Origin of the sequence: Sphingobacterium sp. 40-24 (assembly GCF_001899705.1) — a bacterium.
Taxonomy (GTDB): Bacteria; Bacteroidota; Bacteroidia; order Sphingobacteriales; family Sphingobacteriaceae; genus Sphingobacterium; species Sphingobacterium multivorum.
Genome location: NZ_MKWH01000067.1, coordinates 1 through 57,671, shown reverse-complemented (window position 1 = coordinate 57,671; position 57,671 = coordinate 1). Strand labels below are relative to the sequence as shown.

49 protein-coding genes are annotated in these 57,671 nt (G+C 41.6%); 11 read left to right on the top strand and 38 right to left on the bottom strand.

Annotated features, from left to right (window positions below; all coding sequences use genetic code 11):
- The first annotated feature begins 221 nt into the window (after window positions 1-221).
- The 3 genes from BGP15_RS25450 (at window position 222) to BGP15_RS25440 (ending at window position 2,498) form a co-directional block, all read left to right on the top strand.
- Complete coding sequence (locus BGP15_RS25450) at window positions 222-812, top strand: RNA polymerase sigma factor (protein WP_286771058.1); 591 nt, start codon at window positions 222-224, stop codon at window positions 810-812.
- Window positions 813-970: 158 nt separating this feature from the next.
- Entirely contained in the window at window positions 971-1,780 is an 810-nt protein-coding gene (locus BGP15_RS25445) for a metallophosphoesterase family protein (RefSeq protein ID WP_286771057.1), read from the top strand.
- Window positions 1,761-2,498, top strand: a complete 738-nt coding sequence (locus BGP15_RS25440; RefSeq protein WP_286771056.1) for a hypothetical protein — start codon at window positions 1,761-1,763, stop codon at window positions 2,496-2,498. The genes BGP15_RS25445 and BGP15_RS25440 overlap by 20 nt, the downstream gene beginning before the upstream one ends.
- 98 nt (window positions 2,499-2,596) lie before the next feature.
- Here BGP15_RS25440 and BGP15_RS25435 read toward each other — a convergent pair whose 3' ends face one another.
- From BGP15_RS25435 to BGP15_RS25320, 24 genes are all read right to left on the bottom strand, one after another.
- Window positions 2,597-5,080 (bottom strand): glycoside hydrolase family 2 TIM barrel-domain containing protein, encoded by a 2,484-nt coding sequence (locus tag BGP15_RS25435; protein ID WP_286771055.1) that lies wholly within the window; start codon window positions 5,078-5,080, stop codon window positions 2,597-2,599.
- Between the two features lie 64 nt (window positions 5,081-5,144).
- Window positions 5,145-6,167 carry a glycoside hydrolase family 53 protein gene (locus BGP15_RS25430; RefSeq protein ID WP_286771054.1) on the bottom strand — a complete coding sequence of 341 codons (1,023 nt, stop codon included), beginning with the start codon at window positions 6,165-6,167 and terminating at the stop codon, window positions 5,145-5,147.
- A gap of 36 nt (window positions 6,168-6,203) precedes the next feature.
- Complete coding sequence (locus tag BGP15_RS25425; RefSeq protein WP_286771053.1) at window positions 6,204-7,256, bottom strand: DUF5111 domain-containing protein; 1,053 nt, start codon at window positions 7,254-7,256, stop codon at window positions 6,204-6,206.
- A gap of 111 nt (window positions 7,257-7,367) precedes the next feature.
- Entirely contained in the window at window positions 7,368-8,933 is a 1,566-nt protein-coding gene (locus BGP15_RS25420; protein ID WP_286771052.1) for a RagB/SusD family nutrient uptake outer membrane protein, read from the bottom strand.
- Window positions 8,934-8,965: 32 nt separating this feature from the next.
- The gene (locus BGP15_RS25415; protein ID WP_286771051.1) at window positions 8,966-11,950 is read right to left on the bottom strand and encodes a SusC/RagA family TonB-linked outer membrane protein; all 2,985 of its coding nucleotides are present in this window, start codon (window positions 11,948-11,950) and stop codon (window positions 8,966-8,968) included.
- Between the two features lie 199 nt (window positions 11,951-12,149).
- A complete protein-coding gene (locus BGP15_RS25410; RefSeq protein WP_286771050.1) occupies window positions 12,150-14,726 on the bottom strand; it encodes a glycoside hydrolase family 5 protein in 2,577 nt (858 codons plus the stop codon).
- Window positions 14,727-14,875: 149 nt separating this feature from the next.
- A complete protein-coding gene (locus BGP15_RS25405; protein ID WP_286771049.1) occupies window positions 14,876-17,944 on the bottom strand; it encodes a hybrid sensor histidine kinase/response regulator transcription factor in 3,069 nt (1,022 codons plus the stop codon).
- 3 nt (window positions 17,945-17,947) lie between these two features.
- Window positions 17,948-18,766, bottom strand: coding sequence for a ligand-binding sensor domain-containing protein (locus BGP15_RS25400; protein WP_286771048.1), 819 nt, complete (start codon window positions 18,764-18,766; stop codon window positions 17,948-17,950).
- Between the two features lie 169 nt (window positions 18,767-18,935).
- Window positions 18,936-20,120 carry a glycoside hydrolase family 76 protein gene (locus BGP15_RS25395; protein WP_286771047.1) on the bottom strand — a complete coding sequence of 395 codons (1,185 nt, stop codon included), beginning with the start codon at window positions 20,118-20,120 and terminating at the stop codon, window positions 18,936-18,938.
- 67 nt (window positions 20,121-20,187) lie between these two features.
- Window positions 20,188-21,312: a glycoside hydrolase family 76 protein gene (locus BGP15_RS25390; protein WP_286771046.1), complete on the bottom strand. Its 1,125-nt coding sequence runs from the start codon at window positions 21,310-21,312 to the stop codon at window positions 20,188-20,190.
- Between the two features lie 13 nt (window positions 21,313-21,325).
- The gene (locus BGP15_RS25385; RefSeq protein ID WP_286771045.1) at window positions 21,326-22,468 is read right to left on the bottom strand and encodes a SusE domain-containing protein; all 1,143 of its coding nucleotides are present in this window, start codon (window positions 22,466-22,468) and stop codon (window positions 21,326-21,328) included.
- A 74-nt stretch (window positions 22,469-22,542) separates the two neighbouring features.
- On the bottom strand, window positions 22,543-23,466 hold the full coding sequence (locus BGP15_RS25380) for a RagB/SusD family nutrient uptake outer membrane protein (RefSeq protein WP_286771044.1): 924 nt from the start codon (window positions 23,464-23,466) through the stop codon (window positions 22,543-22,545).
- Between the two features lie 48 nt (window positions 23,467-23,514).
- Complete coding sequence (locus BGP15_RS25375; protein ID WP_286771043.1) at window positions 23,515-24,168, bottom strand: RagB/SusD family nutrient uptake outer membrane protein; 654 nt, start codon at window positions 24,166-24,168, stop codon at window positions 23,515-23,517.
- A gap of 11 nt (window positions 24,169-24,179) precedes the next feature.
- Window positions 24,180-27,551: a TonB-dependent receptor gene (locus tag BGP15_RS25370; protein WP_286771042.1), complete on the bottom strand. Its 3,372-nt coding sequence runs from the start codon at window positions 27,549-27,551 to the stop codon at window positions 24,180-24,182.
- Between the two features lie 280 nt (window positions 27,552-27,831).
- The gene (locus BGP15_RS25365; protein ID WP_286771041.1) at window positions 27,832-29,004 is read right to left on the bottom strand and encodes a FecR family protein; all 1,173 of its coding nucleotides are present in this window, start codon (window positions 29,002-29,004) and stop codon (window positions 27,832-27,834) included.
- Window positions 29,005-29,108: 104 nt separating this feature from the next.
- Window positions 29,109-29,708 carry an RNA polymerase sigma factor gene (locus BGP15_RS25360; RefSeq protein ID WP_286771040.1) on the bottom strand — a complete coding sequence of 200 codons (600 nt, stop codon included), beginning with the start codon at window positions 29,706-29,708 and terminating at the stop codon, window positions 29,109-29,111.
- Between the two features lie 261 nt (window positions 29,709-29,969).
- Complete coding sequence (locus tag BGP15_RS25355) at window positions 29,970-30,419, bottom strand: hypothetical protein (RefSeq protein ID WP_286771039.1); 450 nt, start codon at window positions 30,417-30,419, stop codon at window positions 29,970-29,972.
- An 8-nt stretch (window positions 30,420-30,427) separates the two neighbouring features.
- A complete protein-coding gene (locus tag BGP15_RS25350) occupies window positions 30,428-31,042 on the bottom strand; it encodes a CHAP domain-containing protein (RefSeq protein WP_286771038.1) in 615 nt (204 codons plus the stop codon).
- Window positions 30,961-31,347, bottom strand: coding sequence for a hypothetical protein (locus BGP15_RS25345; protein WP_286771037.1), 387 nt, complete (start codon window positions 31,345-31,347; stop codon window positions 30,961-30,963). The genes BGP15_RS25350 and BGP15_RS25345 overlap by 82 nt, the downstream gene beginning before the upstream one ends.
- Before the next feature lie 45 nt (window positions 31,348-31,392).
- Window positions 31,393-31,947 carry a DUF6266 family protein gene (locus BGP15_RS25340; protein ID WP_286771036.1) on the bottom strand — a complete coding sequence of 185 codons (555 nt, stop codon included), beginning with the start codon at window positions 31,945-31,947 and terminating at the stop codon, window positions 31,393-31,395.
- Window positions 31,948-32,038: 91 nt separating this feature from the next.
- On the bottom strand, window positions 32,039-32,683 hold the full coding sequence (locus tag BGP15_RS25335; protein WP_286771035.1) for a DUF6266 family protein: 645 nt from the start codon (window positions 32,681-32,683) through the stop codon (window positions 32,039-32,041).
- Window positions 32,684-32,831: 148 nt separating this feature from the next.
- Complete coding sequence (locus BGP15_RS25330) at window positions 32,832-32,960, bottom strand: hypothetical protein (RefSeq protein ID WP_286771034.1); 129 nt, start codon at window positions 32,958-32,960, stop codon at window positions 32,832-32,834.
- A gap of 240 nt (window positions 32,961-33,200) precedes the next feature.
- Window positions 33,201-33,659 (bottom strand): hypothetical protein, encoded by a 459-nt coding sequence (locus BGP15_RS25325; RefSeq protein WP_286771033.1) that lies wholly within the window; start codon window positions 33,657-33,659, stop codon window positions 33,201-33,203.
- Window positions 33,652-34,701, bottom strand: coding sequence for a hypothetical protein (locus BGP15_RS25320; protein WP_286771032.1), 1,050 nt, complete (start codon window positions 34,699-34,701; stop codon window positions 33,652-33,654). Before BGP15_RS25320 ends, BGP15_RS25325 begins: the two co-directional genes overlap by 8 nt.
- A gap of 532 nt (window positions 34,702-35,233) precedes the next feature.
- On the opposite strand from BGP15_RS25320, the gene BGP15_RS25315 reads away from it, so the two are divergent.
- Together BGP15_RS25315 and BGP15_RS25310 are read left to right on the top strand one after the other, a co-directional pair.
- A complete protein-coding gene (locus BGP15_RS25315) occupies window positions 35,234-35,848 on the top strand; it encodes a cyclic nucleotide-binding domain-containing protein (protein WP_286771031.1) in 615 nt (204 codons plus the stop codon).
- Window positions 35,849-36,119: 271 nt separating this feature from the next.
- The gene (locus BGP15_RS25310; RefSeq protein ID WP_108632577.1) at window positions 36,120-36,344 is read left to right on the top strand and encodes a hypothetical protein; all 225 of its coding nucleotides are present in this window, start codon (window positions 36,120-36,122) and stop codon (window positions 36,342-36,344) included.
- A gap of 54 nt (window positions 36,345-36,398) precedes the next feature.
- Here the strand turns inward: BGP15_RS25310 and BGP15_RS25305 are convergent, their stop codons facing one another.
- The 4 genes from BGP15_RS25305 to BGP15_RS25290 are packed head-to-tail and all read right to left on the bottom strand — an operon-like array spanning window position 36,399 to window position 42,669.
- Window positions 36,399-37,643 carry a TlpA family protein disulfide reductase gene (locus BGP15_RS25305; RefSeq protein WP_286771030.1) on the bottom strand — a complete coding sequence of 415 codons (1,245 nt, stop codon included), beginning with the start codon at window positions 37,641-37,643 and terminating at the stop codon, window positions 36,399-36,401.
- A 2-nt stretch (window positions 37,644-37,645) separates the two neighbouring features.
- A complete protein-coding gene (locus tag BGP15_RS25300) occupies window positions 37,646-38,995 on the bottom strand; it encodes a RagB/SusD family nutrient uptake outer membrane protein (RefSeq protein WP_286771029.1) in 1,350 nt (449 codons plus the stop codon).
- Between the two features lie 4 nt (window positions 38,996-38,999).
- Entirely contained in the window at window positions 39,000-42,314 is a 3,315-nt protein-coding gene (locus tag BGP15_RS25295; protein WP_286771028.1) for a SusC/RagA family TonB-linked outer membrane protein, read from the bottom strand.
- A gap of 1 nt (window position 42,315) precedes the next feature.
- Window positions 42,316-42,669 (bottom strand): hypothetical protein, encoded by a 354-nt coding sequence (locus tag BGP15_RS25290; protein WP_286771027.1) that lies wholly within the window; start codon window positions 42,667-42,669, stop codon window positions 42,316-42,318.
- A gap of 556 nt (window positions 42,670-43,225) precedes the next feature.
- Between BGP15_RS25290 and BGP15_RS25285 the strand changes: the two genes are divergently transcribed.
- Window positions 43,226-43,501, top strand: a complete 276-nt coding sequence (locus BGP15_RS25285) for a helix-turn-helix domain-containing protein (RefSeq protein ID WP_286771026.1) — start codon at window positions 43,226-43,228, stop codon at window positions 43,499-43,501.
- 4 nt (window positions 43,502-43,505) lie between these two features.
- Here the strand turns inward: BGP15_RS25285 and BGP15_RS25280 are convergent, their stop codons facing one another.
- The 3 genes from BGP15_RS25280 to BGP15_RS25270 form a co-directional block, all read right to left on the bottom strand.
- Entirely contained in the window at window positions 43,506-44,375 is an 870-nt protein-coding gene (locus BGP15_RS25280; protein WP_286771025.1) for a HEPN domain-containing protein, read from the bottom strand.
- 594 nt (window positions 44,376-44,969) lie between these two features.
- On the bottom strand, window positions 44,970-45,890 hold the full coding sequence (locus BGP15_RS25275) for a hypothetical protein (RefSeq protein ID WP_286771024.1): 921 nt from the start codon (window positions 45,888-45,890) through the stop codon (window positions 44,970-44,972).
- A 67-nt stretch (window positions 45,891-45,957) separates the two neighbouring features.
- A complete protein-coding gene (locus BGP15_RS25270) occupies window positions 45,958-46,593 on the bottom strand; it encodes a hypothetical protein (RefSeq protein WP_286771023.1) in 636 nt (211 codons plus the stop codon).
- A 998-nt stretch (window positions 46,594-47,591) separates the two neighbouring features.
- On the opposite strand from BGP15_RS25270, the gene BGP15_RS25265 reads away from it, so the two are divergent.
- Window positions 47,592-47,738, top strand: coding sequence for a hypothetical protein (locus BGP15_RS25265; protein ID WP_286771022.1), 147 nt, complete (start codon window positions 47,592-47,594; stop codon window positions 47,736-47,738).
- A gap of 100 nt (window positions 47,739-47,838) precedes the next feature.
- Here the strand turns inward: BGP15_RS25265 and BGP15_RS25260 are convergent, their stop codons facing one another.
- Together BGP15_RS25260 and BGP15_RS25255 are read right to left on the bottom strand one after the other, a co-directional pair.
- Window positions 47,839-48,984, bottom strand: a complete 1,146-nt coding sequence (locus BGP15_RS25260; RefSeq protein ID WP_286771021.1) for a hypothetical protein — start codon at window positions 48,982-48,984, stop codon at window positions 47,839-47,841.
- A complete protein-coding gene (locus tag BGP15_RS25255) occupies window positions 48,981-49,544 on the bottom strand; it encodes a hypothetical protein (protein ID WP_286771020.1) in 564 nt (187 codons plus the stop codon). Before BGP15_RS25255 ends, BGP15_RS25260 begins: the two co-directional genes overlap by 4 nt.
- Window positions 49,545-50,110: 566 nt before the next feature.
- Here BGP15_RS25255 and BGP15_RS25250 point away from each other — a divergent pair.
- Window positions 50,111-50,497 (top strand): hypothetical protein, encoded by a 387-nt coding sequence (locus tag BGP15_RS25250; protein WP_286771019.1) that lies wholly within the window; start codon window positions 50,111-50,113, stop codon window positions 50,495-50,497.
- 7 nt (window positions 50,498-50,504) lie between these two features.
- Here BGP15_RS25250 and BGP15_RS25245 read toward each other — a convergent pair whose 3' ends face one another.
- The 3 genes from BGP15_RS25245 to BGP15_RS25235 form a co-directional block, all read right to left on the bottom strand.
- Window positions 50,505-50,996: a DinB family protein gene (locus BGP15_RS25245; RefSeq protein ID WP_286771018.1), complete on the bottom strand. Its 492-nt coding sequence runs from the start codon at window positions 50,994-50,996 to the stop codon at window positions 50,505-50,507.
- Between the two features lie 32 nt (window positions 50,997-51,028).
- The gene (locus BGP15_RS25240; RefSeq protein ID WP_286771017.1) at window positions 51,029-51,406 is read right to left on the bottom strand and encodes a DUF7674 family protein; all 378 of its coding nucleotides are present in this window, start codon (window positions 51,404-51,406) and stop codon (window positions 51,029-51,031) included.
- Between the two features lie 73 nt (window positions 51,407-51,479).
- Window positions 51,480-51,845, bottom strand: a complete 366-nt coding sequence (locus BGP15_RS25235) for a hypothetical protein (RefSeq protein WP_286771016.1) — start codon at window positions 51,843-51,845, stop codon at window positions 51,480-51,482.
- 13 nt (window positions 51,846-51,858) lie between these two features.
- Here BGP15_RS25235 and BGP15_RS25230 point away from each other — a divergent pair, with 13 nt between their 5' ends.
- Entirely contained in the window at window positions 51,859-52,536 is a 678-nt protein-coding gene (locus BGP15_RS25230; RefSeq protein ID WP_286771015.1) for a hypothetical protein, read from the top strand.
- 201 nt (window positions 52,537-52,737) lie between these two features.
- On the opposite strand, the gene BGP15_RS25225 is transcribed toward BGP15_RS25230, so the two are convergent.
- A complete protein-coding gene (locus BGP15_RS25225; RefSeq protein WP_286771014.1) occupies window positions 52,738-53,154 on the bottom strand; it encodes an SMI1/KNR4 family protein in 417 nt (138 codons plus the stop codon).
- A 248-nt stretch (window positions 53,155-53,402) separates the two neighbouring features.
- Here BGP15_RS25225 and BGP15_RS25220 point away from each other — a divergent pair, with 248 nt between their 5' ends.
- On the top strand, window positions 53,403-54,113 hold the full coding sequence (locus BGP15_RS25220) for a hypothetical protein (protein WP_286771013.1): 711 nt from the start codon (window positions 53,403-53,405) through the stop codon (window positions 54,111-54,113).
- A 371-nt stretch (window positions 54,114-54,484) separates the two neighbouring features.
- Here the strand turns inward: BGP15_RS25220 and BGP15_RS25215 are convergent, their stop codons facing one another.
- On the bottom strand, window positions 54,485-56,554 hold the full coding sequence (locus BGP15_RS25215) for a hypothetical protein (protein WP_286771012.1): 2,070 nt from the start codon (window positions 56,552-56,554) through the stop codon (window positions 54,485-54,487).
- 353 nt (window positions 56,555-56,907) lie between these two features.
- Here BGP15_RS25215 and BGP15_RS25210 point away from each other — a divergent pair, with 353 nt between their 5' ends.
- On the top strand, window positions 56,908-57,417 hold the full coding sequence (locus tag BGP15_RS25210) for a GtrA family protein (protein ID WP_286771011.1): 510 nt from the start codon (window positions 56,908-56,910) through the stop codon (window positions 57,415-57,417).
- The last annotated feature ends 254 nt before the right edge of the window (window positions 57,418-57,671 follow it).

The following is a 57,671-nucleotide window of genomic DNA, read 5'->3' as shown; positions in this document are numbered from 1 at the left end:
GATTTTGATTTTTTTTAAAAAAAATCAAAAGATGATTTCAATACTTACCAATTTCATAATTTAGCACGCAAATTAATGTCCAAAAGCCTATTTTTGGACCAGTGAGACGTAATGATTTATTCGTGTTATTATTTAAAATAAGGGTTTCATTATTGTTATTAAATCTTTACTATTTTTGGAGAAGCAAATGATCTATTTCATTTAATGGTATAAATTCGGAGATGAACAACACCATAGATCGATACTGGAATGAATTCATTGAGGGCGACAAACAAGCTTTCGAGCAGATCTATCGTGCGTTATTACCCAGTCTATATGAATATGGTATGCGTCGGGTAAAAGACGAGGATTATGTCAGAGACTCCATTCAGGATGTATTTATCAAGTTTTGGGAAAACCGGAGCAAGCTACGAAGCATTTCCAATCCGAAACATTATTTGCTTGTCGCTTTAAAAAATAGCCTACTGAATACCCAATTGCGAGACGGCAGACTTTCCTCGTTCGGCGAAAAAGATGATTTCCAGCTCACCTATGATGTCGAATCCACTTATATCGCTGCTGAAGAACAACAGACCACAGCTTTAAAGCTAATTCAAGCATTAGAACAGCTAACTGGCAAACAAAAAGAGGTTATTTTTCTTCGGTATTTCGAAGAACTGAGTTATGAAGAAATCAGTGTACTGACCAACATATCTGTCAAAAGCTTATACAAACTAAATAATCGTGCCATGGAAGCGCTGAAAGATATCATGGGTATTCCAAAGCAGCATCTCCTCGTCCTGCTCTACATGATCAAATTTTTGCACTTGTAGCGAAAATAATCCCATTCAATCGCTTGTTCTAACCAGATACCCAGCAATCCCCTTCTAGCGCCCATTAATATCATTTCAGGGTAATAATAAAATGTAAAAACTGTGCTTTCGTTCGCTAAAACTTACTTTTGGATTCAAAAAGTCAATAAAGAATTCAAATGAAAAAGCGCTATAAATTCATCACACTAGCTTCGCTCTCTTTTCTTACCAGCAGTTGCAACATGTTTGACATCCACCCTTATTCAGGAAAAATCGATGGAAGAAAACATATCAATGCAGATAATATCGTCAAAATCGAACATGATTATGCTAATCAGGATACCATCCGCTACGCTTTTATCAGTGATTCGCAGCGCTGGTACGATGAACTTGACGATTTTGTAAAAATAGTCAATAAAAGAAATGACATCGATTTTATTGTACACGGCGGCGATATTAGCGATTTTGGACTTACCAAGGAATTTTTGTGGCAGCGTGATATTTTGGAAAAGCTGAAACAGCCTTATGTCGCCCTTTTGGGGAATCACGATTGTCTCGCCAATGGCGAAGAGATCTTCGAACAAGTGTTTGGCACAGTCAATTATAGTTTTATTGCAGGTAAAACAAAATTCTTATGTCTAAATACCAATGCGCTGGAATCAGATTACTCCAATCCCGTTCCCGACTTTTCATTTATCGAGCAAGAGCGTCAAAAAGATACCACACGTTTTGAACAAACAGTGGTCGTCATGCATGCCAGACCCACATCCGATCAGTTTAACAACAATGTAGCTTCGGTCTTCCAATACAGTATAAAACAATTCCCCAACCTCCTTTATTGTACCAATGGCCACGATCATATCTATCAAGAAGAAGATATTTTTAAGGATGGTATCATCTATTACGGTACTCCGAATATCGGTAAACGTCAATTTCTAATTTTTACAATCACTAAGGATCACTATACCCATGAACTTGTTTCTTACTAAATCAAAAATACGTTCTTTCGCGCTTGTTACCCTTTTCTTTTCAGTTCACGATATGGCTCAGGGCGCCAAAAACCAATATCTCCCACGAACAAGCTTGGCTGGCAACAAAACGGACACCCTTCGGGAGAATAGCATCAAAACGGACAGCATCAAAACGGAAAACATGAGCACTAAAGAACTAAAAAAAACTGCCTTTAGCCTTGTTCCATCAAGTTATATGCTTCAATACGCCGGATCCATAGGACTGCTTTCTGCCGGAACAGGCTGGGATTATGGCCGACGCAAGCAGTGGTCGACAGATTTCCTGCTTGGCTATGTACCGAAATATGATACAGACCGGGCTAAACTTACCTTAACGCTGCGTCAATCGTATACCCCTTGGGAAATTAAACTCAATAAACAGTTTACTTATCATCCCCTCCGTACCGGCGCTTATCTCAATACGACCTTGGGTAAACAATTTTGGTATAAAGAACCCGACAAATACCCGAATAGCTATTATCGGTTTTCGACCAGGCTACGCATCAATATCTTTTTGGGACAGGACTTCAGCTATAAAATCAAATCCAACAGTTCTTATTTTGAAGGCCTAAAATTCTATTATGATCTTCATACCAGCGATCTTTACCTCGTTAGCGGCGTACAGAACAAGTATCTTAAATTTGATGATTACATTGGACTCGCCCTAGGTGTCAAGCTACAGATTAGGCGAAAATAATGCGCAAAAAAGGCTAGATCGATATCGATTTAGCCTTTTTGTTAAAATACAATCAACTCACTAACTTACCTAAGATATCATTTAAACAAAAGCTACGGTCAAAACGTTTTAGAATTTATGGTCTGTACAGTTAATACCCCCTCTTTTAAACCTCTGCATTTCGCCTTGATCTGAATCTTTCCCGATTTTTCGCCTACCTGAACAATCAAGGTAAGCTGTCCATTGAATAAATGCATCTGCGGTTTATGAAAAGCCTCCAGATTGGTTGGATCACCGTTAGCCAAGGCTTTAAATGTACCATCGCCAACTACGTCAAATTGGATCAGTTCTGCGGCCCGTGGGCAGAGGTTCCCCGCTTTGTCCACTGCTTTGACACGGATGTAGGCTAATGCACGGCCATCAGCAGAAATGGAATCATGAACTGCATCCATTTCAATCCTGAAGGGTTTTCCCGCCGTACGGATTATTTTTTCGGCCGCTGGTTTTCCAGATTCATCGTAAGCTACGACTTTGACTTCTCCGGGTTCGTATACCGTATTCATCCACATGAGACGGTAACGCTCCTGTAAAGAAGCCTTACTCTTGCGCTGTACTCCCTGACTTTTCCCATTGATAAAAAGTTCGGCACTTGGATAATCTGTGTACACGAAGACAGGGGTCTCTTTTCCCACACGCTCAGGCCATGTCCAATGTGGAAGTATATGCAGGGTATGCTCATTTCTATTCCATAAACTTCGGTACAGATAATAACGGTCTTTGGGAATGCTCGCCAGATCAATAATACCGAACATGGAACTATGGTTGGGCCAGGCATCTGTATCGTAAGGGGAAGGTTCGCCAAGATAATCAAAGCCTGTCCAGACAAATTGCCCCATGGTCCAATGATGATCTTCCGCCAGGGCAAAATCCTCATCCGGAAGGTTGGACCAAGAGCAATATTCCATATCGTAAGAAGACGACTGATGATCGGAATACAACATATCACCTTTTTTTAGCACCGGAAATTTATAAACGCCCCTTGAGCTCACTGTTGATGCCGTTTCCGAACCCAACACTAGATTTTGGGGTAATCGGGCATACGCCTCTTCGTAACGGTGCGCGCGATAGTTTAATCCCGGAACATCCAACAGACTAGCAAAACCATTTTCCAGCACACAGCTTACCTGATCCATACCGCAGGTCACTGGTCGGGACGGATCCTCACGATGGCATATATCCTGTAAAAACGAAGCTACTTTATAGCCTTCAGCACTGCATTGTGTGGGCACTTCATTTCCAATGCTCCACATCACGACAGCAGGGTTATTTCTAAAATGACGAATCATGTTGACCATATCCCGTTCGGCCCAATCCGCAAAAAATCGATGATATCCATTTTTACATTTCGCAATATCCCATTCGTCAAAAGGTTCAATCATCAGCATAAAGCCCAATTCGTCACATAAGGCAACTAATTCCGGAGCCGGCATATTATGTGCCGTACGAATGGCATCGCAGCCCATATCTTTGAGTAATTCCAATTGATAACGAAGAGCCGAAACATTGATTGCAGCCCCCAATGGTCCAAGATCGTGATGATTACATACACCCTGAAACTTTCGGATTTTTCCATTTAACATAAATCCCCGGTCGGCAATAATACGAACCTCCCGAATCCCAAAACGGGTTTCAAAACTGTCTGTCAATTTGCCGTCTACAAATACTTGCGTGGAGGCCCGATACAGATTTGGATGTTCGGGGCTCCAGAGGGCAGGGTTTAGCACTTCAAGATTTTGCACGAAAGGCTTGCCATAATTTAGTTTTTGTTGGTTTTCCTTCTGCGCAACCACCTGCCCCGCCGCATCCAAAATCGCAGTTACCATTCGTACCAACTTGCCATCGGCATTCTTTAAACTGGTTTCAAGCTTAACTGAGGCTAGACTGTCCGATACAAAAGGCGTCGTGATATACGTGCCCCAAACAGGTACATGGATCTTCTCCGTCACGATTACATGCACATTGCGATAAAGTCCAGCACCGGGATACCAGCGTGATGACTGCGCTTTATTTTCCAACCGCACAGCAACTGTATTATTCATCCCGTCCGGATGTAGCAATTCGGTCACATCACAATGAAAAGCATTGTAACCATAGGGCCAAAAGCAGGCTTCCTTTCCATTGACAAAGACCCGGGCTTCACTCATTGCACCATCAAATTTCAGGACCACGCGTTTATTGAAGGGATTGAATTGTGGAATATCAAATTTGGTACGATACCAACCCACCCCCACATAAGGCAAACCGCCAGTACGGCCCGTTTTTACTGTTGCCTTTTTCTCTCCATTCTGTGTCACCGCAACATCCTGCAGATCGTGTGACCGGTCAAAGGGCCCGAAAATAGCCCAATCATGCGGTACAGTGACCTTTTTCCAGGCCTTATCATCCAATGTTACTGATTCCCCATGAACAACCTCACCCTGAAAAAAACGCCAGTTTTTCTCCAACAGGAAGGATTGGCGTGTAGACTGTCCGCACGAATTGCCCGGAACAAGTAGGAATAAAAAAAACAAAAAATAAGTTGTACGCAGTAATAATCTCATCATCAATTCATGTGTTTATAGTCTACAGTTCATTTTTTTCATTGTCATTCAGCGGCTTAAATATACTTTATTTAAAAGCATTCAATGCTTTTGTTGGGCGCCCATTATTGTCAAATGCGCCTAGGGTATAGCCATTCCACCCACCATACGCCAAAGGCTCCCAATAGAATATACCCAGTACTTTCTGATCGGGCACACTATTGACCGCGTTGAAAAGCTCCTTTAACCATATTTCAGCACTATCTGCTTCATCCCAGCTCATCCCCACCTCGCAGATCATCACTTCTGAATTGTATCGGGCAACCATATCGTTGATGTTGCTGATGCAGGCCGCATTGCGCTCTTCCCAGTTTTCCGGGGTCGGATAAAGTGACATGCCAATTACATCCCATTTCCCACCGTTGTTTTTCAGACCGTCGAACATCCAACGAAACAAGTTATTGTCAAATCCATTATGCAGATGTACGATCACTTTTGCCGCCGGAAACACCGCTTTTACCGCATCATAGCCGGCATTATTCAATGTGGCATAGTTAGCCATACTGACAGAGGCTTTTCCATCTTCCCAAAGCATCCCATTGCCCGTTTCATTACCTACCTGCACCCATTCAGGCGAGATACCACTATCTTTTAGCAATTGAAGAACTTCCGTTGTATGATCACTAACAGCCTTCTTTAACCCATCAAACGATAAGCCCTTCCATGCGGCAGGCTTTGTCTGCTGTCCCGGATCCGCCCAGGTGTCACTGTAATGAAAATCCACCATAATACGCATGCCCAGATGATGCGCCCGACGAGCTTTGACCAGTACGTCATTCTTGTTGCACCAGCCTTGTTGGGGATCTACCCAAACACGCAGACGTACCGCATCCATGCCCAGTCCACGCAAGATTTTCAGCCCATCCACTGCGCTGCCTCCTGCATTAAAAAATTGCACACCTGAGGCTTCCATTTCAGTAATCCAGCTCACGTCCGCACCTTTTGCCAAATGTGTTTTAGGTACATCCACCTTAAGATTATCTTTGTCGTTGCAGCCAGACAAGCCCAAACACAAGCCTATCAGGGTCAACATTATTTTTACTTTTTTCATCCGATTATTTCATTTAAGAACCCGTCCCTATCTATTTTATTCCACATGATATTTGAATTGTTTTGGATCGCTTAGATCAAGAATCAATGTATGTGTACCGATCTTATCATAAGCGAAGCCAGTTCCATCGGCCGTATACAAGGCACAGTTTCCATCGCCCTCTGCTGCGCCAAAAAACCAAGTCCAGCTGCCATTGATCAATACCTTAATTCCCCATTGTTCGGCTGCCGTTGTCGTGATGCTTGCTTTCCAAACCTTCGCCGTCTGGTCATATACCATTGGTGTTGCTGTTGCACTCCAACCATTAAAATCGCCCGTTACCGTCATGGATTCTACGGAAGTCTCTTTCCAGGCCAATTTGTTGACATCGGCTGTCAAGTATAAGTATCCACCTTTACTCGTCCAGCAATTCCAACGATCAGCTCCGCTATACAAGATATATTGGCTACCATCCAGGGGATAAGAACCATAGATGAGCGATGCACTCGCGCTTTCCGCATTGGTTAAATAGAAGTTGTACCATTGGTCGAGACGCACAAAACCATCGTAAAAACCATCTTCCTTTCTCGAACACAATTTCCATGGAAATTGCGTAAACTCTTTATTCGATAGATAGAGATAGGCAGCATCCTCAACGGGCTGGTAAGCGGTAACATTAAGGGCAATCACATTGCTGTAGAGCCAATCTGTATTGGTTCCCAATCGTGAAGCAATACGGACATAAAACACATTCTTTTCATCAGGCAAAAATCCCATTCCCGTGACAAGGTTATTCAATTGTTCATGCGTATAGCTGAGCGAGCTTGCTACCTGTTCGATACTTTTGGAGACAGCAGAAAAAGATGGATCAGCAGCAATTTCTATTTTATTTTTTAAAGCCGACTGAGCCACTGGTTCATCGCTAGCCAAAATCGCCTCATCCCAGACAAGCTGCAGGGCCACCGCCTTGCGGTCAGTAGATTTTAAGACCAGTTCTGTTGTACTGCTGTACAATACCGCAGGTTTTATCCCACTGACAGCCGGTGTCCCACCCTCCTTTTTACAGGCAACGAAAAGCAACACCAGGATATAGAGTGTCAATTGTTTCATATGTATCATTATCTTTAAAAGTCCATATGGGAATACCCGGATACTCTCCGCAGCATGTGTGCTCAAATAGCAGGATATCCCCATAGATTTAGTTATTAATGCCAGTCGTCGCTAGTAGCCAGGATTTTGGATCAAATTCGGGTTAGCGCTCATATCAGTGGTTGGAATCGGATACAGATTGAATTTTGCATCCACAGAGCGGCCGTTCATGTCACCGCCTTTCCATTGCCAGAGGTAATTGCTACCGGTAAATTTCCCAAATCGAATCAGGTCTGTGCGACGCGTACACTCCCAAAACAGTTCACGCCCGCGTTCTGCAAGGATAAAATCCAGTGTTAGCTGCGCCTGGTCAATGGCTCCGGCCGAACTGCCATATCCCCGCTGACGGATACTGTTTACCAACCTGATCGCTTCCTGTACACTTCCTCCGCCCCCGCGCAGTACAGCCTCAGCATACATTAGATACACGTCGGCCAGGCGGATCATCGGGAAATCAGTACTCACCAAACCTTCATCTGTGGTATAGGTACCATCATCTTTCAAATTTGTAAACTTAACAAGCCCATATCCCTGACTCGAGGCAGCGGGATCTTCGACATCCAGGGACTGGCCGTTTTTCCAAAAATCACCTCTTTTGTCTTCCGCCTGAAAGAGTGCCACAAATTCGCGAAGTGTACGAAAACTATTCCAGCCGGAAAGCACACCGTAATCCGATGATTTCATGCTTCCAACAATAGGGCCGTTGACAAGATACGTTGTCGCACCCCATGTTGTTGTATGCGCTACATCGGCCTCTATCGGGAAAATAATTTCATTGGTCCGTTTATCATTATCAGCATTAAATACCTGCTTATAGTTCGCATTTAAGGAATATCCAGCATCAATCACTTTTTTCGCATAGTTCAGGCATTCGGCATTACGTGCTGTGCCCGTATAAACTTGAGCATTCAGATAATTTTTGGCCAATAGGGACCAGGCAGCGGCACGGCTTACCCGGCCATACTCATTTTGACGTGCTTCCGGTAAGATCGTTGCGACCTCTGTCAATTCTTTTTCAATAAATGCAAAGAGATCAGCCCGTGTCATCCGTGGTGGAAAAAATGCAGCTACCGGATCCTTTTCAGTCACAAAAGGAACGTTCCCATAAAGGTCCATTGCATGACTATAGGCCAATGCACGCAGAAAACGCGCTTCGGCTGCAAACTCCAAAATTTGTGCCTGCCCGGCAGAATTAAAAGTCGCCAGCTTTTCTGTTGTTGCATTCCGTAGAAATTCATTACAGATCGCTACCGTATAATAGATCCGATAATACATGGCATTGACCCAGGTATCGGAAGCTCCCCAGGTCATATACTGGATATCGGTCATATTGTCGCCTCCTGCCCATGTATAGATCACCTCATCAGTCGGTACCTCCTGTAAGTTAAAATACACCCGAAGGTACCCCCAAGAAGCCGTGCTGCCAGCCATATCCGGATCGGCATCACCACGTCCATTGCCCGCAACGGCAAATGAGGCATACAATTTAGCAAGCACAGCCCGGTAACCATCCACAGAGGTGTATACCGACTCCGAAGTCGTTTCTACAGTAGGATACTGGTTTAAGTCCTTTGTACAGGATTGCAGCAATGCGATTATACCCAACAATCCAAAACAATATCTTTTTATATTTTTCATCGCTATATAAGTTTTCTTTTTTGAGGTAGCCATTAAAAATCCATATTGAGACTCAGGGAGAAAGTTCTTGAGCGTGGGTAGAACGAGCTGTCGAATCCACTCGGAACCTCAGGGTCCATACCGCTATATTTGCTCACAATAAAAACGTTCTGAGCTACTGCACCCACACGTAGATTGGAGATCTTACCCACCTGACCAAAATTATAGTTCACCGACAGGTTTTCCATCCGAAGGAAGGAAGCATTTTCGACATAATAATCCGAATAATATTGTCTGGTCTGGAATTGGGTATTCAAGTAATCCCGATGTAAGTTATTGATTGACGCATCCACATATTGAACTGTCTCCCAGGCACTAAGGTTCATTTTGGTATTATTGAATACGTAGTTACCCAAATTTGCACGTAGTGTCGTTGCTGCAGTCCATTTTTTGTAGGTTAACTGCGTATTGAAACCAAAGAGCCATTTTGCTGCCGGCGATTGATAGCGGTACAAGTCTTTTTCGTTGATCGCTCCATCACCATTCAGATCCGCATATACACCTTCGAGCGGCTTGCCAGCCTCATTGTACAACTGTTTGTAGACATAAAACATGTAAGGCTGATACCCCGTTGTCAGAATCTGGATACCACGACCACTGACATTCGGTCCCACATAAGTTCCCACGGCATTCGCATCCTGCACCAGAGCTATATTGGTCACTTTTGTATGTTGATTAGTCGCATTGAAATTGACTTCCCAGCGCAAATCATCCTTTTGTATAGGTACGGTATTCAGTTGAAATTCGAACCCACTGCTTTCGACATTACCTACGTTAATAGTCGCATTCTGGTCAAAATTGGTTCCTGCGGCTACAGGCACATTGGCCAATAGATCATGCGTTTTTCTTGTGTAATAGTCAATTGCACCAGACACCCTGTTTTTCCACAAAGCGAAATCCAGGCCGTAGTTAAATGCTTTGGTCGTTTCCCAGCGTAAGTCCCGATTGTAAACCGATGGTCTATACACCAGATGGTACTGATCGCCGAAACGATACTGTGCATAGGCTGTTCCCAAATTGTATACCGGCAAATATTCGTAATTTCCGATTCCCTCCTGCTGCCCTGTAACACCGTAACTCGCACGGAGCTTTAGATCGTCCAGGAAAGAGATTCCTTTCATGAAAGACTCCTGCGAAAGACGCCAGGCCAAGGCGACTGAGGGAAATGTCCCCCAGCGGTTTTCGGGACTGAATCGGGAAGTTCCATCCTTACGGACCGTAGCGGTCAATAAATAACGGCTATCGTAATTGTAATTGATCCGTCCGTACCAGGAAATCAGGGTATGTCTTTCGTCAGATGCAATAGCAGTCGAGCGTATATCACCAGCTTCGTTGTAGTATACTATAGGTGGCCGTCGGGCACTCCAATATTGATAATCGTGACCTGCTGTCAGGTCAATTGTACTTTTAATTTCCGGGAAGAACTTATTATAGTTTAGATAGCCTGTAAACAATTTATTTTTAAGCGTCTGTTCATAACGGTCAAAAGCGCCTCCAATCGTAAAATTATTGGCCGCACTTGCCGGAATAAGATTCGATCCATTTCCTTTGGCATAGTCATATCCGAGTGTTACGTGCGCTTTCAATTCAGGCAGCGGATGGAATTTATAATCGAGGTCAAGGTTACCCACGGCTCTATTGACTGTGCTACGGTGTTTTTCCTGCTTGAGCAATCCCAGTGGATTGAGGTTTGCACCTGTTGCCGGAAGGCCCGCATTATCCAAACTCTCGTAATAGCCGCCATACGCATCTGCCCCAGAATAAATCGGTTGCGTTGGATTAAACGCTACAGCAGACCATATCGCATCGGTATTGGCAAAACCGTTGTTGTTATGGGCACCTTTAACATTTAAATTTACGGTCAGGTGTTTATTAAAAAAAATGGGATTTAACACCAAAGCGCCCGTCACGCGCTCCGTTTTGTCGGTCCGCAAAGTCCCTTGCTGATTATAATAGCCCACCGATGTACGAAAAGGCAAGGTTTTACCGATCTTTCCCTGTAGACTTAAATTATTATCCGTTCCGATGGCATCCTGAAAAACCTCAGACAGCCAATCTGTTGAGGCATTGCCCAGTAAAGCCTTTTGGGCAGTGCTTCCTTTGCTGTTGATCAGCGAGGCAAACTCGTCGCGCGACATCATATCAGCCACTCCCATAGCCTGCTGCATGGACACGATTGAAGAAAAAGAAAGTCGCAAGGCATCTCCCTTACCCTTCTTTGTTGTAATCAATAATACCCCGTTTGACGCTCGGGATCCATATATTGCGGTCGATGATGCATCTTTGAGCACCGTCATGCTTTCGATATCATTCGGATTGATCAGACTGAGAAAATTGCCACTATTGCCGCTAATACCACCAGTCTCTAGCGGTACCCCATCCAATACGATCAATGGATCGTTGCTGGCACTCAAGGAGGCTCCTCCACGGATACGTATCGTGCTCCCGGAAGAAGGTGAACCACTGTTGGACATCACCTGCACACCAGCTGTTTTTCCATTGATCAGCTGTTCGGGAGAGCCGACAAGTCCACTGTTGAAATCCTTGCTTCCGACCGTATTTACGGCACCGGTTAGATCCTTTTTTGTTGTACTACCATAACCTACGATGACGAGCTCTTCCAGCACATTTCCCGCAGGCACCATGCTGACATCCACGGATGTTCCCCCTGCCACCGTCAAGGTTTGGCTACTGTAGCCTACAACAGAGAATAGAAGCTGGGATTTACCCTTGGGCAATGAGATACGGTACGAGCCATCACTCGCTGTTGAAGTGCCCACCGTAGTTCCGGCCACCAATACAGTAACACCTGCCATCACCTGCCCTTGCTCGTTGCGGACCACCCCACGGACATCCTGTTGTTGCATCGACCCGATCCACTTGCTTTCCCCCTTCGTTGCAGCATAAAGCTGCGTTTCCCCAAGACAGGATAGCAAGGACAAGCCCAATAAACTTGTTTTAAATGCAAAACCCTTCATTGTTTAAAATTTAGATGTGTTTATAATTGTTTTCTTTCCCTTTATTATATTCTTTGTACTCCTTATCGCTTTGTTAAGCCTTCCCCTAAAAAAACGACGGCGTTTTTTTAGGGCATCACCCTGCTACAAACCTTGATCCTTACAGCCTGACGGATTATTATCCATGCCCTACTAATCGGTGGCATTGAGCAGCTGATCGCTATTCGAGCCATATCGCAGCTATGGATAGTGCCACCCCTTCCATCTTTTCGCCTGAAACGATTAGTTTTTCGATCTCCCTTTTGTCAAATTGAGCCGGAACTGTAGGTTCAAAAAAACGTTCAAGAAAAACAGGATAAGGAGCAGGTAGCAAAGCCGTAGGCACAAGCTTTAGGTCGGCTAGATCCAAACGGACCACTGTTTCACCGGATGCCCCAATAGCTATATTATCCACATAGGTATACCCTTTTTTTGTCACAAACCCAGCATTCAGTAGCGGATTCCCGCCCTCATGTTTCAAGAGTATACAGAGCTTTGTGGCAGCAGCGATACCCGCAGGCCGTTCAGCAATTGTCGATTTGATATCTTTTACCCAAAAATACTGTACCCCCGAATCCTTGGCATGAAAGGTATACGTCCAAAAAGGAACTTTACTGAGATCATGATGCTCCCGTTGCGCAGTCATGTAAGCCGTTTCCGGAATAGCGAAAGTTTCCAAAGAAGAGACTTTGGAGAAGGATTCAAAAAGCCCTATAGGCGCACGCTGCTCATATAAGCCCACGGTCCAATAACTATTGACGCGATAATTCCATTCCAGTGGGGCTCCAGTCTGATTGTCTGGGTAAGTAATTTTTTCACCACCCACAAACACAGTAGCTGTATATTTCAATTCATTGCCGACTAATAAGGATGCCGGGATGTCCGCTTCATAGGTACAGTTATCTGTGGAGATCAACTTGATGTAGGGATTATGATCTTTCCAAAACGAAACCTGATCCGTTTGTAGAATAATGGAATCGGGCTGTTTTTCAAAAACATAACGGAACTGCAATTTGGTAGAGCGCCCTTTTTCCAATACTTCGGGCTGCTGGTGTATCAATAAAGGCTGCTTCAGCGCTTCCGTTTTTGGCGCGTAATATTCGCCCAAATGGCCATTTTTCCAGGGCGAGGAAGCTAGCCAGCTATTTTTCAGCTGGAGATTCTTACGCTTTAACAGATATACGCCAGGCTTAACACTAAAACTTGTTTTAGTGACTGAAATAGCTTCATCGCTGTTGTTTTTCCCTAACAGTGACCGGACGGTAAACAGATCGCCTAGATCAGGAATCCGAATATCGATTATCTGTGACCGATACAGGATATGTACCACCTCCCGATCGAGCGATGGCTTGGCAAAAGGATCAGCGATTTTTTCTGCATCCGGCATAACCTCCAAACGCCATAGACCATCTTCCAGTCGATCTAAAAAATAAGCACCAGATCCACCGTACTCCACCACAGGTGATGAGCCATGACCGGCAATATGTTGCAATTTCACTGGATTTAAAGGCCTTACCGTCGTATTATTGGTGTAAAAATACTTATCCTGCGCATTCATCAGGGAGAGATCCTGCTCATAACTAACGCTAAAATCGCCAAATAGGGTGTCTTGAGGGTACTGTTCAAACTTTTTATTTCTCGGTATCGTATAAGCCACCTCTGCAGCAATCATGGTACTCAGTGCTTTTGCCGGTGTATAAGCCAAATTGAGATAATGTGTCTGATATTCGGTATTGTAGGCTGCAATATCCATCGGATCGTAAGCAAACTGAGTGATCCACTGAAATCCCGCCGAACGAAATGTGCGGCTCATCGCGGGATGCATATAGCTGTAGAGATTATCAGCAGGATCATATTCGTAAACTGCTTTCGCTTTGTTGGCGAAGCCTTTCAAGTTTGAAAAAGGGATGTTGTACTGATCAATGTAAGGAAGAAAATTCCCCTGACGTTCCCGTCCAGCAACCAGTCCCACAGGATACCATTGATAAGTTGTGCCTTGTATATCAGCATCAAAATAAGCCTTAACATGTTCCATATTATGACTTACATTGTAGAAAATCGGTTTTTTATTCCCGCTTTTCTTCATGGCATTCACCATTCGACCGATATAGTCCGACGTCGTCTGAATGGCACCTGTATGGCAAGGTTCATTATTTATTTCAAAGCCTATGATGTAAGGGTCCGTCTGATAAGCATTTCCGGTATACGGGTTGACATGATGAAGTAACTGGGTAATGTATTTTTCTTGAGCAGCTATCGCCTGTGGATTAGCATGAACCGCACACTTATCATAATGATACGTAAATGCATCTGTATTTATATTTCTTTCAGGATAACCATTACCAAAATTGGTCATTCCCGTAATCAGGATCCTAATTCCCCTTTCCTGAAGTTTAAAAAGTAGATAATCCAATAGATCAAGGTGTTCATTGCTGATCAGGTTACCACTTTTATCGGAGATTTCTACATCCCAAATATGGATACGATAAGCGTTATATCCCAAACGGGCGAAGTGATAAACGTCCCGATCAATAGCCCGCTTTCGATCGATGCCTTTATCGTGTAAAGCCCGAAAGGCATGGGCAAAAGGAACGGTATAATTGACGCCATAAAATGAAGCTTCAGCTTTGGAGTCGGACCAGCGCATGACACCTTCACGGTCGACAAAAACTGTAGGGACCTTTTTAATAGCCTTCGATTGAGCGTAAGAATTGACATAGCCCAAGAGAGCAAAGCAGCATAAAATAATTACACGCATGGATTGTATCGATTTATAATTTTTTGGTTATTACTCTTACAAACCTATCAAACGTGATTATTTTTTAAAGCCACATATCGGACAAAGAACAACACAAATTGGACATTCCCAACCATCCAAAACAACAAACAATACTAACAATCAACCACTTACAAATAACCTTCCATATACACCTTTGGTGACATCCCAAATTCCGATTGAAAACATTTTGAGAAATAAGAAGCATTGGAGAATCCGACCATATACATCACCTCGGAAACGGTAAACTTTTTTTGCTGTAATAACAGCGCTGCTTTCTTGATACGAATGCTGCGTATATACTCCACCGGTGTATAGCCTGTTAGTTGCTTAATTTTACGATGGAGTTGTCTGGCGGCGACATCCGTGAGCTCACTGAGCCGCTGCACCGAAAATTCCGAATCGTCCAAATTTTCTTCGATCAGCTGTGTCACATTGGTCAGAAATTTTTCATCCGGTGAATGTACAGCTATTGCTTCTGTGGGTTTACTGATTTCGTCGATACGCAATTGAGCGACAATCTTATCTTTCCTATCCAAGAGCTGCAATAGCTGTATCTGGAGCAAGTCCAGATCAAAAGGTTTCGCCATATAAGCATCTATGCCGACGGCAACCCACTCGCGTCTGATCAGCTCATCGTTTTGTGCTGTCAGCAAAATGATCGGAATGGTTGCCGTCACGATATTTTGTCGTAGTTTTTTCACCATTTCAATTCCCCCCATATCGGGCATCATGGCATCAGTGAGAATAATGTCGGGCACAAAAGTATGTCCGTCGATCAAGCGTAAGCCCTCGCTACCATCACTCACAATGCGGCAATCGTAATGTGGCTGCATGGCATTTCGTAAAAAATCAGCGAGTTCGGCATTATCTTCGACGATCAGTAGTTTTCGTTTAGCCCCTACCGGTATGCTATCGGTCTCATCCTTATCGTTTACATGGTCATGTTTCCAACTAAGCGTTACGGCTGTGCCCTTTTGATCGCTCGCTATATCAACGCTCCAGCCCAACTGCTCACAATAACTTTTGACCAGGTACAGACCAACGCCCGTCCCCTGTACAGCACTCACTTCTTTCAGGGAAGAACGATAGAATTTGCTGAAGACATAAGGCAGGTCTTCGGGTGCTATACCAATTCCCGTATCCCGAACGATAAGCTTGACATCCGGACCAATTACTTTCAGCTGCAGTTCCACGCTACCCTCCGGACGATTATACTTACAGGCATTAGCGATGAGGTTGTTGAGAATCGATCCCAGTTTGGCTACATCGGTCTGTATAAAAAAGCTCTCTACATCGGTAACAAAGTCAATATGGACGGTACTGTACTCAGGCACCTGCTGCCAGTCAGCTATAATTTGTCTGCTATAGGCGACCAGATCCATCTGAGAGGTAAGCAGGCCCTGCAAGGGCGTCTGTTGCTGCTCGACCTGATCAAAAGTCATCAATTCCTGGATGAGATGGCTTATTTTTAAGGCATTTCGATGAACACCATCCAGCTGCTTCTTTTTGTCACTGTTCTTTGTCTGCCGCATCATTTGGCTGATAGGGGCCAAAATCAGGCTCAACGGGGTTTTCAGCTCATGCGACACAGCTGTCAGGAAGTCCATTTTCATCTTTGTGAGCTCAAGTACCTTTCTCCGTTCGCGCCTTTCCCATTTTAGCGTACTGCGAACCCTGAAAAAATTGACGACCCAAAATAGCAGGAAAACAACAATGAGGACGTAAGCAGCTTTAGCCCAATAGCTTGCATACCATGGATAACGGATCTGAATATGGTAGGTATAAATCTCCGACACAACATGACCGGCGACATCCACTTTAGCCAACTGAAGGTCGTAGTTACCCGAACTTAAGTTGGACAGAAGCACTTTGTTATCACCCCGTTCCATCGGAATCCAGGTTTCATTTTTTCCTTTAAAAGCATAAGCTAGGCGATAGCCCAAATGATTTCCATAATCCAAATCGGAAAATTCAAGCCGGAGGTTATTCTGATCATGCGCCAAAGTGATCTCGTTTTTATACCGTAAGCCATAGTCGTAATTACCGAAACGTTCATTATTGACATACATTGCGGTGAGCACAATCTTTTTGGAACCATCCAGATCCGCTAGATCATTTTGCGCGGGCAACAGGACCACCTCATCAATTCCGCCCAGCACCACTTGTTCCCGCTCGGCATCGTAGTACATTGAGGATATCCTTTGTCCGTATCTTAACAATTCAGTTTTTAAACTCTGCTTATTAACCTGCCATACCCCAGTACTTGTTGCCAGCCAGATGCTTTCTTTGACCTCGGCCATGGCAGTTACTTCTCCTTTACCAACAGGATCAAAACGAACCAATGTATTTTTCCCGTCCGGAGCAATACGCCTCAATTCGCCATGTTCCCCTACCCACACCGTATGCTGCCCATCCTTCAGCATAAAGGTCGCCTGATCCAATGCATGCCCAGCGCTGTCTTTAAGTTCCGTTATTTTCCCTGTGGCCACATCAATGCTACTGATCCCCTTATTATAGAACAGCGCCAAGATCTTCCCCCTACCATTGTCAACGATCTGATTGGCAAAATCTTCCAGAAGACCGTCAGCTTTACTGAAATTACGGCTTGCTATGACTGGGCCCGTCGCCTCCAATAAACGGCTTCGGCTGACGACAAATATTCCCCCCATATAGGAGGCCACCCAGAGATTATCCTGTCCATCTTGTAAGATGTCGTACGACCATTTCGCATTTCGTCTTCCACTGGCATCGACAATTGTAAAGGTTTTAAACTGTTTCCTATGCGCATCAAACACATTGACGCCGCCGTCTGAGGCTATCCACACCAATCCCGTATGATCCTCAAATATATCCCGGATACGGTTGTGTGCCAGACGATAGGTCTTGGCATCCATACGGTACCAGCTGCTTTCCGTATTTTTGTCGTCCAGCCCACGTACACGGATCAAACCATTATCGCCGCCCAGCCAATACCAGCCATTGCGATCCCTGTTAATTTTATAAAAACGATTGCCGTCGCTGCTCGCAGTCAATTGATAGATCGGCAGTATTTTTTCCACCTTACGGTTGGACCATAAGGAAAATCCCAGGTCTGTACCCAGCCAGATATTTTCCGACCGATCCTTAAAGATACTCCACACGATGTTATTGGCCAGCGAGTTTCTATTTCGGGAATCATGTTTGATCCGTTTGACCAACTGCTACGTAAAAAGACCATCATCCGTACCGACAAGCAAGGTGTTGGAATCTTTGGAAGCCATCGCTTTGATGGGATGATTTTGTAATACCGGAGTTTTCTGAAGTGTATGGTTCTTCGTATTATAGCGATACAGGCCATATTCAGTTCCCACATAGGTACTTGCCGATTCCGGAATAGAAAATATAGAATTCACAAATTGATTACTCCCCGGCCTATAATCTGGGAGCGGTAGAGGAACAATATCTTTTTTTGATGGATTTAATTCAAAAAGTCCATTATACGTACCGATTAAGATTCTATCGCCCACCTTTTCCAGTGCATACACGGCGGTTTTTGATTTGTTCTTTGGAAATGAATTCTGATAATCGATAAGTTTACGTGTCTTGGTATTATAGCAATACAAACCACTTATTGAACCTATCCACAAGGTGTCGCCAACAAGGAGCAAAGACCTGACATCTACAGGTCCCCCTGTCGGAAAAGATTCAAAACGATCGAACTGATAATTATAAAGCAATACTCCCTGCCCTGTCCCCAATGCGAAATATTTATTATCGATCAGTGCAATACAGTAAACGAACGTCTGAAAAGGAGATTTGGTCCCAGTGAGCGGCTGCAGCGCATAGCCATCATAATTAAATAACCCATTGTTACTTCCCAGCCAAAGCATCCCCAAGCTATCCTGTGCAAAAGAGTGGACTGTATTTGCATTCGTTCCCAAGGAAATATTGCGAAAAGAGGGATAATCCAGCGATTGCCCGAAAACAGCCGTACCCACGAAGGAACAGACAAGTAACCAATAGAAATAAAGAGATTGCATTTTTTATAAGCGCTATACCACAAACTTAATTATTTCAAATGGAATACCACTTATTCAATCAATCGCCCCAAACGGAAATAGCATCCTGTAACAGGAGTTAAATCATCGCGCGATGGAAGCAATCGAACTTGGTCGCGCCTCCCCCTATTGTCATCAGCAAATTATGACATTAATATCCTAGTCGCGCCAAACGTCCATACATCTCCACAAAAGCACATTGATCTAACAGCCACTTGGATTTTTGCTTTTTCTCCAAAGCCCAGTCGACATCAAACAGCCCGTCGTGATCCCTCATTTTATACCATGCGCGGTCTAGGTTTTTCGCAAAAATGTCCAGATACTTTCTATTTCCATCCTGTTCAAATAAACTGACATATCCTCTCATCATTACAGCATGAAACCATACATTACTATTCTTTAACACTGGAAAAGTATCTTGGTCCCTGGACTGAAAAAAATACGCTAAACAAGCTTTTGCCAGCTCTTGGGCATCGACCAGATATTTTTTTTCCTTGGTCAGTTTGTAAAGCAACACTGCTGCTTGCAACATCTGTCCAGCATTATAGGAATACTTGGCTTTACCAATATTTCCATTGAGCTGAATATTATCCCAATACAGCTTGTCCGCAGGATCTTGCAGGCCTGCCTTTGTCCATTCATATAAATGTCGTGCTTCATTCAGATAGTCTTTCTCCTGAGTTGCTTCAAACAGCTTTAGTGCAAACACTGCTGCTGGAGCATTGGAACAGGTATTTTTAGATTCCTTTTTCTGTTCACACCAATAGATTCCACCACCGAGCTTGTCATCCGCACCGCTTTTTACAAAAGCCCAGATCTCTTTCGCATGCTTGAGATAATCGACCTTTTTTGTCTGCAGATAACTATCGGTAAAGTCAATACCCAACCAGACGTTATCATCATAAAACCGGTCTGATGCCGGAGCAGAATTGATATAGGAAGCATAACCGACGGGCTCCCTGGAATGATCCCTATATTCCATTAATCCCGGCAGCACGCGTTGGTCTAGGATCTTTTGGTAAAGAGCTTTGTTCTTCGGGAGCTCCATCAATGTATTTACAGCGGAAAAGCTCCCCGAGAATGGCCATAGGTAGGCATATTTCTTTTGCCCGGCCGCCTGTTCGGGATTATCCAGATAGTCTGCTTTAAAGGTTTCGTCGAAGGGATATTTCTCAGTCAACAACTGGTCTTTCGTATTTCCATACTTAGCATAAATAATAGCTAGCGTTCTTTGCGCACGTTCGGCAGACTGCCCCTTATTGAGTTGCCCATAGCCTGTTAAATAGCATAAGACCGACAGCAGCACGGTCGTCATTATTTTAATGATTTGTCTCATCAGCATATATATTTTAAGAAGCCCTCGGAACCTTTTGGGTCACGAAGGCTTCTTTGTGTTCATTCTATTATTTTAATTTATTTTGATAGCTTGCTAATCCTTCAAAGAGCATGGCTGCACTTGCATAGGCCGTAATTTCACTGTTGCCAATAGGTGGCTGCGCCCAGGATGGACCAAAGAACAACGTCGGTAGACTTGTTCCCTTAGTCCAGGCAATTTTACCATTATTGACCAAAAACTTCTCAAACTTACTGCGGTAGGCTGCATCAATTCCTTCCTGATTTAAATAGTCTACGAAATATCGTATAAATATTCCCTTAAACAATGCGCCGTCGCCATTTCCTTCATCGCGCAAGATATTATTCCCGCCATCGATACAACGTGTGATTGTGTAATAACTAATTTTTTGCGCATCAACCAGATAAAGCTGGTCATTCGTAATCTTAAAAAGCTCAACCGCGCTACCAAGGAACGTTCCCTGATTATACGTAAGGGTCGTCATATCCACATTACCAGTCTGACCATTAATATTATCATAAACAGCACCTGTTGACGGATTGTACAAGGTTGCCTTTTGCCATTCGTAGATCTTCTTGGCCCAGGTCAGGTAGTTTTCATCTTTTGTCAAACGATATAATCTAGCTGCCAGAATACTAGCTGGCCCATTTGAGCAAGCATTTTTGCTATAGCGCATATCTTTCTTCCAAGCCAATCCGCCGCCTGCATATTGCTCATCCCACGCACCAGTAATATCTTTCCATAAAAGTAATACCGTGTCGAGGTATTTTTGCTCCTTGGTAATTTCATATAAGCGCAATATGGTCAGTGCATTCCATTCCATATCATCATAGAATACGTTATAATAGGTATTGCCATTTTTGATCTTCACACCTTCATACCATTTGCTGAAATAGGCACTATACTTGGCATCTTTCGTCCGTAGATAAGCATCGATAACAACATCCATCGCATGTGCATTGGGCCAATATTGAAATCCCAGATCGGATTGATTGATCGCATTGTTAAAATACCCGGACTCATTCCAGAACCCGGCGATCATCATATCGGAAACCTGTGTTGCAATAGCTGTCCAGCTTTCCTCGACGGTGTCTTCATACGGGTAGCTGTCCTCAATCTTGGTGCATCCAAAGAGTAGAAACACTATGGATGACAGTATAATCATTTTTTTCATCGGGTCTCCTCCTTTAATTTGGTACTACAGTATGCGTATAGTCTTTGTCGCCTTGTAAAATCATCGATATTTTTGTCGGATGGCCGTCTACTGCATCTACAAATTTCCATTTATCATCCCATTGCGAAAGATTGGGCAATATGCGAACGAAATAATAAGAAGGAGCTGATGAACTATTAGGAGGACTGTCCGTTCCATTCTGAGTTCCCAGCTGTAAGGTTTCAGCCTTTCCTCCCTTGACGGTTTCCATTTGGAACTTATAACGTTGGTCGCGGCCCCAACTTTCCTGTTTAAAATTGATGATACCCGTTGCAGCCCAAATTCCCTTCCCTTGATAAGGTAGATCCAACACTACAGCTCCGGATGGCGAGAAATAAACGCCCATGTTTTTGATCTCTGTGTAGGTAACTGCTGCAACATTGAAATCTATTCGAATACGATATACTGCGGTCTTAGCAATGCTGTTACTTCCGGTTTCACCTTCTTTTATTTTGGTTTGATCTTCCGAATAGAAAACACGTCCCTCAGCAGACTTGCGATCCGTAAAAATATATTTTTTACCGGCTTCCAATTTTGTAAAGATCTCATATTCACCGTTCCCTACCAATTTAAAAGGTAAGGAGGAGGCAACATCCGTCCCGCCCTCAGTTGCCTCTCCAGTGATAAATAATTCATCGGGGATTTCCGCAAAGCCTTCCAGTGTTTTGATGTTCAATACCTTCTTAGCTTTGCTCAACACCCGTTTCATTCCACGGATCGAATATACGGACCAGATTACATCGCCGCTCTCACCAGGGTTGATCCCCGCTTTCGTTGCTACCTGATTCAATATTTTGTGACTGATATTGGCGCCGTTAGAGTCTCCATTATTATCCGACGTCACTGTATAAAGAGGTTTGCTAAAATCGCCGCCGGACTTGTCGAAGACTACTTCATATTGAGCTGCCCCACCGTCGGCTACCAAGGCCGACTCCCATTCAAAATACAGCGCTGCGGAGCTGGAACTTAATAATTTGACAGCTTTTCCATCTGCAGGGGCATATAGGTTCTCAACAGCAGACACCTCTGCGTCAGCGTATTTCATATCGTCTTTTTTACAGGAGACGATGCTCGCAGCCAATGCGACCATTGCTATAACTTTAAAATACCATTTCATGTCTTTATCCTAAATTTATGGTTCGAAACGTACATTTTTTTAATGCGACGTTTGCGCTAATTTTTTAATTAAGTTTAGTTTGAGTAGCCCTGATTGTTAGGCAATAAATTTTTATTTAGATCGATCTGGGTTCGTGGTATCGACCAAAGATAGTCTCTACTTTCATCAAATCGACGGATATCCAGTTTGATATTGCTATTGTTACCGCCGTATTTAGCACCCAAAACCTGGCCGTCCAAATAAGTTTTACCCGCCTTCCAGCGCATGATATCATAGTAACGCAATCCCTCAAGTGCAAGCTCGCTTCTCCGCTCATTTCGGACAATTGTTTTCAGGTCACCGGTCGTCGGGAAGTCCAGCGCTTTTGATGCTTCAAAACCAGCCCGCTGACGAATAGGTTTGATCGTCATATCCCACACTGCTGCATTCAGTTGTCCCAGTGCTTCTTTTGCTTCTGCATACATCAATAAGATATCGGCGTACCTGAACATGATGATGTTCAATCCGGCATCATATTTTACCGTTGCTGTGACATCGTAGTATTTCTTTACGTAATACCCTGTCGCGGAAGCGTTGGCACTGGCCCCCTGATATTCGTCGAGCCGTTCCTTATCGCTTGTACCCGAGCCGGGTTTAATAAAAATCTTGCGTGTTGTACCGTCAAAATCTGTCCATTGTCCACCATGAAAAACGATGGTTGCGGCCATGCGTGGATCGCGGTTCACATAGGGATTACTATCGTTATATTGCGGATCCGTAGCAATGGTATTTCCGCCCAGTGTCAAATAATTATCAACTAGACTTTGTAATGGTGCATATCCGTTTAAACGTGCCTGTGCAGAGATCGGTGCTGCATCATATAACTTATTCCAGGTTTTTAAAAGAGGTACATAGGCATAATCCAGAATAACCTCTGCATTATATTCATTGGCTGCAGTAAACAGCTCCGGATAACTGCGGAATAATGCATAAGTTCCAAATTCCGTTTGTTTTTTCATCAGATTTTCACAGTATTCCACTACTTTATTCCAGTTGCTTTCGTAAAGTTAAGCCCGGGCTTGAAAGGCTGAAGCGGCCCCCTTGGTAATCCGGCCACGGTCGTCTACCGGTAAAGCATCTCTGTTCGGTAGATCGGCCATACATTGATCCAACTCTTGATGAATAAAGGCCATAATAGTCGCTTTTTCTGTCCGAGGAAGAGTTTTAGACTCTTCCAGTGAGATATCTTTCGTGAAGAAAGGCACAGCGCCATAGAAATTAACAAGTCTAAAATATAGAAATGCACGGATAAAGCGTACCTCGGCGATACGGCGTTTTTTGAGTGCCGCATCCATTCCGGGTACACGCTCTACATTCTCTAGATAGACATGGCAGGTCTTAATACCGCCATAGAGATCGGACCACTCTGCCCCAAAGCGGCCCAGTGTCGGATCGGCAGTTCCATTACGAATTGCGCGCTGGTCTGTGTTTGAGCGCCCCTCAAAAATATTATCACTCAGGGCTTCATCATTCCACATACGATCTGCTGAATACAGCTGATTATAGGCCATATTGACGATTTTTTCGGCATTGTCTGGATAGTCCCAAAAATTTTCATCGGTAAAACGGTCTGTTGGCAGCGTATCCAACTTATTACAGGATGTTAATTGGAGAATTGCCATTAAACTCAAGCCTCCTATAAGTATCTTATATAGTTTCATTACATAAAAGGTTAGAATTGAATATTTAATCCACCGCCATAGTATTTCAACGTCGGATAATTGCGGGCACTATTGGCCGAACCACCCATGTTAGAATCAAATTCGGAGGATTCGGGATCTATCCAGGAGTTTTTGCTCAAAGTCAGCAGGTTTTGGGCATTGATGAAAAAGCGAACGCGCAGCAATCCCAATTTCGACACTAGTTCTTTTGGCAACGAATAACCTACCTGTATATTTTTCAATCGCGCGTATTTCCCATTGAAAAGATACAGATCAGAATCTTTCCCAAAATTGTTGGTCGATGCTGTTGATCCATTTGCAGTCAATCGTGGCCAGCGCCCATCAATATTAGTCGGTGTCCAGTAGTCGAGTTGATGCTGATAAATGGTATATGAATAATTCTGATGAAATGGTTCGATCAATTCTCCGCGGATCATCATATCGCGCTTGCCTACCCCCTGCCAGAACATACTAAAATCAAAATCTTTATAATTCAGGTTATAGGTCAGCCCAAATGTAAAGCGCGGGAAACCATTGCCCAACACAAAGCGGTCCCGTGCATCGATAATTCCATCGTTATTCCGATCCACATACTTTACATCGCCCGGGCGCAGATCTGCTGCAGTAATGCCGCTCGGCAAGGCCGAAGTTTCAATATCCGTTATATTTTGAAAGAATCCGGCCATCTTGTACCCATAGTAGGAATTATAAGGTAGCCCAACACGCGTCAATTTAGTAATATTATCGACTGTTGAAATACGGTCATCGCCGGGCATCGCGATAATCTTATTGTGACTATCGCCCATATTCGCATTGATCGTATGCTGGAAATCGCCTGTTGTCGCCCGGTAGCTGAGGTTGATTTCCCAGCCCTCATTGTTCATTTCACCTAAATTCTGATTCTTTAAGGAGGTTCCGAATGTGGAAGGTATTTGTGGCGACATCAAGATATCAACTGTACGCTTTTTAAAATAATCGAAACTGGCCGTTAATTTATCGTGGAAGAAAGTGGCATCCAAGCCAACATTGAAATTATAGGTTTTCTCCCAGCGTAGATCCAGACTGGCATAATTAAATCCCGCAGCAGAAACAGGTTTGTTGTTAAATCCATAACTGTTCTGATAAGATTCATAGGTAAAATAATAGGCGTAGTCGTCTACGGCCTGATTGCCAAGAACACCATAGGTAGATCTGATTTTTAGGCTACCGACATGTTGTTTATACCAATTCATAAATACTTCGTCGGATGCCCGCCATCCGAGGGATCCCGAAGGAAAGAAGCCCCAGCGATTAGCTTTCGAAAACTTAGAGGAGCCATCGTAGCGAAAGCTAAATTCGGCAAAATACTTACTTGCAAAGTCGTATCCGGCACGACCGAAGATCGAATTGATACTATTTTGCAGCGTCCCATTTGGTGTCACACGGGCACTCACAGGATCAATTACTGTCCCTGTGGTAGGTGTACCGAGGACAGGATCAGTAAATTTCATTTTCAGTTCGTTTTGTCGGCGTGTATAGGATTCGTTGGATGCTCCAAACAGACCTGATACATGATGACTGCCAAAAGTTCGGTCATAATCCAGGAGCAGCTGAAAGTTCAGTAAGGACGCTTTTTCGTTAAAATCTTCCGTATTGCGGTCTGAATTGACGTAGACCTGAGCTTGCGTGGCATCCGGATTGGAATATAATGGCACCTGGATTCTACGGATAGAACGGTGATCTGCATAGATGTCCGCTCCGAAGATACCACGCAGTTTTAAACCTTCGAACAGTTTTGCTTCGAGATTCAGGTTGATATTAAAATAGTCGTTATCGTTTTTGATATAGCCACCTTCATTCAATTCAGCCAAAGGATTTTGATCTGTCAGTGCATTGTTGACAAGGTATTTTCCATTATCGGCCTGCATGCGGTAGTAGTAATAAGGCGGAAGTCGGGAAGCATTGATAATGGCACTTCCGGCCGTATTGCTCATGTTGTTGTTGCGGGTATAGGCTAAGATTGAGGTCAGTTTAAAACGTCCGATCTCTGTACTGAGGTTACTCCGCAAATTGTACCGCTTAATGCCAAAGTCCTGTCCGACAAAGTTGCTGGGCTGATTGTAGAAGCCGCCGGAAAACAAATAGGAACTTTTATCGCCGCCCCCGGCCACACTGATATTATATTTTTGCTGGAAAGAGTTTTTCATGATTTCCGGCAAGTTCCACCGCTCGATATCCTGATGGGCATATAAGTCGGCAATAGCCTCCGGTGAAAACTGTGGATCCATTCCTGAGTTGGTCAGCGCAAGATTACGAAGGGTCGCGTTTTCATATCCTGCAACCGGTGAAAATAAAATTTTAGGTTCTTGCACGCCCCACTGCGTGCCGACAGTGACTGCGGGCCGCTGATTCTGGCGTCCTCTTTTGGTGGTTACCAAAATAACGCCATTGGCAGACCTAGAACCATATATAGCCGTAGAACCTGCGTCCTTCAATACCGACACCGTTTCGATATCATCCGGATTGATCTTATTGAGCGTTCCGCCTTCTGTAATAATTCCATCGATCACCACCAGCGGTGCATTACTGTTTATGGTAGATATCCCACGAATATTGATATTCATCGAATTATCGTTGGGGTCCATGCTTTTCTGTTGGATGGTCAAGCTGGGCGAGGCTCCCTGAAGAGCTTGCGTTACATTGCCTACAGGTCGGTTTTCGAAAGTCTTCGCACTGATCTGATCCACGGCCCCGACCACACGCTGACGTGTCGTAGTACCATAGCCGATTACGATAACTTCTTCGAGCTGACTGTTGCTATTTTTCATGATGACATTGAGCTGCCCCGATCCATCGGTCCGCAGGGAGGACAGTTCTCCGGTCAACGCATCATAACCAACAGAGGAGAATATCAGCGTTGCTTTGGGCGAAAGGTTTGTGAGCGTAAACATACCATCACCATTGGTGGTAGTACCTATAGATTCATTTCCCTTGACCCGCACAGAGACATTTGCGAGAGGTTCGCCCCGTTCATTGGTCACACGTCCTTTTACAGGGACCTGATTTGGGGTCATCATAAACTCCATCGGTGCGGACTTTATGGAAGCTTTTGGCTTATCGTAAATGACCACTGTCTTATTATCCAACTGGTAAGACAAGGGCTGATCTTTAAAGATCTGGTCCAATACATCCGACAATTGACGGTCCCTAACTTTTATGTCTACAGGCTTCGCGTTTACCATCTGCCGTTCAGTGTACAGAAAATTGTATCCCGTCTGGGATTTGAGTTCCCTAAATATTTTCTTAAGGCTCATGTTGGAGTATTCTAATGTTACCTTTTGTGCAAAGGTGGTAGCGCTAACCTGCATAAAAGTAACCAAGATAATTATGGTTGTCAATCGCATAATAAGCCATAGTTTACGGAATAGCAGATATGCTATCTCCTTTTTTCTGATATAATTTTGATACATTTGTAAGGTTTATTTGCAGTGTATTCGAGTCGTCCAAAACAGAAACATACTGCAGATTGGATAGTTAAATTTTAATTGTCCCTAACGGCAACCGAGTCCATTCAGGATCTTGGTTGCTTTTTTATACCCCACCTTGGTGGTTATTCGTTTTGTCGTTTTTTATTCATCGGTTTATTTATTTAGGTTATTGTGTAATTAATTATTTACAGGATCATTACGGAAGTACATGTATTTTTTTTCCGTCTATTCTGAAATGAACGGCACCCGTTTTTTCGAGCAGGCTTAAGACTTTTTGAACATCATCAAAACGCGATATTCCGCCACCAAATTTCTCAGTAGTTTTTTTACCCTGATAAATGACTTCGACATTATACCAGCGTGCGACCTTGCGCATGACGCTTTCGATATCATCTTCATCGAACATAAATTCGTTGTTTGTCCAGGCTATAACCGGAGCTGTATCTATTGGGTGGGATTTTAGCACCCCATGCGCTGAAAGGCTCGACTGCTCTCCCGGCGCTAATAGCAATTTTTGATTATGTGAACTGACCTGCACACGACCTTCGAGAAGAGTGGTCTGTACTGCCGATTCGTCGGCATAACTGTTTACGTTGAAATGAGTACCGAGCACTTTGACCTGCTGATCTGCTGCCTGCACAATAAAGGGGCGTTTGGCATCCTTGGCCACTTCAAAATAAGCTTCTCCGGTGAGTGTGACAGTTCTGTCTTTCTGATTGGCGAAACTAACCGGATAGCTGAGCGAAGAAGCGGCATTGAGCCATACCTGTGTACCATCAGGTAGTTTAATCCGATAGGTTTCTCCTTTGGTTGTCGATAAGATATTTTGCTCGCTTTCGCCCTGCGTCTTACCGCTGACCTCGTAAATCAATTGGCCATCCGTTGTTTTAGAGATCCTTATGCCCGACTCTTCCACAAGCCGACCGTTTTGTGTTTCATGTAGACGAATCTGCTTGCCGTTGGCCAGCGTTAAGGTTGCGGATTGTTTTCCGGGCGATATCACATTTTGTGCAGCTTGCGGAGCTACGCTTTTATTTTCAATGGCAAGAAACCAGCGAACAATCAATAATAGTCCGATAATAGCCGCTGCGATTGCGCCGATACGTTTCCAATCCCACAGCGATCTTGTTTTCGGTTTATTGATCTGGAGATGCAATTGGTCCCAGGTATTATCCAGTACTGCCAATAAGGTTGGATCATCCAACAGATGTTGATCGATGGGATCGTCCAAAACCTCCTGGATGAGTTCTTGAAGTAATATTTTATCCTTTCCTGATTTTACATAGGACAAAAACGCACGGGAATTTTCTTCGCTAAGTTTCCCCTGTATATAGCGCCTTAACGTATATCGAAGTGTTTTCTTTTCCACAATTGGTTACTCTCTTTTCAGCTAATACACTTCAGCGGTAGAGATCATCTGCTCTGGCTGCGAATTTATTTTACTTTTTTTCTGTGGAATGAAAATTTTATGCGTTAATGCTGTTGGAGAAGTATAAAAGAAATAATGAGCAATGTGGATTTATCCAGGATTCCATGCTTCTCTTTTATATATTTCGTGGCTTTTACGATATGGTCGTTAATTGTAGAAGTCGATATACTCAATAAGTCGCTTACTTCGGCGTAGGTTTTGCCCTCAATTTTACAAAGTTTATAGATCAGTTTGCGTTGCGGCGGCAGCTGGTCAATGGTCTGTGACAGCCATTCTTCATACTGCTTTTCATAGAGTTCTTCTTCGACGTGACTGTACAAGGCTGTATTGTGAAGGCTAAGATAGGCCTGAACTTGTTTTTCGAGGTTATTTCGCCGGATAAAATTATAGACAGTATATTTGGCGATCTGGAATAGATAAGATCGAAAAGGCTGCTCGGGATCAATCAGCTCCCTCTTATCCCATACTTTAATAAATACTTCCTGTAATAGTTCGACTGCGTCTTCTTCGGACTTGACCATTTTACGGATGTTGAGATAAATACGCCCACTATACATACTGTAGACCTGCCGAAAAGCACGCTGACAGCCAGAACGAAGGGAGATCAAGACAGACTTCTCTTCAGTATTGCAGGAATATTTCATAAGTTGGTCTTTCACGCACTGTGTCCTAGTAAGTTGTGGATTACTCCCTTAATTTGGTTACAAACAAATATAACAAAACTAAAACGGTTTTGCTTTTTTTAATAAAAATTTAAAAAGATTAAGAAATTTTGATTTTTTCGATCTTGTATAACAGGAATTCATACCGCATAAAAAAGGAGATTACGGTTAATAATCCGTATCTCCTTCCTATCCCAACGATACCTCGCGAAGCCTTTCTCTAGACCTCCTTCCAAAAACAAACTAAGGCAATAGACGAGATCTATACCATCGCCAAAGGAGGAACAGGAGCAAGGTGAAACCGATGATCCAAACCTGCTGGACAGCTAGCATTTGGCGGCCATTTTTTTCATGGTTGATCTGCTTCTGATTTTCCTGTTCGCTTTTTTCAGTCAGCTCCAATACCTGTTTACGGACTCTTTTGGCGGACTCATGCCATACTAAACCTCCCGACCGGGCAGATAGACCACTATCTGGGGAGAAACGGAAAGCGCTGTCCGTCCAAAAATACCAAAGGCGGGAAAGCGTATCCTGATGATCGGAATATAGCCTTTGGAGCTGCTCGGTATACTGCTGGCGCGTATCCGTTTCTTGTTGTTTCTGATATTTTTTATTTTCGTAGATCTTGCAGGAGATCAGCAAGGATAAGAGTCCCCCGTAAGATACGATCTGGTATAGCCTTGTTTTCATCATTCCTCCTTTCAGTCCAGCCAATTTGAAAACGCATAAATGGTAGCCAAGGGACGCCGCTTGCACAACACACGATTATCCACATTTCCTTCGACTGTTACGATCCAATTGCCCTCCTTTTTGAGCACCATCCCGACATGGTTGATACGCTGAAGACTGGAGCTATAGATGGCGAAGAGATCCGCCTGCCGCACAGTCCCCTGCCTGATCTGCTGGGCCGTATACCGACGCGCCATTGGAAAAAGTGCCGGGCTCCAGGCATTCCGCGGAGCTGCAAGGCCCGCCTGGCCATAACACCAGGAGGCAAAAGCGGCACACCAGGCGTGGCCCTTTCCAAGACCAGTATACGCTAGGTATTCCTCGACCCGCTTGCCATCGTTGTGGCCAGTCGCCTCTCGCACGCCGATTTCGTGTACCGCAATATAGACAATGCGTTCTCGTACACCCGAACTGGCGTAGCGTTTCAATGATGGGGCATCCACTTGCTCCAGGTCAGGGCTGGTATTTGGGAGCTCAGCATAACTGCCTGACTGTTCCTTATCGGCTATAACAGCATCGCCAGTACCGCCAAGAAAGAGAACAGCGACAGAAAGAAAACCGAAAAATAAATAATGCATTGTTGCCATGATGTCAATTGATTAAAGTGGACACTAAATTGCTGACGAAAGAGCTTAAAAGGCTGCCAGAGAATCTCCTGTAGCCAAAAGCAGCAGTAAATCGCGAGCAACCCGGCCAATACGGCAAAGAGCAAAACCGTAAGAATACCGATATCCAATACCCCTGCCGTCGGGTCTATCACCTGGAGCAAAAGACCTGCAGCAATAAAAAATACAAGCAGACTTGCCAGCACGATGCTAAGAATCTGCCTCGTTGTTAAAGGCCAATAGATATCCTCGATATCTGCGACCAATTGTTTTTGTACTATTTTCATTGATTATTTTTTAATTATTCATCTAATAATTCCATTATGTATCAGCTATACAAATAGCCCCAAATATTGGCTATCCGAAAAATTAGCTTTGTCTCTATCGTGTACAATCAAGTAGAGATGTACGGGCAGCACTTCCATGCCTTCTGGCAGTCGCAGCTGCAACTTGCCATCCTGCCGCAGGGCTGCTTCTTCATTTATTGCGGCCAATTCTTGTGCTATTGCGTAGGCACATAGGATGATCCCATCATCCCATTCATCGCGTCTTATCCGTTCCGCTACCGGATCCCAATTGAGCGCTATATCCGCTCCCTTTCGCTCTAATGAATAAACTTTCAACGCGGACTTCACACCTGCGCTCAGTTTTGCTTTGGCGGGGTCAACCTCAATATTGGGATAAGTACCCACCATAGCATTCTGCAGTATAGCAGACATCGCCCGCCCGATAGCCGACTTTTTATTTTTACGTGAGACATAGCCCATCTGCAGGATATAATTCACCGGATTGAGAAACTTCCGCGCTTTGGTGAATTTCATGCGGACTGTTTCTGTTCCATTAACCACAAAAGATTTTCTTTCTTTTTGTTTCGATAATATTTTCATTTTATTTACTATTAAACCCATCTATATGGGGATAAACACCTTACAATTTGTAATATGACCGGCACTATGTACCGGCCATATTATTCATTCATTATACCAGATCAAACTCACCTAGATAGTTTGTCCGACTGATTCGCTTGTTCTTACGATCGGCAAAGAAGAGCCATAGCTGTCCCTTGCCACCCAGAAAGTGTTCAGGCAGTTCAATATCTGCCGCTCCCAATCCCCTGGTCGGAGTTTCTGGTGCTGTCATAAATTCATCCATCTCAGGATGGTACAGCAAAATGTAGACACGGTCGTCAAGATTACCATTCTGTATTTCAATGGCTTTGTTTGTCCAGCTGACCATTAATATGCCTGCGCCCACTTCCGCTCTAACAGTTCCGCCGGGCTGCAAACTTCCCTGGGAAATCTGTACCTTCGCATAGTCAAGCCTAAAATTGGGGTAAGTCCCTACAACAGCTGTTTTAATATTGGCCTGCAGCGCCGCATTTGTCGGCGTCATCGTATTCGCATTGACCTGCGAATAGCCTACCTGCACAAAGGGTGCGATAGGCATAATAAACTTGGCAATGGTGTAAAACCGGGCTTGCTGTATCAGTTGCTCTTCCGTTGCGGGCTTATTGCTCTTTTTTGAAAGCCCACGGATGTAATCAATGCTTTTCCAGCTTGCTCCTATTACTGATCCAGCTTTACCGCTGAATCCACCATTTGCGCCTTTTCTAATTGTTCCCATGATATTATTTTTTTTTAAATTTAACACTGTAAAAACTTGATTTATACCGGTATACAACGCTTTACACCAACAAACATAAAATCAATAAAATGGAATATCAAGGTCCGAAAAGGGATAGTCCGGTCGCTGTCCGGGCTCTTTTTTCTCATCAATCAACTCGGCTAATAAATGTCCGTTTACTGTCCACATGAGCTCGGACATTGTAACGCCCATTATCGATAATCGTAGGCATATTGCTCTTGATCTGTTCGGGACTTGTCCATAACTGATTCGGCATCCGTCTACTGTTTCTCTACTTATTGCCTACAGTTTCCCTACGCTATTAGTAGGCGAACAGTGGAGCACCTGTAGGCGAGTACAATTAGCATTGCGAACGAGATACGAATCGCTGGCGAAGAAGATTTAAAGAAGGGGCGAAGAAATAGAAAATTAAGGGTATAAAGTAAGGGCTGGCCTTGAAACGCCAAAAATCGAAACTAAACGAAAGAAGAAAATAGAAAGATCGGATCGTGGAGACTTAATCTGGAAGGTGGTGGTATTTCTTTTTAAAGTCTACCATATCTGCATGCAAAAAATATTTGCCTGTATGGTCTTTTTTGAATGGGAGAATCAGTCCCTGTTTTTCGCAACGGTATAGTGTCTTTGACACAATGCCCACATAGCGGCATACTTCTTTGCTGTGGACAAGCTGCAGGGGTGGATCGGGCAGTTTACGGAGAATCAATGCTTTGATCTGCTCAGAGGAATCCGTGATCTTATCAACAAGATACCTGAATGCGTCGTGCAAACAGGGCTGACGGCATTCTTTTGGCTTTGCAGAAAAGTCAAAACAGCCCTCACAATGTATAAATTTATTCATAGATTGGGATTTACGATCAATCGCCCTCCCCTTCCATTGTTGGAAAACCAATTGATCGGGTTTATAATAATTGAAGATTTTCATACCGACAAAGCGAATATTATCACGTCTATTCATGGATTTTAAGGATTTTATTACGGTATTGCGTAGTCTGTTCAGAAAGTAAATTAAGAAATTTACTTTTGAGCCGGCTTGAGCTTTTGCCCATCAGATTGGACCGTCTCAAAATGGCATGAAATGCCAGCTCCAGAAATGACAGGATTTCCGGATGTGTGGTGCTGACATTTTGCAGCATGAATAAGGTAAAAAAAGCCTTTGTAGGCTTATTCCCCACTCCCATCAGTGTAATGCCCTCCCGCATGACCGATTCAAAATCATAGAGTTCGATCCATGCTCCTTTAATTTTTTTACCTTCCATAATAACAGGATTGAGGTATTTCACGAGTTTATCAACCTCGTCCAACAATCCTTCAACAGTCTGTTGCTGCTCAAACTTACCGTATACATGACATTCATCAATGAGCCGGAGCAGCTTTTCAAACGTGTGCCTATCCCATATCTCTTCGCTGTCAATAGCAGCATAACTTTCAAATATGGTACGAAAGCGTGATGGCAAGTCCAAGTGTTTTACTTTTCTCAGAAACTCTTCAAAGGAGATTCCTTCGTCCACAATATGATGATAGTACATAAAGATCTTGAAAAAGGCAAGTTGCTCAAATCCCACCAGATGAAACAATGGCACCTCGGAGCATACCATTTTCATCCAGGGACTTTCGCTACGGACTAGGTTTTCCATTTCCTCACAGAGGGCCTCGATATATTGCTGAAGATCTGTAAATTCAAGGCGTAATAAGGGTATATAGCTGGAATCGATCGACAATACAGCCTGCGGTGCCGGGCGCGGTGATTTTGCAGGTTTGGCCGCTGCAGCCCGTTCTTGCAGTTTTAGCTCGATATCGCACATACGGATATCGAAATGGCGAGCAAGCCTAAAAAATTCGGGACCAGTCAAATACGTAGTCCCCCTTTGTCGATTGCGCAGCGAACGTTTTTCAATGCTGAGCAATTCCATCATTTCCGCAGTTGCTCGACCAGGATCTTTTATTTTTTCTTCGATAATCTGAAACAGGATAAGTTGTATTTCGATATCAGGCTGCATAAACTGGATAAGGCTTAAGTTAATTATGTAAAATAATAAACTTTAAATATAATATAAATCTTATTTGATTAAAAATAAAACTTTATATAAAACAAGCATTTTACCAAAAGATTTATCTAACGGTAAAATTTTTACCAAGAGGCAGCCAAAAGTAAAATATTGATCCTTTGCTAATCCATTTTGAATCTACTTTTTATTTTATCTACCAGTTTAGGCTCTATCTGGTAATAGTTTTTCGGCTTATGCTGACAGCGGTAAGAATAAAGTTTATTTTGCACACTTTTTTTGGTGATCTTGTCAAACAGCTCTTCAAGAATAGGCGAAATAATTAAACAGGACCAACATAGGTAATATATTTACCTAAACACAGACCCCCAAGTAAAACAATTACCTTTTGAATAAACTTCTTAGGATCTAAATTTACTCTATTCGAAATTCGTTTTTAATTGAATACAGAAAACATATATAAACCTTATGAGCAATTGCCTATTATTGAATATGCTATGCCATAGTATAATAACGATTTAACTAAATGGGAACATACTATTCACGAAACGATTCGCTTGTGACATTTTACAGCTATTGGGAAAAATTACATCCCGGTCTTGAGGATTTTCATAAGCGCTGGCTATTAAAAAATAGTGAGATTATACCGATGAAAAGAGGTCAGATCCTATCGGAAATGCCGCATATGCAATCCGCGCTCCACATTGTATTAGTGGGCATATTGGCCAAAGAGCGTTACTGCCCTGACCGGGATGAACGACTGATTATGACGGTAGCGCTTCCACTTATGGGATTTTTTACGACGATGCATTTTTTTAGCAAAAGTCCTGCTTTGGGTGATATAGTTTGTTTAAGATCGGGGTTAGTCTTAAAGATTCCCTACAAAGCAATAGCGCCCTATCGCAACCAGGAAAAAGCGATTGATGCATTGATTGATCTATTAGTCAATAAGAAAAAATACCAGCTTGACCATCTTCGGGTAATGGATTCATTGCTTATTGCCGCAGATCGTTATTTCTATTTTGCGGATCATTTGCCGCAGCTCTGTCATGCACTTACACAAACCCAGCAGGCCCGGCTATTACATATGTCGGTACGAACTATTCGGCGGGCTAAACGACTACATGTACGACGAAAGTAATTTTTAGGCCACCTGATGTCCTTGTTTCGGCCAAAAACTCTACAATATCTTTGATTTAACGAAAGAAGAAAAATTAAAAGATTAAGGACATGGGGAAAAACAGGAAATGGTTTCGGAATAAATTTGCGGTATTTCCCGCAGGGGTACAGCCAACACAAAATGCTGATTGCGGGCTCAGGGATTTGAGACAGCACAGCCGTTCCAGCAATGGGGCGTGACCAATTTGGAGTAAATTATGATAGTTTTTAATCATTAAAGAACGGAGGTCGTTATGGCATGGTTTTCATTAAATCCAGGCGGTAATCCTACAGTTCCAAATGACTATACCATTCAGGGAAGCCAACCTTCCTGTGCGGGTACTGATCATATCTGTGCTGTGCAAGCTACACCCGATAGCAATAATAAGCCACAGTTGACAGATGCGTTGAAAAACGAAATGATCATTGCCCTGGACAACAGGTCTGCTTCTACGAATGTAAGTCTCAAGGACTCGTAGGAAAACAGCATACATTGTTATAGATAGAGGGACGCCCAGGGCGCCCCTCCTCTGTTATTTTCTATCACTGAATTCCAGGACTTCAATGTCAACAACTTTTTCTACAACTTTTAATCCATAATGTTTCAGGTGGTGGTTCAATTCCACAAGATTTTTAAATTCCGGTAGTATGATCTGCTTTTTGACATTTACGCGGTCCACGGCAACAGGATACTTACCTGCGAGATCTAAGTAAAACGCGAGCACTCCAGTGCCCTCCATATTCAGACCATCCAGTACCACTTTTGCAGGTTTATATTTCCCCTCTATCACCCAAGCCTTCCTGCTGCGCGAAGTCCACCGCACATCGATATTAAGCCAATTATTAAGGTCATGGAGTACACGGACGGCCTTCAGGCTATCTGTTTCCGGTTGTTTGTCAAACCTTTCATAACAGATTCCATGCTGAGCCAGCCAGATCTGTCCGGTACCTGAGCCGCCAAAATTTTTATAACGGCTGGAGTCCGATACCTGCCAGCTGATCCGGGCATCGGTTTTTAAAAACAGCGTCTTTTTTATCCGGCTCCATATCGCGATGTAAGTCCCGAAAATTGGCTGATTGATAAAAGAGGTCCTGTAATAGCCCGTGATCGTATCCAACTGACTGGAATAACTGCTAGCGGGTCTGCCATCCTGATACCCGGAAAAACGAATGATTGTACTAAATGCTTTGGAATCTGCTGCCGGAGCCAAAGGCATCTCCCGTACTTCAAAATCATTTTTCAAGGGCAACTGAACTTTATTATTTTTGAATAGCGAGCGGATGTTGCTTTCCAAAATGAAATCGGAATGCGTTATTGCCTGCACTTTTCCTTTGTAAATCCAGGCGACATGAGGAATAGCACGGTGTGGAAAATACCTTTTCAATACGGTATCGGCATAGATAAGGGGGAGCTCGATCTTATGTTCCCTGATAAATGCGTTGTTTTTCCAAAATCGTTCTATCGTTGCCTGATCCTGCCAGGTCACTAATACTATCCGTACTTTATCGGACATCTCCTGCTGTATCTTTTTGAGTTTGGGCATGGACGCTATACAAGCGGTGCAGTACGTATCAAAAAAATCCAGTAGCACCACCTTCTCATTACTAACCAAGTTTTTAGTGGCGCTGGTACCGAACAGCCAGTTTTCTACTTGAATTGCCGGAAAACTATCACCTACTTTCAATTGTTTGCGAAAGAGTAGTAAAGGATCGGACTGTCCATAGACAGTACCCATTCCCAGCAGTGTAATTACGATATGTATTATATATTTTTTCATGGCTATCTCTGATTTTGTGTCATCCCCGACAGGTCAATGACGGTTTTGGGTATTTTGATCGCGTATTTTAATGAATTAGGTTCCAATATATATGTCCTGCCTTCAATTATCCGCTTTAAGGTGGTCGAGGAACTGGCATCTAGGTTTAACCTTTTGAGGTCGGCCCACCGTCTACCTCTAAAAGCCAACTCTTTGCGCCGCTCCTGAAGAATAATTTTTAACAAGCGATCTGGATTGGTTTCTGTGATCGGGGAAAACGAATTCTTGGACCAGCGTTTATTTAACAGCGTATTTAAGGAACTCAATGCTTCCTCTATTTTCCCGAGCCTTACTGCTGCCTCAGTGCGGATCAGTAGGGTCTCACCTGTCGTCAGTCCGACAAATATACCAGTATCGCTTCCATCGTACGATCCTTTGAACAGGTGGCTACCATCAGCTTCCGGAGCAGCCTGAAAGAAAACAATCTTTCGAAGATCCCCCTCATTGTAGAGGGCCAACAATCCTGTATCCACACGTGCGGAATACTGGCTCAGGGCCCCGGCCAGCGTTGTGGAGGCCGGAAAGATCACTTCTGAATTAAACCTGGAAATGGGCTGCGAGCTACCGGGGGCAAGATCATTAAAATCCAATAGATAATTTTTGACCTCGAGTGCCGAACCGGCATAATTAAATGCATGTTGAAAGTCGCTCATATCAAGATATACACGTGCTAGACCAGCATAAGCAGCCGCTTTTGTAGGGCGGCCCAACTTTGTTTCCGTAGCGGGCAATAGGGTTATCGCCTTCTTATAATCATCTACAATACGGTTATAGGTATCCTCCAAGCTAGCCCTTGAAGAGACTCCACCTAGTTCAGGATCAAGTTTGAGCGGTATACCAGGCGCCTGTGCTCCTTTCCCGGCCTCATAAGGCGGTGCATAGACTACTGCGAGCTGATGAAACGCAAAAGCCCTAAAGAAATAAGCTCCACCCTCAACTCTCCGGTAGTCTGCATCCGCGCTTTTGCTGGCAATATCCGCAAGGATTTTGAGAACCTGGTTAGCCTGATAAATTGCTTTGTAGGCACTTTGCCACTGCATGGAAGACATAATGTCATCGTCTGCCCATATATAAGTCTGTTTTTCATCCGCATCGGAGAGTGATTGCCAACTGGCTGTACTGAGATAGGAATCGTCCGAAGCGATCTGACCCCAGGTCGGATACACAGTGTTCATTGTCGAGTAATCGTTCAGCAATAGATCTGCATGCGTAAGGGTCTTTGGTACCACCATTTTTTGATTCGGCTTTTTGTCCAGAAACTCATTGCATGAGCTGAGTAAAAGCATAATGGATAATAATAGATAAATTTTCATAAGTCTAAAAACTACAGTTAAAACCTAGGGAATACGTACGCGGCAATGGAATATTGGTTCCGAAATCCGGGTCTACCCCCCATTTATTGGCACGCCAGAGCGTGCAGATATTTTGCACATAAGCATACAACCTTGCATTTTTTACAGGCAATTTTGCCATCATGGGCAGTTGCCAGCTCAGTTGGATGTCTTTCCATTTGATCTGGCTGGCAGAACTAACCAGCGCGGACGAGGCGCGGTAGAAATCCGACGAATACAATGCATTGGGATAATTGAACGCAGGTACATCTGTCCGGAGCTCATCGCCCGGATTCTGCCACCGCAGCGCATAATCTGCGTGACCAATTCCCTGATCAATAAAGGATTGATTGTCGAACGATTTCCGAATAAATTTATGTCCCAGCTGGTACCCGATATTAAAAGATAGCTCAAAGTCTTTCAGGTTAAATGTATTTCGGAATGAGCCAAAATACAGAGGAACCCTACTTCCATGGTTGTCCACATCCTCGATTTTGGAGTCGTACACGATAGCAGCATAATCTTTAGAGACCTCCCCTTTGACAATCCCCTGCGGTGCACCCGTTGCTGGGTCGAGCCCCGCCCAGGGGAAAGTCAGCAGGCTATAGAGATCCATACCCTCGATGGGGGTCGCCAAGGAAGCACCGATCCCTGCTATATAGTTCCGCGCCACATTGTTGCTAATATAAGATCTGGTCACCTTAGTCCTATTGTAGGAAAAAACCAGATTGGTCATCCAGCTGAACTGCTGCTTTTTGATATTAGTGAAATTGAGCATAACATCCACTCCCCTACCGTCGAGGTTACCACTGTTGATAGTGAGGGATGCAAAGCCCGTGGTCGGATCAACTTCACCTGCAGCGATGAGGTCTTTAGGCCTTTTGATATAGTATTCTATTGCGCCGGACAATCGGCTTTTGAGCATGCTAAAGTCGAGACCAAAATTCCACATACCCACGCGCTCCCATCGGAGTTTGGGATTTGGTGGCGACTGGATACTGGCATAGCTCTGTCCGGTCATATAATGGGGGGATGTCGACAGATAAATGATCGGATAGGCAGCGACACTGTTATTCACATTACCATTATAGCCATAGGTAGCGCGGAGCTTGAGCAAGTCTATGGCTTTATTTTTTAGGAACTGCTCCGCTGATAAAAGCCATGAGGCCCCAAGGGACCAGAATGGCTGCCCCTTGTCATTGGACTTTACGCCAAAAATATTGGAAGCATCCTTCCTGACGCTTGCGCTGAGGGTATATCTATCTTTATAAGCATATGCCGCATTAGAAAAATAAGAGACATACCTGTTTTCATAGGCCTCGATCTGGCTGGCATCGATCAGGGCTGTAGAGCCGGCGATTCCATTTAGATAAGGTACTCTTTTACCGTATTCGACAGGTTGAAAGGTAAGATACTCAGGATCATAACCATAGAACACAGAGGAGATCATATCACTGGAAACCATGCGGAATTCCGCTCCTGCGATAGCATCTAAGCGGTGCTTACCTTTCCATTCCCTGTTCCAATTCATCTGTATACGGCCCTGCTGTGATTTATTGGTTCGGTGAAGCTTATTCAGATAGTCCCCGACGGGATAATGAAAAGTCACCCCCTCCCCGTTCCATGCGGTATGGTAATTAAGCCATTCGCGCTGCTGTACAGATCCGATACCCCGCCAGGACTCCGTTGGCTGATAGGCTCGCAGATAGGAGTACAACATGCTCAGCTTTAGCGAGGGCAGCAATTGGTAATTTAGTGAGACATTGGCAAAAGTTTCACGTACGGAAGTATTCTGATGGGTCTGACCGAGCTCGTTGAGGGGGTAGTAATCCCAGTTGAGCAATCTTCCACCTGCAACTGTATCCCTAAATATCGGGTTGAGTGCTATGGCATCCACTTCCAGCGGATTTCCCTTTTCGTCTGCGAGCCGCAGGTAAGGATAATTGCGTACCATCATATTATATCCCATTGGAATATAACTCTGCTTGTTATGAGACTCGGTATAGGTAAGTCCGAGGTCAATGGTCAGGTTCTTCACTGGATTGAGCTGCGTATTATTTTTTGCTGTGAACCTATCGTAGGAAGAAGTAATCAGGTTATCCAGATTTTTATCATAGCCGAAGGAAAACGAAGTGTTGAGCTTCTCCCCACCGCCGCGCATCTGCAGGTTGTATTGCTGCGCCACAGAAGGGCGGTACATATAGGTTAGATAGTCCTTTCTGACATCTACATTGCGCAGCATATCCAGTTCACTTTTCAGTTCATCCGATGTTATGCTATTTTCTTTGAATTTTTTAAGCAATTGGATTACAGGTGTCATACTGCCGTTATACCTTTTGATACGTGATGTCCAATAGCCCTTGTCAAAGAGCAATTGCTCCAGATCAATATAATCCGAACTTTCCATCTGTGGGGCATAATATAGATCCGGTTTCTCCCCGATGGTAACATTGGAATTAAAATCTATCTGGAAAGGCTGATTATATTTCCCCCGTTTTGTGGTGATGACGATCACACCATTGCCGGACTGTGCACCCCAGATGGAAGAAGCTGATGCATCCTTCAGTACCGTTACATTTAGGATATCATTGGGATTGATATTCATAAAGTTGCCATTGAGCAGATCAAAATTATTGGGGTAAGGAACGCCGTCGATAACGACCAGGGGCCAGCTTTCGGAATTCATTGTACTCACTCCGCGAACATTAATATTGAGCAATCGCCCTTTATTTTCTGAAAAGAATTTCGTGCTCGAGATGCTAGGCACGACATCCTCCAGCCGGCTCACAAAATCGGTAGATACCTTGCGATTGAGCAGTTTATTATCGACGAATTCGAAGCTACCTGTCGCCCTTTCCTTGGGGATCTTTTGGTAACCCGTGGAGACGACCTCCACTTCCTCCAATTGATTCTCTACAGGTATCATCTTTATCGTTAATGATACTCCGGCGGAGTATTCGGCTTCAATGGGCTTGTAGCCTATGTAAGTAAATTTTACCGTCCCGTTTCTATGTTTAACCGGAAGAGTAAAACTACCATCCTTGTAGGATGATGTCCGTTGCTTCTGGGCCTCTGCACGTACCGATACACCCTGCAAGGGCTTTCCATCTGTAGCAGAGACCACAGTACCCTGTAGTACGAAATTATATAGCCCATCGGCCCCGCTGTTCTTGCGGGGCGTCTGAGCTGATAAACTAAACATAGAAACAATAATATAGAAGATAGCAAGTACCGTGATCTTTAGTATTTGAATATATAGCAGTGTGCTGCTATTGGATTGTAGTTTTAATTTTTTCATCATTTCAGGAATTGGTATTGGATGAGGATACGCGCCGAAAAAAATCGGAAATTTCCTTGGGTGCCTTTAGCTCTTCTTTGCTAGTTTCGAAAACTTCTGAAAGAGATAGTGGAGTCAAATCCAAATTGCTCACATGTGCTATTAGATAAGCAGCGAGAGCTTTCAATAAGGCTAGTGAGAATCCAGAAAGCTGTTCTGAATTTACTTTTGATTGAAGTTCAATAAGATTGTCTCTGATTAGGCCAATTGAATATTGTTTCCAAAAAGCTTCGGTGTCTTTTAATGGGTCATAATCAGATTCATGAACGTGATAAAGCGTTCTTTCTAAAGCGAGATTGTAATTGCATTTGGGTTTCATTTTTTAAGTTTTTAGGGCATAACTTTAAGCAAAATGATCCCATTACGTTAAATTAACGCATATGATGGTCCCTTTGAAAAAAAGTTACGCGTGGTAAATAAAATGGTGTATCAAATGCGGTTATAAAACAATTACACGGAGATTAATAGAAACGATACCGCACCAGTAAAAAAAATATCAGGCTTTTTATAGACTGATTTATTCCTCTCCAAACCAGAATTCGAAAAGGAATAATTATTTAAAAACTATTCCGGAGGACATTTTTTTAGAATCAATGGATCCTTAAAAAATATCCCCTTGATATATGTTAAATAGAAAAGGAACCTCCCTTGCTCAATGGTTGAGCGTGAGAAACTACGCGACCATATTCTTATATAAATAAGGGAGGCCCTTTCTAAATATTTTCTGTATTCTTTTAAGCTTATAATGTTCATTCGTCTTGGTTTTCAGTTTCTCACGCTGTTACCGATGAATGACTATACAAATATAAGAAAAAACAACATAATTATTCCAAATTTGGTATAATAAAATTATTATTTTAAATGTCTATTTGTTTATGGCTGAGCAGTACATAGACAAGGAAAGTTTAGAAATTATTAGGGAAAAACTTTGGGCTATTTCAAATAAAAAAGAAATTACCCTTGAGGATATCCAAGATCGTACTGGATTTAGTTACAGCCAAGTTTATCGAATTGTACGCGGAAGTAACAATATGTCGGTAAGTGGCTTCATCGCGATTTGCAAAGCATTAGAAATCCAACCATCTGAAATATTTGATTTCAAGATCAAAATTCCCAAACATCTGCCATTAAGAAAAAACAGAAAATCCTAGATCTTTAAAGTTGCGAAACACGCTCTTCACAAAGTCTAGTCACCACATCTTCTAGTTTATCAACTCTACTAATTAATTTTTTCAAATCATCGGGATCAATAAAGTAATCATCTTTATATCGAGCGTCGATGTAAGCATTATTTAGGATTTTAAACAACCTATTTTCTTCGCTATCTGTTCGTGGGTATCTAAAAACATTGTAAAGGTCTTGTGATATGTGTTTGGCATATTTACGATATGCCCTAATCCGGTGAGTCTTGGGTTTATATCCTGTATAGACCAATAAAACTCCTCCGTAAAATTTTTCCGCGGTTTGATTTAGAATGAAAACCACCTCATTTAAGGGGAGTTTGTCTGCTTGAAATTCTTCATACAATAATTTCGTGGCCTTTAAAAACCTTGAGCCACTTTTCACCCATTTATTAAAATCCTCAATAGCAAGTTGTTTCAGCTGTTCGTTAGTCAAAGGCTTACTTTCAACAAATGTATATTCTCCACTATCATAGAGCGTGATCCCCTCTTTGACAATATCGCTGAAAAAGTATTGACCTCTCTCTAAACCACTGTTGATATAGGAAATTGAATGTACAATCGCGCTTACCTCATTTTTAAACTTCCCTGTACGATTATCAATCTTACTCGCAATCTCAACTTCTTCACCTTTTTCCTTGTCACATAGAACCACCAAAATATCGTAATCGCTAATATAGGTATAGGTTGTTCCTTTATCGATGTACTCATCCTCTACCCACTTGCCAGTGGCGTGACTTCCAAACAAAATTACCTTAGCCGGATTTGTGATTTCGCAGATAATCTCTACAATTTCAGTTAATTCGTCTTGTTTATGTTTTGGTAACTGAGACAGTTGGTTCATAGGGTAAATTTACGAAAATTATGACAGAATTGCTCCCGACGGAATAAGGAACATTCCTATAATAGTTATAATCAAACAAATTATTACTATTATACTTAGAAACACAAATTGAATCCCTCCATTTTTATAAGTAAATAACAAAGTGTGAAGAGCAGCGATAGCTAAACTTACGAGCATGAGCCAATTCCATACGGCTATAATGGTAGAAGCTTGATCAACCTTATCAACAACACCATAAATCATTTTCGTTCTAAACGTAAGTGTTACAAGAAATAAAAATATTCCGAAAAGAAGGTTATACGTATAAAATGTATTTGGTTTTTCAATCATGTCTGTTAGTGTTTTAGAACTGATTTTATATTTATATGTCAGGGTATGACTATCAATCATATGAAATTTCAAATTCACCGTCCTTTTTGCATCTATAATACTACTAATATATCTAATAACAGATGTAGGAATTTCTCCTTTATAGAAATACTCGTCCGAAAATTAGTTCTTATCACACGTTATCACCTAAAACTAACATCGCTTTTGCCACACTCGCAGTAATATCATCATACTCTTCGTGTCGATATTTATTCCTTACATCCATTATAGTGATTCATTATGTAAAGCTTGTTTTATCTTATTTAATACACCAACATGTGTTGTCAATCCTGACTTAATCGCATTTAGCATCAGCTTTGAATTTTCTGAGAGTCTTTCCAGTTTCAAAAGTGATATTTCTAAATTTAACAATAAGTTATGTAAGTATGCATATTTTCCATCTAACTTGATGAAATCTTGTGTGACAAAATTTTCCTTCAAAATACTTACCATCTTTGCAGAAGAAAAAGAGGTAATTGAATGATAGCTATCCACATACTGGTCGTAATTTATTTTAAAATCGTCAAGACTTTGAAAAATTAATTTATCAAAATCTTGATCATATCTCAGCCTTTCTATTTCAAAAAGTAAACGGTGCAATGCAACATCAAACTCTCGAGAATTTTGAATATAATTCGATCTGTAAAAATTATTCCATTCGACAAACTCTTCATACATTCGATCGATAAGTTTAATGGAATTCAAAAATTGAAGAGATGTTTTTTGATCAAAGTTTTTGTCAATCTCGCTTAAATTAAACCTAAGTAGAGCCTGTATATAGTCGTTTACCATAACAGCTACAGATAAGCTTTTCAATTTTTCAAAAGATGATTTATCTATCAACCCTTCAAGGGTCATCAAATGTATTTCAATATTAAAAATTGACTTAGTAATCAGATCTTTAAAAATTTCGGTTTTTGTTGTAATTGTAGCATTCCTTTGATTTTCCTCCTCCAAAAGCATTTCCATTTTATCTTTTTCGTATCGAGCCAAATCATCTAACCTATTTTTCGCATTTGTTTTACGATCTAAATGAGTAATAATTAATGTAATAAAAATAGGGATTGCAATTGCCAAAGATGGCATAATAAAATCTTTCCAATTTTCTCGTGAAAGAAAAAATTCTCTAGTTAATTCTATGTTCATTAAATAAGTCTAACAAATATCCACAACAAAAAAATTTAGATGTGCCATTCAAGAATGGCACATCTAATTATCCAATCTCCTTTAATTCGATTTCAACTGTAGTTATAACCTCGCTGCATCGTTGTAACACATATTGAATCCTTTCATCGGAAAAAGAAATCGGCTTGTTATAGGAATGTTCGAGTGTATTATAAACAAATACTCTTACAGCAGACGGACTGCTGGCCTTCATCTTCCTCGCTATCCAATATTGTTCGATAGGTAATCGTAAAGTGCTGCCAAAGTCAAATTCCCTATCTGTTAAAACAACTCCAACAGGATTTCCATTTAAATCTTTAAATATTGCGCAACTATGGCCACCAATCATATGCCCATCCTTCACTCTTAAATTAATCTCAGAGAAATTGAGGACACAAGTAAGACCTTCTTGCACTAGAAATGTATAGAAATTATACAATACAACTTGGCACAATTCTCTCCTCTTACGATTCGTTTTGTTATCTTTGAAAGAATCTCGCAACCTGATTTCAAGAAGTACCTTTGCATCATTATAATCAACTATTCCTTTTGCAAGCGAATAACACACTTCATGTGTCACTTTATTAAAACCACCTTTAATAATGGTGTTCTGTTGTAACATTTGCGCCATCCCTTTCGGATTCTCCTGTGCAAAATCTAGCTGTCTACATGACAATTTCATCACAACCTCCTTTTCTACAATATTCTACCATCAAATTTGCTGCAATTCTGGCATGCAGACTCCTCCCATTTCCTCCAAAACCTAGTTTTGAAAGATCCGTTGTATTCTCACGAATCATCTTAGAATAATATGAGTTAAGAGGTCACTAAACTCATTAAATTAGGGGAGCCAAACCAATTGTCATTTTTTTTAATAAATTATTACGAGTTAGCGTAAATATTTACTTTTGAAAAATCAAATATGAGACGGGCTTGGACCTGTCCCAAAGATCTAAAAGCCACACGCCCATGTGGCTTTTATCTTTCTACAACAAATATCAATGATTTTCTTTCGATGCGGTAGTTTGACTTTTCAACATTTTGGGCAAAAATTTATCAGAGAATGCGTTTGCTGCATATTATTGATTGTAAGTTGTTGATTTTCTTAATTTTGTAAATGTGGATAACTTTAAATTCAGTAATTTTACATTATTTCGACTAATAAATATCCCATCACAAAACAGTCATTTTCAATCATTTGAATATTTGAAATATAATAATTTTTTCTACTTTTGCACCACTCTACTGGAAAGGGGGGTCTTTCTTTAAAATTTATTTGTTTCTACCGATTTGGTCTTTACGAATCTTAGGTATAAACCAAATGATATATGGCAAAACACTTGTCAAATGATGGTACAGTGACATCCTTTAATCGGGCCCCAAAACAACTTTTCATCTTAGCTCCTCCTCCTTACTTCCAAGATAACACCTCAGTTTACTTTCGTTACCTTGTAATTCCCTCGGAATATTGAAGGTGATTTGAAATGTTTCAATCATATTTCAAAGTTCCTATTATGGAACTGATAGTGCAAGACATTGTGATTGTCGTTGCCTACAAGGACAACTTAAATTCATCCGAAAATGTGATGAAGCTAGGATATCATTGATGATTATTTACACTCTACGGGTTGCCATAAAAAACGCTCTTTATCTAACTGTATTTTAGATAAAAACATTTTTTATATGGAAACAATTAAAGCAATCAAACCGGGGCCAAAGCCAAACAAACCAGATGGCACTCCCGACAAAAGACGACGGGTTACTCCCGAAACGAAACCCAAACATCCGGATTTGAAACCGCACAAGCACAAACCGGGGGATTCGAAGTAAAATAAAGAAGGGATTCAGCTGCTTTGTAGCTGAATCCATTACTTCTAGACCGCAATATTGATAGATCTTCGAAAGAGCACAATAGTGTACATTCCTTTGACTACGGCATAAGAGGTTCTATTCCAAAGTAAAATCTATAATTTCTTGTCTCTATACTACAGCCATTGGTAATCACACATTGTAGAACAAGCCAACCACCTGCCCCCCTAGAACTGACCTGCACATAATTCCCACTGGCAGTCCAAGATACGATCGGGCTCCCAGCCGATTTAGAAACTAAAGACCAAGAATAACTCGTTTGACCGGCCGATTCATAATTATTAAGATTCATGCTACCTTCGTACTTGACATTACCAGTACCTTGTAGCACTTTAAATGTTTCATAATCATAAGCCTCTAAATGATCTAAGTTTTCAAATCCTATTACAGTGCTGCCCCCTACCATTATATTTTTATCATATATTCTTCCATTTACAGCCGATCTCAATTTGACAGTGCCATTTGCTGTACCAATTCGAGTTACTTTCCACTGATTGTTGCCCAATGCCGTAAGTGTCGCAACGTTAGTCGCATTTTCAAGTGTTACTATACCTGGGTTGACAATAGTATAAATATCTTCGGCACATGTCTGCGCTGGGCCAGTAATAATAGAAGTAAAATATACATCTATTTTAGACATTTCACCCCATTCGGAACAATTTGATGCTTTTCCTGCCACCATAATCGACCTCAGCTGCGTATCATTTATGTTCAAATTGATTGTTGGTGCTGTTGTGATAGTTTGAATTCCTGTGTTTGTCGTCCACAAAAATGAAGCAGCAGGAAAATTCGGATTGACAATATTGGCTGTATAAGTTTTAGTTCCCGTAAAATTACCCGGGATTTCCTTATCGCCACTGATATTGTATCGAGATGCAGTCTTGACTTTAACATCCAAATCTTTATAAGTGGATCCACCTGATGTCCCGCCTGTTCCAAAGGTTTCGTACTGAACACGGAGCCTCCATTTACCTTCATCAGTTATATTTCTATTCCATCTAACAACTACAGTATTTGTATTTTGGCTAACAATCGTCCCATCCACCACAGACCATAGGAAATAGTTATTAAACGAAGCCCCGCTAAATGAATATTGATAGTTAACTTCTGGACAAGGATTCGCTTCCCCTGATATAATTTGCCCGATTAGTTTATTTGAACAAAGGACAAATAAGAATAATATTATAAGGTTTATTTTAGTTTTCATTTTTCAATTAATTTAGGTGACCACTTTTCAAATTCTCCATCTCTTGCATCTTTAGAAAAGATTTTATGCATGTAAATCTTCCCGTACTCTCTCAATGTAATCTCTTGACTACTATAAGATCTTTTACCTGATTCCGCATCTGCATCCAAAATCACAGCGATTAAATACTTTCCGGGACGATAATCTTGCAACTGAATTCCAGAGCTTTTTGTGATATTCTCTGTTTTCACTTCTGTATTTGTTTTCGTATCAACTGCTATTCCTTTAAGTGCCTGATCTACATCTTTTATGGCAAGGGTCTTATCATCACTAGGCCACATAATAATTGTCGCTTTAACCGGCGATACATAAAATTTTTGCCAAGGATTATATTTAATTGCACTGGTCCGAACGTGAACGACCGACATTTTTTCAGGGATTCCCATAAATGGATTTTGAGGCTGTTGATATAAACTATCTAAACCAATGCCTTCTTCCTGAATAAAGGGCTCATCTACCCTTTTTGAACAACCTGATAAGATTGAAATTAAAATTGGGAGTAATAAAAATTTACTTTTCATGTTATTTATTATTAATGATTAAACTCGATTAACTTGCCACCTCAACAAATGATAATTCTATTATTGATTAAATGACATTCTATTTTTTTTAAGAATCCTCTTTCTAACGCCAAGATTTCGCTTATAGACAGATTACTTTTATCTGTCAAGCTGTTTTTAATTAAATTGTGTTTTGCCATATTTTTTCCTTTTAAGTATATAGCAAAAGTAGGCTGGCTTACGCTGCAATTTGAGGAAAAGAAGGGGTAAGTAAGCGGTAGTGAGGAGATACCGAAAAGTCGGGAGGGGGGGCTCCCGTAAAACTATAAGGAAACTGTAAAATTTGCGAAATACTTGAAATAAGACCTGTCAAAATGATTTGGTATGATGAACTATTACAGCTATATTAGTATAGCCGGTTAAATAAATAGCATTTAGCCAAGCGTCCTAATTTAATTGGGGCGCTTTATTGTTTTTTAGCCCCTATATAAATTCAATACCATAAATGTTTAAGCCTGTTCGACGATCATTTTTGAGTATTTGAAGAAAAGGGCAGTCTTATTGGATTAAAATAGAACTAAATCAATATGGATCATTTAGAATCGATACCATTATGGACATTAGTAGCTAACATCAAACAGGAAATTAGCTATGGCCAAGGAAAATTGCAAACCCGATATGGCACGAAACAGTTTAGCCCGGGCACCAAAGTGTATATTATCGATTGGTATGCTGGGATGTGCCAAGATATTACCGTAATCGGCTTGTCCAGAGATACGAAAAAATTAATTACCATCGTTATACGGGCTGAATGGGTCGAAAACTTCCGCGTCAAGTTATGCTACGACTCTAAAGTCTGCTCAAAAATAAAAGCATACTTTGATAAGGAGGAAACTGGAATGCAATCATATACAGAGAAATTCATCAATGATATGTTTATCGGTATACCTCAATGGAATGAACCCCGGCCTTAGCACTGGTTTATTCTTTCACCTGAGATACCCATTTCGGAGCACGATCAATAGTCTGTCTAAGGTATAAATTCAATTGTGCAACATGATGCTGAATATGCCGCACATTATACAATAGAATCTCAAGGCAAGAAAAGTTTTTAGATTCGTTGATCCAACGTGCATTCATTCTGCTCGGTGTGAGTTCTTCTATATGCGTTCTAGCTTTTTGTCTGCAGTACTCCAAATACGCAAGAATTTCTGACCTGGTATATGTCCGGTCCGGTTTTTTGCCCTTTGGATCAAATTCTGAAAATGTAAACGGTTTTGGTGGTTCAAATTTATTAGGTTCTACAGATAAATAATAATCTGTCCAAAAGAGACAGTGGAAAGACATGTACCAAAAATCTAATGCGGTGTCCCAATGTTCATCGGGGCACATATGGATCGCGTTTTCGAGCATGTCTAAACTAGCTCCAAACTGGCTCCAAAGTGCGTCTTTTATCATAATTGAATCTTGCATATTTGATTTTTTAATCAGCGCCGCGATGTTTCTTATTTATTCAAAAAATTCTTTACCTCATCATTAACTGGAGAATTATTGTAATTATCTATAGCAGTATAGGCTTCACCTAAATGCTGTTCTAACCGTTTTTTTAGATGGGGGTTTTCAGAAAAATCCAATTTACCCAAAAAACTTAGATAAATGGCATTTTGAACCCGCTTATCAACTAAAGGCAAATTCTTCGTTAAAAAATTTACCATAGCACCAAACTTATCCCCGTCATTTTTAGCTATCGCTTCCTGCATAAATCGCTTGAAACTGCCCATTTGAAAGGTAATAGACGCCCTGTAATCTTCATCTAAAAGCTCCTCCTTCAAACTCGGAAACAAATCGATCAATTCCTTAATAAATAAATCTTGGTCTTTCATCATTATTATATTGGAACAACTTCCTTACTTTCTTCCCTCCTTAAATCAATAGATCTTGAATGCGATGATAAAATTAGCGTTTAATATAATCCCTATATTCTTCCTGAATCATTCCTGCAGAAATATATCTATGAGAAGATGCTTTATAGCTGAATGTGGCAAATTCTAACGCATCAACGATTGAAGGAAAAGTATGAATTACGCCAAAAGGTTCATCAGAATCAATCAATGAAAACGCATAGATATCCATGAAATCTTCATTCCCCTCATCAAAGCATTCAAAATAGGCTACAGAAAAACTTTCATCGTTTTCCTTATCAATACTTAACCATTTAAGAATGGTATAATCATCTTCCTGGACATCATCCAGCCACTGCTCTACAGATTTTCCCAGTGTAAGCCTTGTTCTGATTTGATCGTCTGTTAAATACTGTATCATAAATAAAAACCTGATGTATGAATTTAGTAAATTGTACTATGGAAAAGAAATCATTTTGGCATCGTCTTTTAAACCATTGGATAGATTTATGAAAGTATACATTTTAATACCATTTTTATTTTTCATCATAGCATGCCAAAGCAATGAGCAAAAACAGGTACCAGTCAAAATCCAAAAACAAGCATTTGACTATACAGTTGTTGAAGATGATTATGCTAAAATTTTGGATGCTGTAATTGCCTATAACTCCATTTCAAATGAAGTAGCTAAAACTAATAGACCAATGGCCTATATTCACAAATGGTTCATCAAGGACTCCCTATATAATGCCTACGACAAAGACTTTATGCCCGGCGGCCTGAGGATCCAAAAATTGCTGGGCTTAGTAGGCCATAGCCAGCTGGACTCTACAGGCTACCTCAATCAGGTCAAAGGAAGGGATACTGTACTTATTCCACTACACATAAAAAAGAAATATAACGTGGCATACCATAAAAAAACAGAAACGACCGAGCAATTTCTGTCAAGATATACATTTCACTTGCCTATCATGTCGCATGATCACAAAAAAGCATTTGTATCGTTAGACTACGTATGCGGAGCACTTTGCGGTCAGGGTTATGATTTTATCCTAGAAAAAATTAATGGAAAGTGGAAGGTGATAAAACGCGACTATACATGGATATCTTAGATAGTCAATCCTATGCATATACCGAACAAATAAAAATAGTACTTTCTACATTTTCTCAACGTTGTGCTCCCAAGATCTGGAAGGAATCCGAGAGGACATTATTTTTATGGTCAAAATTGTTCGAAATCACTGATCATGGATTTCCGAAATAATATGATATAAGCCACCGTAATATCTAACCTCACCCTTAATCAATAGATCCTATCTTGATCTCGAATAATATAGATTTTCTAAAAATTCGGAAAATGAATTTCCGCAAAAATCAATATAATCAGTTTTAAAATTGGATATTAAACCAAATGAATGAAATGTCATTTTCACCTTGTGGAATGCATAACCGGTATCTGCAGCATCCATACCGAATAAAAAATAGTCTGGAATTTGCTCCATTAGTAAGATGTAGCTTTCATTTATCTCCTGAAGCTCCTCTAAAGGAAACAGTCTTAACCAGCTATTGTCTCCTACCTCTCCCTCACTCCCATTGAATTCCTTCAAAATCGAAATATAATCATCTGGAAGATTAAAGCCGAGATCCCTCTGTACCTGATTGATCAACTCGGCGGATACCGCTGATCCCTTGGTAAAATCACCCAAATACAACGCTTTTGGACTATCCATAGTGACTTATTTTTCACAAATTTAAATTTTATACCTCAAACTAGCGATAATGTAGCATTAGAATATGTGTGTAGATGACTTGATGGTTAGCATAGCGAATTTTCCCTCAGTTTTGAAATAAATATCGTAATAAATATACTGCGCAAGTACCCTGCGTATCTTTAGAATATATTTGTTTAGTTTTAGTTGTTTTAAATCCAACAGCTAAAACTAAACAACAGTAAAACGAGAATTTGCAATTATAGCATATGACACTTGAAGAATTAACACTTGAAATTTTTGCGGAAAGGGCATTGACGTATTTTGACAGTAAACACCTGGTTGTCTGGGCCGTCAACGTTTTAACCTTAGGCTATGAGAGTGAAAACCTCTATATATTAGCTGGTTTGGATAACGTTTCTACGGAAGAACGCGAAATCTATTTTTGGAAATCTATTGCTGATCTAAAATTAGATATAGCAAAAAGCGAAGAGGACTTAATAGAAAACTATGCCCTAACAATCGCAAAAAAAGCAATAAGAAAAGAGGTCAGTATAGAATATGCTTTCAGCCAAATGCGGAAAATTGTGTCCGCGAGCGGATACAACTACAGGTATATAGCCTTTTATGAAATTGACGAGGATCTCGATTATTTGAAATATGACAATTCAACCCTATTTAATAACGGACTTACGCTTGAAAATTCAAAAGAATTCATCTTAGAGGAAATGAAAATCTTCGTCGAAATGGAAAGCTTAAATATCCCCCGAGAACAACGTGAAAAATGCTATTGCGAGACTTGTAAAAACCTTAATAGCCCAATAACTAAAAATAAATTTCAGCTTAAAAAACCATTTAGATATACAGTTTGGGCTTGCGGGATATGTGGTTCAGATAAGCTTAAATACAACAGCAATCATAATGTTAAAAGAAGGATAATAGAACAGTCAAAAAAAGAATCAGGCTTAACTGATCTTTAGGTTCTCAACTTTCGGATTCCAGTTCTGACAATGCGGATCGAATTGACTTTTTTAATCCAATTTATGCCAACTTATCGCTAAGTCGTGAAGAGCTACAACGAATTTTTAAACGACCACTATGACAAAGTACTTTTCCGAAATATTAACCAATGAAAAGATTAACGATAAACATATTGACTTTCGAGATGTGTTCCTGGAGCGACTGTTGTATAGGCACAATCTAAAAAGGTCGAAGTAAGAGGAATAAGGACTCAGCCATATGCTGATAGCTGAGTCTTTATTCTTTAAAATCTAAACGAACGCCCTTTATCTTGAATCACATGGATTTAAGCAAGGATATTCCTCCTATTGCTCAAGGTCTGTCCGTATTGCTATACAACTAAAATACCAGCAATCCTCATCTTGGATTTCAGATCACGAAGTTCTGTCAATATACCCTGCACCTCGGACTGCATGTAGGTTGAACCTGGTGCAGCCGCCGTGTCTGCTGACGAATTAGCTTTAATCATATTTACGATACCAAAGGGTTTCCAAGTACCGGGAGTACCTCCAACTTGGCACTGCCAGCCCATCGACTGACCATCCACAACATTGAGATTGTATACGATATCTCCCTTTACCCAAGTACCGTCGGTTGGAACGGCCGATAAATAACTGATCTGCGGTGGTCGCACACCATTGGTAAAGAAATAACGGACGGTGTCGTTCGTTTCGACCAAAAGCCAGCCTCGATCCGTAGCTTTGAGCTTTAATCTTTGTTTTACATTAAGGACGATATCCTGTGTATTGATACTATTAGCGTTATCCCATTTATCACCCGTACTCAGCTTGATATTTTTATAGACCGCATCGCCATTCGAGATTTTAAACTCCTGTCCGACGTATTGTGAGCTCAAGGGCAATGTAAACCCAATATTGTTTTTCAATAATAAGTCCGTACCAAAATAATTGACTGCTGAAGTTGCCGCGGTGGTCGTTCCTACTTCTAAAGGCACATCCTTGAAGGTAACATTACCTTTAAAATTATGGGCAGCATTACAGACTAATGGCGAGCCAAAAGTTGTTCTATTGTCTGCATCAACATACATATTCATATTTTCAATTTCCTGACTAGGATTATAAATATAAACAGCTGTAAACGTGAGTGGAGTTGGTCTGGTATCCCTGATCTTAGCATTCAGTGTCAGATTGCCATTTGGGAAATTGACCGTACCTACTCCGCCATATACGAGTACAGCGCTCTTAAAATAATTAGCAGCGTGTTGTTTGGTTCCACAATCCTGGATATAAATATCGACTTCGTACAAGGGTGCATAAGCTGGATTTTGCGAGTGGTACATAAGTCCCGGTCCTCCCGGAAGGAATACCTGTCCGCTGTACCTAACGATGCCATTGCATTTGTGAGCCCAGTCATAGGTATGTCCGGTACCTACAATACCCAATCCTCCCCTAGTGCCATCTTGCCCATCCCGGACAGAGGTATGGTTGACGATGGTAATATCTATATTCTTTTCCGCTTCATTGACATAGGTGCCTAATGTTACCAATACACCATAACCATTGTTATCTCTGGTAATGGGACTATCGATATAGAGGCCTTCTATTCTTTCCTCTGCTTTAGAATTTGGCTCGATATCGATACCAGCCATCGGATAGGTACCTTTGGCTCCTTCACATACTGGCCGGATAAGTTTAAGGTTTATACCATTTATACAAGATATCCCATTTCTTCGGGCGTTGTAAGTTTTGACATCTATCAATGAAATATTGGTCGGTCTATTGGTTGATGTACTTCCGATATAAAATCCATCCCCACCCCCACCGATAGTTTTGAGACCTTCTATTGTTACGTTTTTGCCTGTATCGATCTGGATAATGTGGTTATCCTCACCAGTGGTTTTTACCAGTGCTTGAAAAAAGGCTCCATAAGCATTGATATGAACTGTATCTGCACCGATCCCGACAAGCTTTTCATTTAATCCCATATCGGTGCGACCAAGGAGATAAGAACCAGGCGATAACATAAGCGATACGTTATCGACATCAATTCGAAATGCAGAAGTAGAATACTTACCATTGATATAGCCCGTCGTTCTGCTCCTGGAAACGTAATTGATAAAGTGAACGATCTGCTGTTTATTGTCTGTCCCTGTAAAAGAAACTTCGTCTCCATCATCGACGGCTCCGAAATGCCGGAGATCCAGATCTTGCTCCATAACCATCAGCCTGATCGTTCCACTTATGATAAAACTACCACCATCGTCTACCAAACTTTCCTGGGAAACAATATACTGTACTGGATACGGTGTATCTCCTTTTTCATAATACCCTACTAATTCTACACCCGAGTAGCAGCCGCTTTCCAATGCGACGATTTCACAGGCAGATAGGTTACGCATATCTGCCATCGTGTTCTTCATTAAAAATTGATTTGTTATCATGTTTTTGCTTTTATATGTATAGCAAAATTAGGTAGGCTTGCACCGCAATCTGAGGAAAAGAAGGGGTATGTAAGCGGTAGTGAGGAGATACCGAAAAGTTGGAGTTGCCTTTCGCAAATCTGTATTATGTGTAGGAATGCGTTGAATTACCTACGACACCCAAAATGAGAGGGGATCTGGAGACAGTCATTCTATGTCAACTAAAAAGGGCCATTTATATCTTTTTATATAAGCCCCACTTTGTCTAAATAATATTGATTGTTTTTATTTAGCTTCACTTTGGTATAAAAGGAAAATTATTAAAATAAAACGCTAGTATTGCATCTGTCTAAAAAGACAGCTCGAAATAATATATGATTTTGTTAAGAAAACTTCATTTAGTCGCTAAAGATCTAATAATAAAAATATTGGATTACATCCATAAAATTTTATTTCATTTTATACCAATCAAAACATTTAGGTATGCAAGTTGTGGTGGTGGAGTGGCTGCACTAAACATCTTTATTTATTTCATATCGTATAATTTTATCTTTAGAAAGAAAATTATACAATTTACAGAAGCATTAGCGGTAACTCCGCATATTGCAGCTTTTATAGTGGCTTTCCTGATTACCTTTCCCTTGGGATTTTATTTGAATATGTATGTTGTCTTTAGTCAACAAGCAAATCGTAAAAGGAGGATACATCTGTTCAGATATTTTCTCGTTGTATTGCTATGTATTGTCTTAAATTATATCTGTATCAAATTCTTTGTTGAAAAACTTCATTTCTATCCGACTCCTTCCGCGTTACTTACGACGCTATTAGTTTCTGTTTTCAGCTATGTATTGCAACAGGTTTTTTCATTTAGAAAGAAAATATAGTCAATTAAATATCAGGTTAGCATCATAAAAAAGCGTTGCCAAGATGAGAGATAAAATAAATCCGATTTTTTGCTTACACTCTTTAGCTGTTCCGCAAATAAGAATTATAACGACTGGGTTAATACCAGAAAAAGTTGAGGAAAGAAGTTGAAAAAGCAAATAGAAAACATAAATAGGTATTGTAATTTGATCTGGGCTATTAAAATTTCTGTCTTTTTTTGGATCTTTTGTTTCTCATCCTGCGCTATCATCAT

Excerpts from the sequence above, each read along its gene's own strand:
- BGP15_RS25450 (WP_286771058.1), top strand. The coding sequence starts at position 222 with ATGAACAACACCATAGATCGATACTGGAATGAATTCATTGAGGGCGAC.
- BGP15_RS25445 (WP_286771057.1), top strand. The coding sequence starts at position 971 with ATGAAAAAGCGCTATAAATTCATCACACTAGCTTCGCTCTCTTTTCTT.
- BGP15_RS25440 (WP_286771056.1), top strand. The coding sequence starts at position 1,761 with ATGAACTTGTTTCTTACTAAATCAAAAATACGTTCTTTCGCGCTTGTT.
- BGP15_RS25435 (WP_286771055.1), bottom strand. The coding sequence starts at position 5,080 with ATGATGAGATTATTACTGCGTACAACTTATTTTTTGTTTTTTTTATTC.
- BGP15_RS25430 (WP_286771054.1), bottom strand. The coding sequence starts at position 6,167 with ATGAAAAAAGTAAAAATAATGTTGACCCTGATAGGCTTGTGTTTGGGC.
- BGP15_RS25425 (WP_286771053.1), bottom strand. The coding sequence starts at position 7,256 with ATGAAACAATTGACACTCTATATCCTGGTGTTGCTTTTCGTTGCCTGT.
- BGP15_RS25420 (WP_286771052.1), bottom strand. The coding sequence starts at position 8,933 with ATGAAAAATATAAAAAGATATTGTTTTGGATTGTTGGGTATAATCGCA.
- BGP15_RS25415 (WP_286771051.1), bottom strand. The coding sequence starts at position 11,950 with ATGAAGGGTTTTGCATTTAAAACAAGTTTATTGGGCTTGTCCTTGCTA.
- BGP15_RS25410 (WP_286771050.1), bottom strand. The coding sequence starts at position 14,726 with ATGCGTGTAATTATTTTATGCTGCTTTGCTCTCTTGGGCTATGTCAAT.
- BGP15_RS25400 (WP_286771048.1), bottom strand. The coding sequence starts at position 18,766 with ATGCAATCTCTTTATTTCTATTGGTTACTTGTCTGTTCCTTCGTGGGT.
- BGP15_RS25395 (WP_286771047.1), bottom strand. The coding sequence starts at position 20,120 with ATGAGACAAATCATTAAAATAATGACGACCGTGCTGCTGTCGGTCTTA.
- BGP15_RS25390 (WP_286771046.1), bottom strand. The coding sequence starts at position 21,312 with ATGAAAAAAATGATTATACTGTCATCCATAGTGTTTCTACTCTTTGGA.
- BGP15_RS25385 (WP_286771045.1), bottom strand. The coding sequence starts at position 22,468 with ATGAAATGGTATTTTAAAGTTATAGCAATGGTCGCATTGGCTGCGAGC.
- BGP15_RS25380 (WP_286771044.1), bottom strand. The coding sequence starts at position 23,466 with ATGAAAAAACAAACGGAATTTGGAACTTATGCATTATTCCGCAGTTAT.
- BGP15_RS25375 (WP_286771043.1), bottom strand. The coding sequence starts at position 24,168 with ATGAAACTATATAAGATACTTATAGGAGGCTTGAGTTTAATGGCAATT.
- BGP15_RS25370 (WP_286771042.1), bottom strand. The coding sequence starts at position 27,551 with ATGCGATTGACAACCATAATTATCTTGGTTACTTTTATGCAGGTTAGC.
- BGP15_RS25360 (WP_286771040.1), bottom strand. The coding sequence starts at position 29,708 with ATGAAATATTCCTGCAATACTGAAGAGAAGTCTGTCTTGATCTCCCTT.
- BGP15_RS25355 (WP_286771039.1), bottom strand. The coding sequence starts at position 30,419 with ATGATGAAAACAAGGCTATACCAGATCGTATCTTACGGGGGACTCTTA.
- BGP15_RS25350 (WP_286771038.1), bottom strand. The coding sequence starts at position 31,042 with ATGGCAACAATGCATTATTTATTTTTCGGTTTTCTTTCTGTCGCTGTT.
- BGP15_RS25345 (WP_286771037.1), bottom strand. The coding sequence starts at position 31,347 with ATGAAAATAGTACAAAAACAATTGGTCGCAGATATCGAGGATATCTAT.
- BGP15_RS25340 (WP_286771036.1), bottom strand. The coding sequence starts at position 31,947 with ATGAAAATATTATCGAAACAAAAAGAAAGAAAATCTTTTGTGGTTAAT.
- BGP15_RS25335 (WP_286771035.1), bottom strand. The coding sequence starts at position 32,683 with ATGGGAACAATTAGAAAAGGCGCAAATGGTGGATTCAGCGGTAAAGCT.
- BGP15_RS25330 (WP_286771034.1), bottom strand. The coding sequence starts at position 32,960 with ATGCCGAATCAGTTATGGACAAGTCCCGAACAGATCAAGAGCAATATG.
- BGP15_RS25325 (WP_286771033.1), bottom strand. The coding sequence starts at position 33,659 with ATGAATAGACGTGATAATATTCGCTTTGTCGGTATGAAAATCTTCAAT.
- BGP15_RS25320 (WP_286771032.1), bottom strand. The coding sequence starts at position 34,701 with ATGCAGCCTGATATCGAAATACAACTTATCCTGTTTCAGATTATCGAA.
- BGP15_RS25315 (WP_286771031.1), top strand. The coding sequence starts at position 35,234 with ATGGGAACATACTATTCACGAAACGATTCGCTTGTGACATTTTACAGC.
- BGP15_RS25310 (WP_108632577.1), top strand. The coding sequence starts at position 36,120 with ATGGCATGGTTTTCATTAAATCCAGGCGGTAATCCTACAGTTCCAAAT.
- BGP15_RS25305 (WP_286771030.1), bottom strand. The coding sequence starts at position 37,643 with ATGAAAAAATATATAATACATATCGTAATTACACTGCTGGGAATGGGT.
- BGP15_RS25300 (WP_286771029.1), bottom strand. The coding sequence starts at position 38,995 with ATGAAAATTTATCTATTATTATCCATTATGCTTTTACTCAGCTCATGC.
- BGP15_RS25295 (WP_286771028.1), bottom strand. The coding sequence starts at position 42,314 with ATGATGAAAAAATTAAAACTACAATCCAATAGCAGCACACTGCTATAT.
- BGP15_RS25290 (WP_286771027.1), bottom strand. The coding sequence starts at position 42,669 with ATGAAACCCAAATGCAATTACAATCTCGCTTTAGAAAGAACGCTTTAT.
- BGP15_RS25285 (WP_286771026.1), top strand. The coding sequence starts at position 43,226 with ATGGCTGAGCAGTACATAGACAAGGAAAGTTTAGAAATTATTAGGGAA.
- BGP15_RS25280 (WP_286771025.1), bottom strand. The coding sequence starts at position 44,375 with ATGAACCAACTGTCTCAGTTACCAAAACATAAACAAGACGAATTAACT.
- BGP15_RS25275 (WP_286771024.1), bottom strand. The coding sequence starts at position 45,890 with ATGAACATAGAATTAACTAGAGAATTTTTTCTTTCACGAGAAAATTGG.
- BGP15_RS25265 (WP_286771022.1), top strand. The coding sequence starts at position 47,592 with ATGGAAACAATTAAAGCAATCAAACCGGGGCCAAAGCCAAACAAACCA.
- BGP15_RS25260 (WP_286771021.1), bottom strand. The coding sequence starts at position 48,984 with ATGAAAACTAAAATAAACCTTATAATATTATTCTTATTTGTCCTTTGT.
- BGP15_RS25255 (WP_286771020.1), bottom strand. The coding sequence starts at position 49,544 with ATGAAAAGTAAATTTTTATTACTCCCAATTTTAATTTCAATCTTATCA.
- BGP15_RS25250 (WP_286771019.1), top strand. The coding sequence starts at position 50,111 with ATGGATCATTTAGAATCGATACCATTATGGACATTAGTAGCTAACATC.
- BGP15_RS25245 (WP_286771018.1), bottom strand. The coding sequence starts at position 50,996 with ATGCAAGATTCAATTATGATAAAAGACGCACTTTGGAGCCAGTTTGGA.
- BGP15_RS25240 (WP_286771017.1), bottom strand. The coding sequence starts at position 51,406 with ATGAAAGACCAAGATTTATTTATTAAGGAATTGATCGATTTGTTTCCG.
- BGP15_RS25235 (WP_286771016.1), bottom strand. The coding sequence starts at position 51,845 with ATGATACAGTATTTAACAGACGATCAAATCAGAACAAGGCTTACACTG.
- BGP15_RS25230 (WP_286771015.1), top strand. The coding sequence starts at position 51,859 with ATGTATGAATTTAGTAAATTGTACTATGGAAAAGAAATCATTTTGGCA.
- BGP15_RS25225 (WP_286771014.1), bottom strand. The coding sequence starts at position 53,154 with ATGGATAGTCCAAAAGCGTTGTATTTGGGTGATTTTACCAAGGGATCA.
- BGP15_RS25220 (WP_286771013.1), top strand. The coding sequence starts at position 53,403 with ATGACACTTGAAGAATTAACACTTGAAATTTTTGCGGAAAGGGCATTG.
- BGP15_RS25215 (WP_286771012.1), bottom strand. The coding sequence starts at position 56,554 with ATGATAACAAATCAATTTTTAATGAAGAACACGATGGCAGATATGCGT.
- BGP15_RS25210 (WP_286771011.1), top strand. The coding sequence starts at position 56,908 with ATGATTTTGTTAAGAAAACTTCATTTAGTCGCTAAAGATCTAATAATA.